This window comes from Deltaproteobacteria bacterium, assembly GCA_028818775.1.
Lineage (GTDB): Bacteria > Desulfobacterota > Binatia > UBA9968 > JAJDTQ01 > JAJDTQ01.
On the sequence record JAPPNE010000002.1, the window covers coordinates 1 to 51,223 of the forward strand.

General features: G+C 65.3%; 53 protein-coding genes and 1 pseudogene. 43 read left to right on the plus strand and 11 right to left on the minus strand.

What is annotated here, in order from left to right; genetic code table 11:
* Nucleotides 1-974: molybdopterin-dependent oxidoreductase (locus OXU42_00025; protein MDE0027778.1), on the plus strand; the 974-nt coding region annotated here is incomplete at its 5' end.
* 46 nt (nucleotides 975-1,020) lie between these two features.
* A complete protein-coding gene (locus OXU42_00030; GenBank protein MDE0027779.1) occupies nucleotides 1,021-1,737 on the plus strand; it encodes an enoyl-CoA hydratase/isomerase family protein in 717 nt (238 codons plus the stop codon).
* Nucleotides 1,738-1,757: 20 nt separating this feature from the next.
* Here OXU42_00030 and OXU42_00035 read toward each other — a convergent pair whose 3' ends face one another.
* Complete coding sequence (locus OXU42_00035) at nucleotides 1,758-1,940, minus strand: hypothetical protein (GenBank protein MDE0027780.1); 183 nt, start codon at nucleotides 1,938-1,940, stop codon at nucleotides 1,758-1,760.
* 311 nt (nucleotides 1,941-2,251) lie between these two features.
* Between OXU42_00035 and kdsB the strand changes: the two genes are divergently transcribed.
* The 18 genes from kdsB (at nucleotide 2,252) to OXU42_00125 (ending at nucleotide 20,519) form a co-directional block, all read left to right on the plus strand.
* A complete protein-coding gene (gene kdsB / locus OXU42_00040; protein ID MDE0027781.1) occupies nucleotides 2,252-3,007 on the plus strand; it encodes a 3-deoxy-manno-octulosonate cytidylyltransferase in 756 nt (251 codons plus the stop codon).
* Between the two features lies 1 nt (nucleotide 3,008).
* Nucleotides 3,009-4,658, plus strand: a complete 1,650-nt coding sequence (locus tag OXU42_00045; protein ID MDE0027782.1) for a CTP synthase — start codon at nucleotides 3,009-3,011, stop codon at nucleotides 4,656-4,658.
* Complete coding sequence (gene kdsA / locus OXU42_00050; protein MDE0027783.1) at nucleotides 4,655-5,491, plus strand: 3-deoxy-8-phosphooctulonate synthase; 837 nt, start codon at nucleotides 4,655-4,657, stop codon at nucleotides 5,489-5,491. The genes OXU42_00045 and kdsA overlap by 4 nt, the downstream gene beginning before the upstream one ends.
* A gap of 1 nt (nucleotide 5,492) precedes the next feature.
* On the plus strand, nucleotides 5,493-6,479 hold the full coding sequence (locus OXU42_00055; GenBank protein MDE0027784.1) for a KpsF/GutQ family sugar-phosphate isomerase: 987 nt from the start codon (nucleotides 5,493-5,495) through the stop codon (nucleotides 6,477-6,479).
* A complete protein-coding gene (locus OXU42_00060; GenBank protein ID MDE0027785.1) occupies nucleotides 6,451-7,023 on the plus strand; it encodes an HAD hydrolase family protein in 573 nt (190 codons plus the stop codon). Before OXU42_00055 ends, OXU42_00060 begins: the two co-directional genes overlap by 29 nt.
* 111 nt (nucleotides 7,024-7,134) lie before the next feature.
* On the plus strand, nucleotides 7,135-7,755 hold the full coding sequence (lptC, locus tag OXU42_00065; protein MDE0027786.1) for an LPS export ABC transporter periplasmic protein LptC: 621 nt from the start codon (nucleotides 7,135-7,137) through the stop codon (nucleotides 7,753-7,755).
* Nucleotides 7,752-8,300 carry a hypothetical protein gene (locus OXU42_00070; GenBank protein ID MDE0027787.1) on the plus strand — a complete coding sequence of 183 codons (549 nt, stop codon included), beginning with the start codon at nucleotides 7,752-7,754 and terminating at the stop codon, nucleotides 8,298-8,300. Before lptC ends, OXU42_00070 begins: the two co-directional genes overlap by 4 nt.
* A gap of 17 nt (nucleotides 8,301-8,317) precedes the next feature.
* Nucleotides 8,318-9,040: an LPS export ABC transporter ATP-binding protein gene (lptB, locus tag OXU42_00075; GenBank protein ID MDE0027788.1), complete on the plus strand. Its 723-nt coding sequence runs from the start codon at nucleotides 8,318-8,320 to the stop codon at nucleotides 9,038-9,040.
* A gap of 32 nt (nucleotides 9,041-9,072) precedes the next feature.
* Nucleotides 9,073-10,518: an RNA polymerase factor sigma-54 gene (rpoN, locus tag OXU42_00080; protein ID MDE0027789.1), complete on the plus strand. Its 1,446-nt coding sequence runs from the start codon at nucleotides 9,073-9,075 to the stop codon at nucleotides 10,516-10,518.
* A gap of 53 nt (nucleotides 10,519-10,571) precedes the next feature.
* A complete protein-coding gene (locus OXU42_00085; protein MDE0027790.1) occupies nucleotides 10,572-11,033 on the plus strand; it encodes a PTS sugar transporter subunit IIA in 462 nt (153 codons plus the stop codon).
* Nucleotides 11,030-11,896 (plus strand): RNase adapter RapZ, encoded by an 867-nt coding sequence (gene rapZ, locus OXU42_00090; GenBank protein ID MDE0027791.1) that lies wholly within the window; start codon nucleotides 11,030-11,032, stop codon nucleotides 11,894-11,896. The genes OXU42_00085 and rapZ overlap by 4 nt, the downstream gene beginning before the upstream one ends.
* Before the next feature lie 3 nt (nucleotides 11,897-11,899).
* Nucleotides 11,900-12,175: an HPr family phosphocarrier protein gene (locus OXU42_00095; protein ID MDE0027792.1), complete on the plus strand. Its 276-nt coding sequence runs from the start codon at nucleotides 11,900-11,902 to the stop codon at nucleotides 12,173-12,175.
* An 88-nt stretch (nucleotides 12,176-12,263) separates the two neighbouring features.
* On the plus strand, nucleotides 12,264-13,439 hold the full coding sequence (gene metK, locus OXU42_00100; GenBank protein ID MDE0027793.1) for a methionine adenosyltransferase: 1,176 nt from the start codon (nucleotides 12,264-12,266) through the stop codon (nucleotides 13,437-13,439).
* Between the two features lie 186 nt (nucleotides 13,440-13,625).
* Entirely contained in the window at nucleotides 13,626-14,885 is a 1,260-nt protein-coding gene (ahcY, locus tag OXU42_00105) for an adenosylhomocysteinase (GenBank protein MDE0027794.1), read from the plus strand.
* Nucleotides 14,886-15,188: 303 nt separating this feature from the next.
* On the plus strand, nucleotides 15,189-15,434 hold the full coding sequence (locus tag OXU42_00110; protein MDE0027795.1) for a plasmid stabilization protein: 246 nt from the start codon (nucleotides 15,189-15,191) through the stop codon (nucleotides 15,432-15,434).
* A 7-nt stretch (nucleotides 15,435-15,441) separates the two neighbouring features.
* Nucleotides 15,442-15,864 carry a type II toxin-antitoxin system VapC family toxin gene (locus OXU42_00115; GenBank protein MDE0027796.1) on the plus strand — a complete coding sequence of 141 codons (423 nt, stop codon included), beginning with the start codon at nucleotides 15,442-15,444 and terminating at the stop codon, nucleotides 15,862-15,864.
* 60 nt (nucleotides 15,865-15,924) lie between these two features.
* Nucleotides 15,925-19,284: an N-6 DNA methylase gene (locus tag OXU42_00120; protein ID MDE0027797.1), complete on the plus strand. Its 3,360-nt coding sequence runs from the start codon at nucleotides 15,925-15,927 to the stop codon at nucleotides 19,282-19,284.
* Nucleotides 19,285-19,325: 41 nt separating this feature from the next.
* On the plus strand, nucleotides 19,326-20,519 hold the full coding sequence (locus tag OXU42_00125; protein ID MDE0027798.1) for a hypothetical protein: 1,194 nt from the start codon (nucleotides 19,326-19,328) through the stop codon (nucleotides 20,517-20,519).
* Nucleotides 20,520-20,561: 42 nt separating this feature from the next.
* Here OXU42_00125 and OXU42_00130 read toward each other — a convergent pair whose 3' ends face one another.
* The gene (locus OXU42_00130; protein MDE0027799.1) at nucleotides 20,562-20,846 is read right to left on the minus strand and encodes a helix-turn-helix domain-containing protein; all 285 of its coding nucleotides are present in this window, start codon (nucleotides 20,844-20,846) and stop codon (nucleotides 20,562-20,564) included.
* A pseudogene (locus tag OXU42_00135) lies at nucleotides 20,843-21,182 on the minus strand (type II toxin-antitoxin system RelE/ParE family toxin). The gene OXU42_00130 and the pseudogene OXU42_00135 overlap by 4 nt, the downstream one beginning before the upstream one ends.
* 191 nt (nucleotides 21,183-21,373) lie before the next feature.
* On the opposite strand from OXU42_00135, the gene OXU42_00140 reads away from it, so the two are divergent.
* Nucleotides 21,374-21,655 (plus strand): toxin, encoded by a 282-nt coding sequence (locus OXU42_00140; protein ID MDE0027800.1) that lies wholly within the window; start codon nucleotides 21,374-21,376, stop codon nucleotides 21,653-21,655.
* Nucleotides 21,652-21,933, plus strand: a complete 282-nt coding sequence (locus OXU42_00145) for a CopG family antitoxin (protein ID MDE0027801.1) — start codon at nucleotides 21,652-21,654, stop codon at nucleotides 21,931-21,933. Before OXU42_00140 ends, OXU42_00145 begins: the two co-directional genes overlap by 4 nt.
* Nucleotides 21,934-21,971: 38 nt before the next feature.
* On the opposite strand, the gene OXU42_00150 is transcribed toward OXU42_00145, so the two are convergent.
* Nucleotides 21,972-22,253, minus strand: coding sequence for a type II toxin-antitoxin system prevent-host-death family antitoxin (locus tag OXU42_00150; protein ID MDE0027802.1), 282 nt, complete (start codon nucleotides 22,251-22,253; stop codon nucleotides 21,972-21,974).
* A gap of 469 nt (nucleotides 22,254-22,722) precedes the next feature.
* Here OXU42_00150 and OXU42_00155 point away from each other — a divergent pair, with 469 nt between their 5' ends.
* Nucleotides 22,723-23,145, plus strand: coding sequence for a type II toxin-antitoxin system VapC family toxin (locus tag OXU42_00155; GenBank protein ID MDE0027803.1), 423 nt, complete (start codon nucleotides 22,723-22,725; stop codon nucleotides 23,143-23,145).
* A 5-nt stretch (nucleotides 23,146-23,150) separates the two neighbouring features.
* Here the strand turns inward: OXU42_00155 and hemW are convergent, their stop codons facing one another.
* From hemW to OXU42_00170, 3 genes are read right to left on the minus strand one after another with little or no spacing between them, the layout of a single operon-like run.
* Nucleotides 23,151-24,422 carry a radical SAM family heme chaperone HemW gene (gene hemW / locus OXU42_00160; protein MDE0027804.1) on the minus strand — a complete coding sequence of 424 codons (1,272 nt, stop codon included), beginning with the start codon at nucleotides 24,420-24,422 and terminating at the stop codon, nucleotides 23,151-23,153.
* An 11-nt stretch (nucleotides 24,423-24,433) separates the two neighbouring features.
* On the minus strand, nucleotides 24,434-25,489 hold the full coding sequence (locus OXU42_00165; GenBank protein ID MDE0027805.1) for a hypothetical protein: 1,056 nt from the start codon (nucleotides 25,487-25,489) through the stop codon (nucleotides 24,434-24,436).
* A gap of 23 nt (nucleotides 25,490-25,512) precedes the next feature.
* Nucleotides 25,513-26,820, minus strand: a complete 1,308-nt coding sequence (locus tag OXU42_00170) for a M48 family metallopeptidase (protein MDE0027806.1) — start codon at nucleotides 26,818-26,820, stop codon at nucleotides 25,513-25,515.
* A gap of 181 nt (nucleotides 26,821-27,001) precedes the next feature.
* Between OXU42_00170 and OXU42_00175 the strand changes: the two genes are divergently transcribed.
* The 5 genes from OXU42_00175 to OXU42_00195 all read left to right on the plus strand — a co-directional run bounded on the left by OXU42_00175 (nucleotide 27,002) and on the right by OXU42_00195 (nucleotide 32,077).
* Complete coding sequence (locus OXU42_00175; GenBank protein ID MDE0027807.1) at nucleotides 27,002-27,862, plus strand: CBS domain-containing protein; 861 nt, start codon at nucleotides 27,002-27,004, stop codon at nucleotides 27,860-27,862.
* A 127-nt stretch (nucleotides 27,863-27,989) separates the two neighbouring features.
* Nucleotides 27,990-29,840, plus strand: a complete 1,851-nt coding sequence (locus OXU42_00180) for a 2-oxoacid:acceptor oxidoreductase subunit alpha (protein ID MDE0027808.1) — start codon at nucleotides 27,990-27,992, stop codon at nucleotides 29,838-29,840.
* A complete protein-coding gene (locus OXU42_00185) occupies nucleotides 29,813-30,835 on the plus strand; it encodes a thiamine pyrophosphate-dependent enzyme (protein ID MDE0027809.1) in 1,023 nt (340 codons plus the stop codon). The genes OXU42_00180 and OXU42_00185 overlap by 28 nt, the downstream gene beginning before the upstream one ends.
* 22 nt (nucleotides 30,836-30,857) lie before the next feature.
* Nucleotides 30,858-31,565, plus strand: coding sequence for a metallophosphoesterase (locus tag OXU42_00190; GenBank protein MDE0027810.1), 708 nt, complete (start codon nucleotides 30,858-30,860; stop codon nucleotides 31,563-31,565).
* 326 nt (nucleotides 31,566-31,891) lie between these two features.
* Nucleotides 31,892-32,077, plus strand: a complete 186-nt coding sequence (locus tag OXU42_00195; GenBank protein MDE0027811.1) for a hypothetical protein — start codon at nucleotides 31,892-31,894, stop codon at nucleotides 32,075-32,077.
* A gap of 37 nt (nucleotides 32,078-32,114) precedes the next feature.
* Here OXU42_00195 and OXU42_00200 read toward each other — a convergent pair whose 3' ends face one another.
* From OXU42_00200 to moaA, 3 genes are all read right to left on the minus strand, one after another.
* Complete coding sequence (locus tag OXU42_00200) at nucleotides 32,115-33,113, minus strand: molybdopterin-binding protein (GenBank protein ID MDE0027812.1); 999 nt, start codon at nucleotides 33,111-33,113, stop codon at nucleotides 32,115-32,117.
* Between the two features lie 80 nt (nucleotides 33,114-33,193).
* Nucleotides 33,194-34,279 carry an ornithine cyclodeaminase family protein gene (locus tag OXU42_00205; protein MDE0027813.1) on the minus strand — a complete coding sequence of 362 codons (1,086 nt, stop codon included), beginning with the start codon at nucleotides 34,277-34,279 and terminating at the stop codon, nucleotides 33,194-33,196.
* Nucleotides 34,280-34,379: 100 nt separating this feature from the next.
* Nucleotides 34,380-35,393 (minus strand): GTP 3',8-cyclase MoaA, encoded by a 1,014-nt coding sequence (moaA, locus tag OXU42_00210; GenBank protein MDE0027814.1) that lies wholly within the window; start codon nucleotides 35,391-35,393, stop codon nucleotides 34,380-34,382.
* Between the two features lie 173 nt (nucleotides 35,394-35,566).
* Here moaA and OXU42_00215 point away from each other — a divergent pair, with 173 nt between their 5' ends.
* From OXU42_00215 to dapB, 14 genes are all read left to right on the plus strand, one after another.
* Entirely contained in the window at nucleotides 35,567-36,286 is a 720-nt protein-coding gene (locus tag OXU42_00215) for an isochorismatase family protein (protein MDE0027815.1), read from the plus strand.
* 39 nt (nucleotides 36,287-36,325) lie between these two features.
* Complete coding sequence (locus OXU42_00220; protein MDE0027816.1) at nucleotides 36,326-37,243, plus strand: tyrosine-type recombinase/integrase; 918 nt, start codon at nucleotides 36,326-36,328, stop codon at nucleotides 37,241-37,243.
* A 200-nt stretch (nucleotides 37,244-37,443) separates the two neighbouring features.
* The gene (gene hslV, locus OXU42_00225; protein MDE0027817.1) at nucleotides 37,444-37,980 is read left to right on the plus strand and encodes an ATP-dependent protease subunit HslV; all 537 of its coding nucleotides are present in this window, start codon (nucleotides 37,444-37,446) and stop codon (nucleotides 37,978-37,980) included.
* A 114-nt stretch (nucleotides 37,981-38,094) separates the two neighbouring features.
* Nucleotides 38,095-39,444 carry an ATP-dependent protease ATPase subunit HslU gene (gene hslU, locus OXU42_00230; protein ID MDE0027818.1) on the plus strand — a complete coding sequence of 450 codons (1,350 nt, stop codon included), beginning with the start codon at nucleotides 38,095-38,097 and terminating at the stop codon, nucleotides 39,442-39,444.
* Nucleotides 39,445-39,576: 132 nt separating this feature from the next.
* A complete protein-coding gene (argB, locus tag OXU42_00235; protein MDE0027819.1) occupies nucleotides 39,577-40,458 on the plus strand; it encodes an acetylglutamate kinase in 882 nt (293 codons plus the stop codon).
* 6 nt (nucleotides 40,459-40,464) lie between these two features.
* A complete protein-coding gene (locus OXU42_00240; protein ID MDE0027820.1) occupies nucleotides 40,465-41,652 on the plus strand; it encodes an acetylornithine transaminase in 1,188 nt (395 codons plus the stop codon).
* Nucleotides 41,652-42,569, plus strand: a complete 918-nt coding sequence (gene argF / locus OXU42_00245; GenBank protein MDE0027821.1) for an ornithine carbamoyltransferase — start codon at nucleotides 41,652-41,654, stop codon at nucleotides 42,567-42,569. The genes OXU42_00240 and argF overlap by 1 nt, the downstream gene beginning before the upstream one ends.
* A 93-nt stretch (nucleotides 42,570-42,662) precedes the next feature.
* Nucleotides 42,663-43,862: an argininosuccinate synthase gene (locus OXU42_00250; GenBank protein MDE0027822.1), complete on the plus strand. Its 1,200-nt coding sequence runs from the start codon at nucleotides 42,663-42,665 to the stop codon at nucleotides 43,860-43,862.
* Nucleotides 43,863-43,881: 19 nt separating this feature from the next.
* A complete protein-coding gene (gene argH / locus OXU42_00255; GenBank protein MDE0027823.1) occupies nucleotides 43,882-45,255 on the plus strand; it encodes an argininosuccinate lyase in 1,374 nt (457 codons plus the stop codon).
* Between the two features lie 41 nt (nucleotides 45,256-45,296).
* Nucleotides 45,297-45,740: a fibronectin type III domain-containing protein gene (locus tag OXU42_00260; GenBank protein MDE0027824.1), complete on the plus strand. Its 444-nt coding sequence runs from the start codon at nucleotides 45,297-45,299 to the stop codon at nucleotides 45,738-45,740.
* Nucleotides 45,725-46,990 (plus strand): diaminopimelate decarboxylase, encoded by a 1,266-nt coding sequence (lysA, locus tag OXU42_00265; GenBank protein MDE0027825.1) that lies wholly within the window; start codon nucleotides 45,725-45,727, stop codon nucleotides 46,988-46,990. The genes OXU42_00260 and lysA overlap by 16 nt, the downstream gene beginning before the upstream one ends.
* A 21-nt stretch (nucleotides 46,991-47,011) precedes the next feature.
* Entirely contained in the window at nucleotides 47,012-47,824 is an 813-nt protein-coding gene (dapF, locus tag OXU42_00270; GenBank protein MDE0027826.1) for a diaminopimelate epimerase, read from the plus strand.
* 42 nt (nucleotides 47,825-47,866) lie between these two features.
* The gene (gene dapA, locus OXU42_00275) at nucleotides 47,867-48,745 is read left to right on the plus strand and encodes a 4-hydroxy-tetrahydrodipicolinate synthase (GenBank protein ID MDE0027827.1); all 879 of its coding nucleotides are present in this window, start codon (nucleotides 47,867-47,869) and stop codon (nucleotides 48,743-48,745) included.
* 58 nt (nucleotides 48,746-48,803) lie between these two features.
* Entirely contained in the window at nucleotides 48,804-49,622 is an 819-nt protein-coding gene (dapB, locus tag OXU42_00280) for a 4-hydroxy-tetrahydrodipicolinate reductase (GenBank protein ID MDE0027828.1), read from the plus strand.
* 6 nt (nucleotides 49,623-49,628) lie between these two features.
* Here dapB and OXU42_00285 read toward each other — a convergent pair whose 3' ends face one another.
* Entirely contained in the window at nucleotides 49,629-50,654 is a 1,026-nt protein-coding gene (locus OXU42_00285) for a hypothetical protein (protein MDE0027829.1), read from the minus strand.
* Between the two features lie 238 nt (nucleotides 50,655-50,892).
* On the opposite strand from OXU42_00285, the gene OXU42_00290 reads away from it, so the two are divergent.
* On the plus strand, nucleotides 50,893-51,165 hold the full coding sequence (locus OXU42_00290; protein MDE0027830.1) for a hypothetical protein: 273 nt from the start codon (nucleotides 50,893-50,895) through the stop codon (nucleotides 51,163-51,165).
* Nucleotides 51,166-51,223 lie beyond the last annotated feature (58 nt).

A 51,223-nucleotide genomic window follows, 5' to 3' on the forward strand; every position in this document is an offset into this window, starting at 1 on the left:
ACGCCGGCTACTACAGCGTGCGCATGCGCATGGACCCCAACGGCAAGGTCTACGTCTTCCCGGGCGGCAGCGACGAGGGGCAGGGCCACGCCACCTCCATCTCCCAGCTCGTGGGCGACGAGCTGCAGGTGTCGTTCGACGACGTCATGGTGGTGGAAGGAGACAGCCTGGCGTGCCCCTACGGCTCCGGCTCGTACTCCAGCCGCTTCTCGGTGGTGGGCACCACCGCCGTGACGCTGGCGGCGCGGGCGTTGCGGGAAAAGATCACCCAGATCGCTTCGGTGATGCTGCGGCACCCGCCCGGCGGGCTGGTGTTCGCCGACGGCCGGGTGTCGGTGGAAGGGCGCCCGGCGGAGGCGGTCTCCCTCTCGGAGATCGCTCGCGTCGCCTACTTCTACCCGTTCCAGTTGCCCGAGGGCATGGACCCCGGGCTCGAGACCCTGTACCACTTCCGCGACCCCAACATCGAGTTCGAGGCGGACGAACGCGGGCGCGTGGCCATGTTCAGCAGCTTCCCCTACGACGCCGAGGCGGCGGTGGTGGAGGTGGAGGCGGACACCGGGCTCTTGAGAATCCTGAAGTTCGTCTCCGTGCACGACTGCGGCAACATGCTGAACCCCCTCATCGTGCGGGGCCAGCATGTGGGCGCCCTGGCCCACGGCTTCGGCGGCGCCCTTTACGAGGAGCTGCCCTACACCGAGGAAGGGCAGCCCATGGCGGCCAGCTTCAAGGACTATTTCCTGCCCACCGCCATGGAGATGCCGGAGATGGTGCTGGAGCACATCGAGACCCCCAACCCGTTCACGCCCGGCGGCTTCAAGGGCGCCGGGGAGACCGGCACCGTGGGTCCGCCGGCGGTGTTGGCCAACGCGGTGGAGGACGCGCTCAAGCCCTTGGGTATCGCCGTCCGCCGGCTGCCGCTCACGCCACAGTACCTGTGGTCGCTCATCCAGGAGGCCAGGGGAGGCCGGTAACCGGACTCCGACCAAGTACCGACATGGCCTGAAAGGGAGACGTCACATGTCCGACAAGGTCCTGCTCGAAAAGACGGGCGACATCGCCGCCCTGACCTTGAACCGCCCGGAGAAGGGGAACGCCGTCGACCTGGAGGTGATGTTGGCGCTGACGGAAAAGCTCGCGGAAGCGGCGGCCGACAAGACGCTCCGTCTCATGGTCATCGAGGGCAGGGGCGACGACTTCTGCTCCGGGCGCGAGCCCGACGTGCCCCGGCCGGAGAACGCCGCGCAGTTTGCGGAAGCCCTCGGCCGGATCGTGCGCGTCAACGAGCTGCTGCAATCCTTCCCGGGAATCAGTTTGGCGGTGGTTCGGGGGAAGGCCTTCGGGTTCGGCTGCGGACTGGCGGTCCAAAGCGACGTGACGCTTGCCGCGGCCGACGCGCGCTTTGCGTTCCCCGAGATCAAGGCGGGTTTCCCGCCCACCATCGTCATGTCCTACCTGAGCCGCTGGATACACCGGAAGAAGGCCCTGGAACTGGTGATGACCGGAGGTGAGCTAAGCGCCGAGGAGGCCGAGCGGCAGGGCTTGGTGAACCGTGTGGTGCCGCCGGATCGGCTGGCGGACGAGAAGGGGCGCTGGATCGAGACTCTTTCGGGCCGGGACCTCGACGGTCTTCAGGCTACCAAGGCGTTTTTCAGGGACACGGCCGAATGGTCCACGGGCGCGGCGGCACAGTACGGCATCACTCGGTTGGCGAACTTCTTTGCGAGCCGGGGATAGGGCTGTTCGTGGCGCGGGGACTAGCGCCTGACTTCGATCTTGCGTCCGAAGCTGACCTCGCCCTTGTCGATCCTGAGGGAGAAACCGCAGTCCGGGTTGGTGCACACCCAGGCCTTGAACATGACCGATGCGCCATCCTGACCGTAGTCCGATAGCGGGATCAAAATGCCATTGTCGCATTTCTGACACTTCGGCAGTTCCATCTCCACTCCTCCTTTGCGGCGAAGCCAACTCGCCATAAAACCGTCCTTGCCTGCCCTGTTCGCTACGACTCGGCAAGTTAACAGATACCTCGGACCATATAGAAGTTTCGCCTCGAAATCAACTTTTCAGGGAAGCCGAGGCGTACCCATTCCGGTCTATGGAGGTCCTGCGCGCGAGTACGCGCGAGGGTGTGAATCACCCCTCACTATTTGACAGCTTCGCCTGGCCGGGGATAGTATGGAAAAGTGCCTCTGGCGGGTGCCGCCACCCTTTCGAAGAGGCATCCTCTCGCTTACATGACATTGCATTCATGTCCGTTGTGGCCATCATACCGGCGCGTTACGGGTCCACGCGGTTTCCGGGGAAGCCGCTCGCCAGGATCGGCACGAAGCCGATGATTCAGCACGTCTACGAGAGCACCGCGGCGGCGGAAGTTGTCCGGCGCACGCTCGTGGCCACCGACGACGCGAGGATTCTGGACGCGGTCAGGGGTTTCAACGGGGAGGCCGTGATGACCTCCGGGGAGCACGTGAGCGGAACGGACCGCTTGGCCGAGGTGGCCGCCGGCCTCGAGGCGGAGTGGATCGTCAATGTCCAGGGCGATCTCCCGTTCGTTCAGTCCGAGACCATCCGCGCGAGCGTGGACTGTCTGCGGCGGGACCCGGCGGTCCCCATGGCCACGGCGTGTACCTCGATCACCTCGGAGAACGAGTTTCTCGACCGGAACGTGGTCAAGGTGGTGACCGACCGGCAGGGCTTCGCCTGTTATTTCTCGCGCGCGCCCATCCCCTTCCACCGGGAGCCGCCGGCCGGGCCCGCTGGCTGGGGGCGCCGGCACCTGGGAATCTACGTGTACCGGCGGGACTTCCTCCTGCGCTTCGCCGCCATGCCGGCCGCGGAACCGGAGCTCATCGAGGGCCTGGAGCAGTTGCGCGCCCTGTATCACGGTTTCCGTATTCGGGTCGTGGACGTGGCGGAACCCGGCGTGGAGGTAAACACTCCGGACGACCTGGAACGGGCCGAGGCCTATTGGACAAGCGTGCACACGGGGAGATGCCATGGCTAACTTGCCACAGAAGTTCATCTTCGTGACCGGCGGGGTGATGTCGTCGCTGGGCAAGGGGCTGGCCGCGGCTTCCATCGGCGCGCTGCTGGAAAGCCGCGGTCTCAAGGTGACGCTTCTGAAGATGGATCCGTACATCAACGTCGATCCGGGGACCATGAGCCCGTACCAGCACGGCGAGGTGTTCGTGACCGACGACGGCGCCGAGACGGACCTCGACCTGGGACACTACGAGCGCTACGTCTCGTCGACCACCGGGCGGGCCAACAACTTCACCACCGGCCAGGTCTACGACACCGTCATCAGCAAGGAGCGGCGCGGAGATTACCTCGGCGGCACGGTCCAGGTGATTCCCCACATCACCGACGAGATCAAGCGGCGCATCGAGGCCGCGGCCGAGAACTACGACATCGCCATCTGCGAGGTGGGCGGCACCGTGGGCGACATCGAGGGGCTGCCGTTCCTGGAGGCCATCCGCCAGTTCGGCCGCGACCGCGGGCGGCAGAACGTCATCTACGTCCATCTCACCTACGTCCCGTACATCGCCGCCGGCGGCGAGCTCAAGACCAAGCCCACGCAGCACAGCGTGAAGGAGCTTACCGGGCTGGGCATCCAGCCGGATTTCCTCTTGTGCCGCACGGACCGTCTCCTGAGCCGCCCTCTCAAGGCGAAGATCGCCAGCTTCTGCAATGTCGACGAGAACTCGGTGATCACGGCCAAGGACGTGGAATGGATCTACGAGGTGCCGTTGGTGCTGCACCAGGAGGGTCTCGACGACCGCATCGTGGAGCGGCTGCAGATGTGGACCGGCACGCCCAACCTGCGCAAGTGGCAGAACACGGTGCACATCCTCAAGAACTCCAGGGAAACGGTGCGCATCGCCGTGGTGGGCAAGTACATGCAGCTCAAGGAGTCGTACAAGAGCCTGATGGAGGCCCTGGTGCACGGCGGCATCGCCAACGGGGTGCACGTCGAGCTGGAGTGCATCGAGGCGGAGAAGATGGAGAAGCGCGACGTCCACAAGTTCCTGGACGGCGTCAACGGCGTCCTGATCCCGGGCGGGTTCGGCGACCGCGGCACCGAGGGCAAGGTGCGCGCCGTGCGCTACGCGCGCGAGAACAAGGTCCCGTTCTTCGGCATCTGCCTGGGGATGCAGATCGCCGTGGCCGAGTTCGCGCGCAACGTCTGCTCCCTCAAGGGCGCCAACTCGGTGGAGATGGACCCCAAGACGAAACACCCGGTGATCCACCTGATGGACGAGCAGAAAGAGGTGGACCGGATGGGCGGCACCATGCGCCTCGGGGCGTACCCGTGCGTGCTCGCCTCCGATTCCCTCTCGGCCAGGATGTACCGGAAGAAGAAGATCTCCGAGCGCCACCGGCACCGCTACGAGTTCAACAACCGGTACCGTGAGACGATGACGGAGCAAGGGTTGCGCATCAGCGGCCTGTCGCCCGACGGCAATCTCGTGGAGGTGGTGGAACTGGCGGACCACCCCTGGTTCGTCGGCTGCCAGTTCCACCCGGAGTTCAAGTCCCGCCCGACCGAGTGCCACCCGCTGTTCAAGGGCTTCATTCGCGCCGCCGTGCAGCATCGCGGTTCGGTGAAGGAAGTCCCGCGCATGCGCATCGTCGCGGACGCCGCGAGGTCATGAGCACCAGCGAGGTCCATATCGGCGCCATCCGCGTCGGCGGCGGCCAACCGCTCACGCTGATCGCGGGTTCGTGCGTCATCGAGAACCGGGACTCGGCGTTGCGGCACGCCGCGTTCCTGAGCGACCTCACCCGGCGGCTCGACATCCCGTTCGTCTACAAGTCGTCCTACGACAAGGCCAACCGCACGTCGCTGGAGTCGTTTCGCGGTCCGGGCCTCGACGAGGGCCTGCGCATCCTGCAGGACGTGCGCCGCGAGATCGGCGTCCCCGTGCTCACCGACGTGCACGAGCCCGACCAGATCGGCCCGGTGTGCGAGGTGGTGGACATCGTTCAGATTCCCGCGTTCCTGTGCCGGCAGACGGACTTCGTCGTCGGGGTGGCGCGCGCCGCCAAGGTCGTGAACGTGAAGAAGGGGCAGTTCCTGGCGCCCTGGGACATCCGCAACGTGGTGGCCAAGATCGTCGCCGCAGGCAACACCAACGTGCTGCTGACCGAACGCGGCGTGTCGTTCGGCTACAACAACCTGGTGTCGGACATGCGCTCGCTGGTGATCATGCGGGAGTCGGGTTTCCCGGTGGTGTTCGACGCCACCCACAGCCTGCAGCTTCCGGGCGGCCTGGGCGAGGCCTCGGGCGGCGACCGGCAGTTCATCGCGCCGCTGGCGCGGGCGGGCGCGGCCGTGGGCGTGGACGCGCTCTTCATGGAGGTCCACGAGGATCCGGATCGGGCCCTGAGCGACGGTCCCACGTCCTTTCCCTTGGCCGGCCTCGATGAATTGCTGCGTGCGGTGAAGGACATCGACGGCCGGGTCAAGGCGCCGGGGAGCGGGTGACATGGGCAGGTCGGGAGACGTCATCCGCAAGGCCCGCGAGGTGCTGGACATCGAGATCGGCGGCATCGCGGCGGCCCGGGACCGGGTCGGCGAGGCGTTCCCGCGGGCGGTGGACCTCCTGCACGGCTGCGCCGGCAAGGTCATCGTCACCGGCGTGGGCAAGTCGGGGCTCGTCTGCCACAAGATCGCGGCCACGCTGGCGAGCACCGGAACGCCGGCGTTCTTCCTGCACGCGGCGGAGGCGAGCCACGGCGACCTGGGCATGATCATGCGCGACGACGTCGTGCTGGCCGTGTCCAACAGCGGCGAGTCCGAGGAGGTCCTGCGGATGCTGCCGCTGATCAAGCGCTGGGGTCTCAAGCTCGTCGCCATGACCGGCAACGCGCAATCGAGCCTGGCCCGTTCGGCGGACGTGGTGCTGGACGTCGGAGTCCCCGAGGAGGCCTGTCCTTTGGGACTCTCGCCCACCGCCAGCACCACCGCGGCTCTGGCCATGGGCGACGCCCTCGCCGTGGTGCTGCTGGAGCGCCGGGAGTTCAAGGAGGAGGACTTCCTGCTGCGGCATCCGGGCGGCGCCCTGGGCCGCCGTCTGCTGCTGCGCACGCGCGACCTCATGCACTCGGGCGACGACATTCCCCTGGTGTTCGAGGACACGCCGCTCAGGGACATCCTCCTGGAGATCACCTCCAAGCGGCTCGGCGTGACCGGCGTGTTGAACCGGGAGCAGGCACTCGTGGGGGTCATCACCGACGGCGACCTGCGCCGCTGCCTTGCCCGGAGCGACGGCACGGGCAACATGCTGGAACGACGGGCATCGGAGATCATGACCCGGACCCCCAAGACCATCGCCGCCGACGCGCTCGCCGCCGAAGCCGTGGCCCTGATGGAAAGGTTCTCCATCACCTCACTGTTCATCACGGCCGGGGAGTCGGCTAAGCCCCAGGGGATCCTCCACCTCCATGACCTCCTCAAGGCCGGCCTCGTCTGACGCTCCGCTGCCGCCCGGGGTCGACGCACTGCGCGCCAAGGTCCGGGACGTCAAGCTGCTGTTGCTCGACGTCGACGGCGTGCTGACCGACGGCGGCATCGTCATCGACGAACGGGGCGAGGAGGTCACCCGCTTCGATGTCCAGGACGGCCACGGCATCAAGCTGCTCCAGGACGCCGGTATCCGCGTCGGGCTGCTTACCGGGCGCGCCTCGCGCGCCGTGGCGGTGCGTGCCCAGCGTCTGTCCATCGGCCTCGTCTACCAGAACGTCTCCGACAAGCTGCTCGGCTATGAGGAGGTCAAGGCGGAGACCGGCCTCGCCGACGGCGAGATCGCCTATGTCGGCGACGACATGCAGGACTTGCCCGTGCTGCGCAGGGTGGCCTTTGCGGTGGCGGTGAAGGACGCCTGGGAAGGCTTGAAGGCGCACGCCGACTACGTCACGGTCCGGCCGGGCGGCCACGGCGCGGTGCGCGAGGTGGCGGAGCTGCTGCTGCGCCTCACCGGAAGGTGGGACGCGCTGTTGAAGCAGTACGACCGCTGAACGCGTCGCGCGCGGAGTTCTTGAAGCAATATTCATGCCCGCGGCTTTACACGCGCGGGGCGAGTTGATATCCCGAAACTGATGTCCTGTCTCGTCCCCGGAAGGTGATGCATGCGGTCCAAACGGTTGTGGCTGTTGCTGGTTGCGGCCGCCGGGGTGATCTTTGTCGGCGTCGAGGTGGCTCGGCACCTGCGGGAACAGGCGCTTCGCGACCCTCGGGCGCTATTGCAGATCACGCCCGGGGTGGCCTTGCAGGTCAAGAACTTTCGCCGCAGCCGGATCGAGGACGGGCGCAAGGCTTGGGAGGTGAAAGGGGTCGAGGCGACCTATTTCAAGTCCGAAGAGAGGGCCTTGGTAAGGAGGCCGGCGTTGGTCTTCTACCGGGAGGATGGCCGGATTCTTGAGGCCACCGGCAGGGAAGGGAACATTTTCCTGCCCGACGGACAGTTGCAAAGGGCGGAACTGGACGGCGCGGTGGACATCACCTACCAGGGTGTGCGATTCCACACCGATAAGCTGATCTATTTTCATGCCGAGAACCGCGTGGTTTGTCCGGGCAGGGTGGCGGCCACCGTGGACGGCGTCGATTTCGAGGGCGAGAACATGACCTACTCGCTTGCGGACGAGACCATCGAGCTTCGCAGGGCCGTACGAACCTCCATCCATCCGGGGCGCCTGGACCACGCCGACCTGGTCCAAAGGCTGGCTCGGGGAAAGGGCGCGGGCCGATGAGACAACCAAGGACAAGCGACGGATTTCGCTGGACGCTGGCTCTGGCGGTCGTGCTGTTCCTGCATGCCGCGGGTCCCGTGGCGAGAGCCTCCGAGGATCCGGCCCGTGGCCGCGGAGCGGTTGCCGCCGGTCTGTTCGCCGACAAGGATACGCCTGTCGAGATCACCGCCGACCGCATGGAGTTCCAGCGCAAGCGGAGCACCATCGTTTACAAGGGGAACGTCCAGGTCGTGCGGGACGGCGTCAAGATCGCAAGCGACGTCCTGATGGCGCGCTATGACGCCAAGGGCGGCGTGTTGACCAGCGTGGTGGCGGAGGGGAAGGTGAGGGTGAGCCACGGAGGACGCGTCATGACCGGCGACAAGGCCGTGTTCGACGGCGCGGACGAGACCATCACCGTGTCCGGCAACACGGTCGTGCGCGACGGCAACAGCAGCATCTCGGGCAGCCGCATCACGATCTACGTCAACGAGGACCGCAGCGTTGTGGAGAACAGCGAGGGACGGGTGAAGGCGGTGATCTTTCCGGGACAGTTGAATCAGTGAACTGAGCGGCGCGGGCGATGAGCGTTCTCAACGCGGACGGGATCGTAAAGGCGTATCGAGGACGCCGGGTGGTGGACCAGGTCACTCTCCAGGTCAACAGCGGCGAAGTGGTGGGCCTTCTCGGGCCCAACGGAGCGGGCAAGACCACCCTGTTCCACATCCTGATCGGCCTGGTCCGGGCCGACGGCGGCAAGGTCAGCCTGGACGGGACCGATCTGACCGCCGCCCCCATCCACCGGCGCGCGCGGGCCGGTCTCAGCTATCTGCCCCAGGAGTCCTCCGTGTTCCGCGGCCTCACGGTCAAGCAGAACCTCTTGGCCATACTCGAGACCTTGAAACTCGGCAGGGACGAGGAAGAGGAGCGGAGCCGGCGTCTGCTCCACACCTTCGGCCTTGTCCACCTGGCGGATCAGAAGGCCTACACTCTTTCCGGCGGCGAGCGGCGGCGCGTGGAGATCGCCCGGGCGCTGATCCTGTCGCCGTTCTTCGTGCTGCTGGACGAGCCCTTCACCGGGGTCGATCCCATCGCCCTGGCCGACATCAAGTCCGTCATCCAGCGGCTGTCCGACGCCGGCATCGGCATCCTGATCACGGATCACAACGTCCGGGAAGCCCTCGAGATCTGCACCCGCGCCTACATCCTGAATCAGGGCGTGCTGCTCGCGGAAGGGACCCCCGCCGACATCGCCGCCAGTGAACGGGCGCGCGAGGTCTATCTTGGAGAAGGGTTCAGGCTCTAGGGCCCCGGCCCTTTGTTTGACGGAACGTCCGGATGGCACTCGAAATCAAGCTCTCCCAGAAGATGATGCCGCAACTGGTGATGACGCCCCAGTTGCAGCAGGCCATCAAGCTTCTCCAGCTTTCCCAACTCGACCTCCAGCAGCGCATCTCCCAGGAGCTGCAGGAGAATCCGGCCCTGGAGGAAGCACGCGACGACGACGATGCCGCCCCGGACCGCGTGCGTGAACCCGAGGCGACGCAGGAGACGCTGGTCACCGACCGCATCGCGGATTGGCAGGACTATCTCGACAACCACTCCAACTCGCGCCACGACATGGTCGCGCCGGAGGTCGTGCGCCAGGAAGAGGATTTCCCGTCGCTGGAGGACACCATTACGCGCCGGGAGACCCTCCACGAACACCTGCTGTGGCAGCTCCGCATGGCCGGGCTCGACCCGGCGGGCGAGAGCATCGGCCTGTGCATCATCGGCAACCTGGACGAACGGGGATACCTTGAGACATCGCTGGAAGAAGTCGGCGAGTTGGCCCGGGCGACGCTGGATGAGGTGGAGGACGTCCTGGCGCGGATCCAGCTCTTCGATCCGGTCGGCATCGCCGCCCGGGATTTGCGCGAGTGCCTGCTGGTGCAGCTCCACAGCGCGGGGTTGGGGGAAAGCGTGGCGGCGCGCGTGGTGGCGGCCCATCTTCGCGAGCTGGAGCGCAAGCAGTACGAACGGATCGCGGCGGCTCTGGACGTCGGCGTCGCGGACATCATCGAGGCGGCCCATCTCATTGCCTGTCTGGAACCGAAGCCGGCGCGGGACTATGATGACGGCGAGGTCCGCACGATCATTCCGGACGTGGTGGTGCAGAAGGTCGCGGGGGAGTACGTCATCTTCCTCAATGACGACGGAGTGCCGCCGTTGAGAATCAGCCCGCTGGTGCGGCGACTGGCCGGGGCTTCGAGCGAAGAGGCGCGCGAGGCCAAGGAATACCTGGACGGCAAGATCCGTGCCGCCACCTGGTTGATCAAGAGCATCCAATGGCGCCAGCAGACCCTGTACCGGGTCAGCGAGAGCATCTTCAACTTCCAGCGCGAGTTCCTCGATCATGGCGTGGACCGGCTGAAGCCCCTGGTGCTGCGCGAGGTCGCGGCACAGATCGGCATGCATCCGTCCACGGTCAGCCGCGCCACTTCCAACAAGTATGTCCACACGCCGCAGGGCGTATTCGAGTTGAAATACTTCTTTCAGAGCGGCATACCGCGTAACGACAGCTCGTTGGTGGTGTCGGCGGAGTCGGTCCGGGAGCGGATCCGGGTGCTGGTGGAGTCGGAGGACCCGGGCAAGCCGCTGAGCGACCAGGAAATCGCCGTCACGCTGCGGGGACTGGGAATCGACATCGCGCGCCGGACGGTCGCCAAGTATCGCGAGCAGTTGGGCATCCTGCCGTCGTCGCGGCGGCGGGACCCGTATGGGCAACGAGTCGAGCCCGCCTGACGCGGCGGTTCGAAGGGAGTCCTGATCTCGGCACGAGGGACAAGGGGGTCGGCTTGCGAATCACGGACGTTCTGGATCCTGAAGCGGTCATTCCGAGTCTCGAGGCGCGCGACAAGTACGCCGTCCTCGAGGAGATCGTGACCCGCGTGTCGAGCCACTACGGATTCGAGGACTCGCAACGGTTGCTCGACGTGGTGCGCGCCCGCGAGCGGATCTGCAGCACCGCCATCGGCGAGGGCGTGGCCATCCCCCACGGCAAGCTGCCGGGGCTGAAGCGGGTGTTCATCGCCTTTGCCCGCAGCCGCGAAGGGGTCGATTTCGACGCCCAGGACGGCACTCGCACGCACCTGTTTTTTCTCCTGGTGGCGCCCGAGGAGTCCACCTCCGAGCACCTGAGCGCGTTGGCGCGGGTGTCCCGGCTGGTCAAGGACGCCTCGCTGCGCGAGCACCTCATGCGCGTGCAGACTCCCGAAGAGGTGGTGCGGCTCATCGAGGAGAAGGAACGGAACCTCTGACCAGCCCGCTTGACATCGTGGTCGTCACCGGCCTTTCGGGGTCGGGGAAAAGCGTCGCCATGCGCGCGCTGGAGGACAACGGCTTCTTCTGCGTCGACAACCTGCCGGTCCTGCTCATTCCCAGATTCATCGAGCTTTGCCAGGGCTACCGCGAAGGCATCGAGCGGGCCGCCTTCGGCATCGACCTCCGCGGCGGACAGTTCATCGAGGGCTGGCAGGAGGTGCTGGACGAAACCCGCAGGGCCGGTCACCGGGTGGAGGTCCTCTTCCTGGACGCCAGCGACGAGCTGCTGCTGCGCCGCTTCAACGAGACGCGCCGCCCCCATCCGCTCCAGGCGGGCGGGTCGGTGCAGGACGGCATCGCGCGGGAGCGCGCGGCCCTGACGGGCATGCGCGACCTGGCCCACCGGGTCATCGACACCACGCATCTCAACGTCCACGATCTCAAGAAGGTCATCGAGGACTCGTGTATCCAGGCTCTGGGACGCCGGCGCATGTCCGTCTTCCTGATGTCCTTCGGCTACAAGTACGGCATCCCGGCCGAGGCGGACCTGGTCATCGACGTGCGTTTTCTTCCCAACCCGTTTTTTGTTAATGGGTTGGGGACTCGCAGCGGTTTGGCGCCGGAAGTACGGGATTTCGTTCTCAGCCGGCCGGAGACGCACGCTTTCGTCGAGCGCATGAGCGCGCTGCTCGATTTCACGCTGCCCAGCTATGAGCGCGAGGGCAAGAGCAACCTGACCGTGGCCTTCGGCTGCACCGGCGGGAAACACCGGTCGGTGGTGCTCGCCGCCGAGTTCGCGCGGCGCCTGGATGGGGGCCCATGGCGCATTCAGTTGCGGCACCGGGACGTTGACAGATGACCCATGCACCGCGTTAGGAAGAAGCTTGAGATCAAGAACCGCCTCGGTATGCACGCGCGCGCCTCGGCGCTGTTCGTGCAGACCGTCAATCAGTTCTCCTCGGAGGTCAAGATCTCCAAGGACGACAACGTCGTCAATGGACGAAGCATCATGGGCGTCCTGACCCTGGGAGCGGCCAAGGGCAGCAAGATCCGGGTCGAAACCCGCGGTGAGGACGCTCACGAGGCCATGCTCGCCATCGAGCAGCTCGTGGAGGACAAGTTTCGCGAGAGTGACTGACGTGGCCCGGTTGCAAGACCGTCCGCAACCGGGTTTTCCCGCGGAACTGGAACAGGACGTAACGGAAAGGGTCGAACAGGCAGTATCCATGACGAACAAGGACTTTGTCTTTACCTCGGAATCGGTGTCGGAGGGCCATCCCGACAAGATGTGCGACCAGGTCTCGGACGCGGTGCTCGACGCCCATCTGGCGCAGGACCCGAACAGCCGTGTGGCGTGCGAGACACTGGTCAAGAACGATTTGATCGTCATCGCCGGCGAGATCACCAGCAAGGGAAAGGTGGACTACGAGAGCCTGGCGCGCCGCGTCGCCCTCGACATCGGCTACGATGATCCCGCCAAGGGGTTCGACGGCAACACGTGCGAGGTGCTGGTGCGGCTGGTGAGCCAGTCTCCCAACATCTCTCAGGGAGTTACCGAAGGCGAGGGTCTTTTTAAGGAGCAGGGCGCCGGCGACCAGGGCATGATGTTCGGCTACGCGTGCGACGAGACCGAGGAGTTGATGCCGCTGCCGATCCAGCTCGCCCATGAGCTCGTCGGCTATCTGGCCAAGATACGGAAGTCCGGCGAGGCGCCGTTCCTGCGCCCGGACTCCAAGTCCCAGGTGAGCGTCGAGTACCGCGACGGCCGCCCCCATCGCGTCACCAACGTGGTGGTGTCCACCCAGCACACCCCCGAGGTGCCTCACGACAAGCTCCGCGAGACCATCATCGACAGCGTGATCCGCGCGGTGGTCCCGTCCCAATACCTCGACAACGACACGGAGTTTCTCGTCAACCCCACCGGCAGCTTCGAGATCGGCGGCCCCCAGGCCGACGCGGGCCTGACCGGCCGCAAGATCATCGTGGACACCTACGGCGGCATGGGCCGGCACGGCGGCGGCGCCTTCTCGGGCAAGGACCCCTCCAAGGTGGACCGCAGCGCGGCGTACGTGGCCCGCTACGTGGCCAAGAACGTCGTCGCGGCCAAGCTGGCACGCCGCTGCGAGATCCAGCTTGCCTACGTCATCGGGGTAGCCGAGCCCGTGTCCATCGCCATCGACACCTTTGGCACGGGCGTGGTCTCGGACGCCGAGATCGTCAAGCTCGTGCGCGAGAACTTCGAGCTCACCCCCAAGGGCATCATCGACGCCCTGAGCCTGCGCGCGCCCATCTACCAGAAGTCGGCGGCCTACGGCCACTTCGGCCGCAAGCCGGAAGACGGCTTCTTCACCTGGGAGCAGACCGATCGGGCAACACGCCTGAGCGGCGCGGTCAAGGGCTAGTGGCCCGTCTCATAGGCGGGACTTCCGAAACTACGCGGAAACATCTTGTCGTCGCCGGCGAGCGACGACCCGGAGGGGCGACAGTCGGTCGTCTCTCCGTGGCCGAAACCACGCACGCCTCGGGGGCGCGTTTCAGAATCCGCCCCCGAGTGTTCATGCGTGCCCACGGAGACCAACATGGCTAAAGTGAAATGCGACATCGCGGACCCGAGTCTGGCCGCGGACGGATGGAAACGAGTCCTTTGGGCCGATCAGGAAATGCCAGTGCTCCGGGACGTGCGCGCGCGCTTCGAAAAGGAGAAGCCGCTGAAGGGCCTGCGCTTCTCCGCCTGCCTGCACGTCACCGCGGAAACCGCCAACCTCGTTCGGACGCTCAAGGCGGGCGGCGCCGACGTCGTCCTGTGCGCGTCGAATCCCCTGTCTACACAGGATGACGTGGCCGCCGCCCTGGTGAAGCACGAGAACCTGTCCGTGTACTCCATCCGCGGCGAGGACCACGACACCTACTACCGGCATCTCAGGGCCGCGCTCGACCACCGCCCGGTCATCACCATGGACGACGGCGCCGACCTCGTGTCCATGCTGCACCAGGAGTACGACCACCTCGTGCCCGACATGCTGGCGTCCATGGAGGAAACCACCACCGGAGTCATCCGGTTGCGCGCGCTGGAGGCCGACGGGGCGCTCAAGATTCCCATCATCGCGGTCAACGACGCCGCCACCAAGCACCTCTTCGACAACCGCTACGGCACCGGCCAGTCCACCATCGACGGCATCATCCGCGCCACCGACGTTCTGCTCGCCGGCAAGCGCGTGGTGGTGGCAGGCTACGGCTGGTGCGGCCGCGGCGTGGCGTCGCGCGCACGCGGCATGGGCGCCAAGGTCATCGTCACCGAGGTGGACCCCGTGCGCGCCCTCGAAGCCTCCATGGACGGCTTCGACGTCATGCCCATGAAGAACGCCGCCAAGGTCGGCGATCTCTTCATCACCCTCACCGGAGACATGCACGTCATCCGCCAGGAGCACCTGCGCTCCATGAGGGACGGCGCCATCATCTGCAACTCCGGCCACTTCGACATCGAGATCGACATCAAGACCCTCGACTCAATGGCCGAGAAGTGCCAAAAGAACGTGCGCAACCACGTCGACTGCTACACGCTCCCCGGCGGCAAGCGCCTCTTCCTCCTCGGCGAAGGCCGCCTCGTCAACCTCGCCGCCGCCGAAGGCCATCCCGCCTCCGTCATGGACATGAGCTTCGCCACCCAGGCCCTCGCCTCCGAATGGGCCGTCCAGCAGCGCGGCACCCTGTCCCCACAAGTCTACGACGTCCCCCAGTCCCTCGAGGAATGGGTCGCCAGCATCAAGCTCGGCACCATGGGCATCCAGATCGACAAGCTCACCCGCGAGCAGAAGATCTACCTGTCGTCGTGGGAGATGGGGACGTAACAGTCGCGGTTGAGGTTTCGGTCCGAGAGAGACAGACGCCCCAGTAACCGTCATCCCCGCGAAAGCGGCCGGACCCCCCGAAACGTCATTCCCGCAAAACAGGCTGTGTCAAAACCCCATCTTAGAGAGGCACCAACCCCCTGAAACGTCATTCCCGCGAAAGCGGGAATCCAGGGGTGGTGGTGGGGCAACGTGTTCAATCCGCTCCACATCATCTGACTTCTTGCGTCGTTTCGTGCCGGCTCCCGCTTGATTGCAACGCAATCGCGCGATAGCCTGAGTCGTCACGAAAGAGGTGTGACGATGGCAAGCATCACGATTCGCAAACTCGACGACGACGTGAAGACCCGCCTTCGCATGCGGGCGGCCGGGCATGGGCGATCAATGGAGGAAGAAGCCCGCCTGATCCTGGCCGAGGCGGTCAAGAAAAAAACGGTGCCGCCCAAAGGCTTGGGGACATTGATTCACGAACTGTTCAAGCCTTACGGTGGCGTTGAGTTGGAACTGCCGCCGCGCGAGCCGGCACGTGAGCCGCCTCGGTTCGACTGAGGCGGCAATGGTGGTCCTTGACACCAACGTCGTGTCCGAGTTGATGCGTGACCACCCGAATCGGGAAGTCATCGTCTGGTTGGACGAACTGCCGACTCGGGAGCTGTATGTGACCGCGGTGACGGAAGCGGAGATCCTCACCGGGATTGCCTTCCTGCCTCGAGGTAAACGCCGCAGAGGCCTCGCCGACGCTGCTACACGCCTGTTCACGGATTTGTTCGCCAACAGGGTGCTCCCGTTCGACAGCGAGGCTGCGCGTGCCTACGCAACCATCATGGCCGCCCGCCGGAGCGCCGGGCGTCCGGCCCCGCAGGCCGATTGTCAGATCGCCGCCATCGCCCGTTCGCGCGGCATGAGCGTGGCAACGCGCAATGTTCGAGACTTCGAGGGCACGGGAATCGAGGTGATTGACCCGTGGCGGCGCTCATGACGAGGCGGGTGGTGTCACCCCCCAGGCTATCGATGACATCTCAGAGGCGAGTCAATCGCGATGGCAGAAACCAACCAGAAAACGACGACAGCGGTCGAAGGTTACTTCGCGGACCTGCGAAGGGTGCGGGCGTCCGGCGGTGCGACCGGGGAGCGGTCGGCGTACGGGCCAGTTGCCAACCTGCTCAACGCGGTAGGTAACGCGCTCAAGCCCAAGGTGTTCTGCGTAGGTGAGTTGGCCGATCAGGGCGCCGGCCATCCAGACTTCGGCCTGTTTACGGCGAAGCAGGTGCAGAAGGGCAGACCCCGTGAGGGCCAGACCCCCGAGCGTGGGGTTGTGGAGGTCAAGCCTTCAGACGAAGACATGGACGCGCCTACTGTGCGCGACCAAGTCTCACGCTATTGGGGACGTTACCGGCTGGTCCTGGTGACCAACCTCCGGGAGTTTTCCTTGGTCGGCCCGGACTCGAGCGGGGGAGAGGCAACCCTGGAAACGTTTCGCTTGGCTGACAGCGACGACGAATTTGCGCGCAGGCTTGAGTCGCCTCGCAACTTCGCCCGCGAGATCGGAGCTGGTCTTGGCGAATATCTCGCCCGCGCACTGTCGCACCGGGCCGCGCTCGCCGAGCCCAAGGACTTGGCATGGTTGCTCGCCTCCTACGCCCGCGACGGTCTTGCCCGGGTCGAGGCCGCGGGTGACGCCCCGTCCCTCAAGGCGGTCAGGTCGGCATTGGAAGAGGCGCTTGGCGTCCGTTTCGAGGGGGACAAGGGCGACCGTTTCTTCCGGTCCACCCTCGTGCAGACCCTGTTCTACGGCGTCTTCTCCGCCTGGGTGCTGTGCGCCCGGCAGGTGCCGGCACCGACGGACAGGTTCGATTGGCGCACGGCGGTGTGGCACCTGCGTGCCCCGGTGCTGCGGGCGCTGTTCCAGCAGCTTTCAGACCCCGGCCGCCTGCAGCCGCTCGGTCTCGTCGAAGTACTGGACTGGACCGCGGCCGCGCTGGACCGCGTGGACCGGTCTGCCTTCTTCGCCCGTTTCAGCGAAGGCGAGGCCGTCCCCTATTTCTACGAGCCGTTCCTGGAAGCCTTCGATCCCGAACTGCGCAAGCAACTGGGTGTCTGGTACACGCCAAAGGAAGTCGTTCGCTACATGGTCGCCCGCGTGGACAAGGCATTGAAGGATGACTTGGGCATTCCCGAAGGCTTGGCGGCGGAGAACGTCTATGTCCTGGACCCTTGTTGCGGCACAGGTGCCTATCTGGCCGAAGTGCTGCGCCGGATCGCCGTCAATCTCGAAGGCCAAGGGCTGGGTGCGCTCATCGGCGCACGGGTGAAGAAGGCGGCCACCGAGCGCGTGTTCGGATTCGAGATCATGCCCGCTCCGTTCGTTGTTGCACACCTGCAAGTCGGTCTGACCATGCAGGACCTCGATGCCCCGCTCGCCGACGACGAAACGGAACGCGCCGGTGTGTTCCTGACCAACGCCTTGACAGGTTGGGAGCCACGCACAACCAAGCCGTTGCCCTTTCCCGAATTGGAGGAAGAACGCGACCGCGCGGAGCGGGTGAAGCGGGATACTCCCATACTCGTAATCCTCGGCAACCCGCCCTACAACGGTTATGCTGGCATGGCGGTGGACGAGGAACGGGAGCTTTCGAAAGCCTATCGGACGACCAAACGGGTGCGCCGCCCACAAGGGCAGGGTCTGAACGATCCCTATGTCCGTTTCTTCCGCATGGCCGAACGGCGCATCGCGGAGAAGACGGGCCAGGGCGTAGTCTGCTTCATCTCTAACTATTCATGGCTCGACGGCCTGTCCTTTACGGGGATGCGGGAGCGTTACCTTGAGGCGTTCGACGCGATCCGTATTGATTGCCTGAATGGTGACAAATACAAGACGGGCAAGGTTGCGCCGGACGGCTCGCCCGACCCTAGCATCTTCTCGACACAGAGCGATCCGGTGGGAATTCAGATCGGAACAGCTATCGCGACGCTAGTGCGCTCAGCGGAACACAAGCCCACCGGAGAGATCGGATTCCGGCATCTGTGGGGGCAAGTGAAGCCCGCCGGATTGACCGCGACGGCCGAGGATGAGCCGGACACGCTCTATGCAGGGATCGAGCCTGTGTTGCCGCTCGGTCTTCCTTTCTCACAAACACCGGTGAACGCGGACTGGTTCGGCTGGCCGGCGCTACCGGATCTGTTCCCCAAGTCATACCCCGGCATCCAAACCAAGCGCGATTCTTTCCTAGTGGACGTTGACCTCGATCGGCTCAAAGACCGCCTCACGGTTTACTTCGATCCTGAAGTGAGCCACGATGAAATGGCACGGCGCTTTCCAGTAGCGATGAAGAGTTCTTCTGGATTCGTGATTCGTGATGCCCGCTCGGTGCGCACCGCCCTACTTGCACGAGGCGGACCATCCGATACCGGCTTTATTCGCCATACCTATCGGCCCTTCGACGATCGATGGCTATATTGGGACGAAGGTCGTGGTTTATTGGCTCGTCCATCCCCCGAGTACCTCCCGCACGTATTCTCGGGGAACCTGTGGCTTTCGGCCGCACAGCATGTTCGGCGGGCTGCGGAGGAGCCACAAACGTGTCTCCTCACGAAATCAGGGTCGTTACACCTGATTGAACGAAGCGGAAGCCTGTTTCCTGCTTGGCTTCGAGACGACAGTATAGGCGACGGTGGCAACAATGCGCGCCATGCCAATCTCTCGGCGACCGCGAATCGCTACCTTGAACGCTTAGGCTCCGGTGTGGAAGAACTCTTCTATCATGTCCTCGCTACCCTTCATGATCCTACCTACCGCGAAGCTAACGCGGGAGCGTTGGGTATAGGATGGCCGCGTATCCCGCTTCCGGGTTGGCCGACAGGCGCCGTCGAAGGCACGACCGAGGCGTTTGCTAGATCGGTGGCTCGAGGACGCGAACTTGCGGCGCTGTTTGATCCTGACGAATCTGTTCCCGGCGTCACACAAGGGCCCTTAAGCCCGGAGATTGCCATGATCGCGGTGCCTGCTACAGTAGGTGGACGCAATATGGTCGGCAACGATTTCGCCGTCACCGTTGGCTGGGGACGGTATGGTCAGAGCAACGCGGTGATGCCCGGGCAAGGGCGCGCAGTCGAACGCCCCTTCACTGTGGATGAACGTGCGACCATGAGCGACGCTTTAGTTGGCCTTTGCGAAACCACTTTCGATGTCTATCTCAACGACACGGCCTTCTGGCGCAATGTTCCGTCCGCTCTCTGGAACTACAAGCTCGGCGGCTACCAGGTGCTCAAGAAGTGGCTCTCGTACCGCGAACGCTCCGTCCTCGGTCGTCCGCTGCGCCCGGAGGAAGTTCGCCACTTTACGGATACCGCGCGACGTATTCTTGCGATACTCAAAGTGGCAGGTGGAGAAGTGATTTAAGAACGGTCACGGCGAACCACCGTTGACTCAAGTCAGAGGCCATGCTCGTTCGATATCTTGTGGAGCTTAGGGATCCGATCATACTGGAAGATCATTGGCCCCTTCCCGTCATGGGCGGTGATCTGCGCGTGGTATCGAAGGGCGGCAAGGTAGTCGCTATCGAAATCGCTTTCTCGGGTCAACCGGTGCATCTGGCACCAACGGCAGAGCCGCGCGAGGAAGGGGAAGTCAAACTCGTGATTTCGGGTCGTGACACGCTCCTGCCGTTCGTCAAAATGCAATTGGAAGAGGCCTTCTCCTATATTCAGTGTTATTTCGATGTAGAGATCCTCATTGACGAGATAGAAGCCAGATATGTCGGCGAGACAGAAGAAGAGGAGGCACAGATCAAGATCAAGAGCTTCAAATCCCGTAGAGAGAAAAACTCATGGATGATGCCCTATGATGTCGTCGCCCGGGCGTTGTTGGCGGGAGAAACGGGAAAGGCGCCTAGGCTAGAGGCGAACTTTTTGCGAATGGCGCGAACCGAGATGTTACGGGAGAGGTATATTGACGCGTTTCGATATGCTTTCTTGTTGATCGAGTCGGTTTATGGGGAAGGCAAGTTCAGAGCGGCTCAAGTGAAGGATGTTTTGAAAGCGAACGCCGAATTTGTTTCGATCGTTACAAGCACTCTCAAGAACCTCGTGCCACGAAGAAGCCTTCAGGCAGGTGACACCGATGTACTGCTATCCACGTCCCCAACAGCAGAGGCGGTAATCGATCACATGGTGGACAAACGCGGCTTCTATTTCCACAGCAACATTAAGCGTAAGGATGTGTGGAGGCCTCACGAACAGGAAATGGCAGAAACGCTCTGCTCATTATCATATGGTGTCGCTATGTTGATTGCTCAGTCGGCAGCGATGCCGATGTTTGACGACACTCTTTCCAAGCGTTATGTGGACAACGCGAGACGCGTAGGAGCCATTATGTCGATGAACGTCAATTGTCGTTTTCATGAGCCTACCGAGACCTTCGATAGGGAGGCGAATGTAGCCATCAATATTCCGGGAACCAAGGTCACGCCCAAGATGGCCGTGAAGGTGGCGAGGGAATTTCTGGATCGATTTGCAGATATTGCTCCCTGTGCGGACTTGAAGTCAGCAAGATGTACGGTAGCCAAGACAGGGCAGAAGGTGTTTGACATAGATCTCCACGTCGAAAGTGAAACATACGCCGGCGAAAGTCGATAGACTTGATGTGTCCTCTTCAGTTTCTTTGAGGCGGTAGTACGGCTATTGTAGTATGCTTAACGCGCGTTTAACGGCCTCCGGTTCTCTCTCAATCACGCGCAAGAGGTTAGCCGCGGGGCCGCTGACCCGGCGGGTTCCGTGCTCCCACTTCCGGTAACCGGAAAGGCTCATGCCCATCAGGGGTGCCATCTGGGCCTGGGTTAGCTTCACCCGCCTGCGGATCTCACGAGGAGCCACCGGAGCGTGGACGACGCCGGGGCCGTGGCCCTTCGCGTGGGCAAGAGCTTCGTTGAGGGCCCGGATCAGATCATCGCCGAACGTGGTCATGTCGTCTCCTTGCCGGTTGCTTTGAGTGCGGCCGCGAGGGCTGACACTCTGCGCATTTCTTCCGACGTCAGATCGGTCTTGGCAGCCTTTGAGTACGCGAGCAGCAAATAGATGGGCATCGTTTCGTTGAGATAGTAGTAGACCACCCGCGTACCGCCTCGCTTGCCTTGACCCGATGTTGCGAAGCGCAGTTTTTCCGGACCCCGCCCGTGCCGGGGATGACGTCTCCGGCAAGTGGATTCTCCGCGAGGAAGTTGATCAGACCGCGGGTCTCGTCCTCGGTGAAGAGGTTGGCAGCCTGTCGCGTGAATGTCGGGTTTCGGCTACTGTCTGCATTGTATGCCCCAATGGGGTAGTTTTCAAGCTCTACTGACCTTCTGATGTTGCTTATCGGCCGGTGCAGCCGTTTACATAGGCCGAACGAAGAGCTCATTGGCGAGTAGTAGTCCCCGTTGCGCAAACCGCAGATGTCAGGCTCATCTGTCATCGGAAAAGTCTGTGCGTTGACAAAAGGCACACATCATGCGATGGTTTCACACGTGCATGAATTTGACTGGGATGACGAGAAGAATGAGCTTCTTGAGAAGATGCGGGGCGTATGTTTCGAGGATGTCGTCTTCCACATCAGCAATGGCGACGTGCTGGACATCATCAGACATCCCAATGCGTCCCGGTGTCCGAATCAGAGCATCATCGTTCTGAACATGGAAGGGTACGTGTATCTGGTCCCGTACTCGGAGCAGGAAGGAACACGGTTCCTCAAGACCATCATCCCGAGCAGAAAAGCCACCAAGGAGTACCTGAAATGAGCAGCCCCCTCAAGCTGGACGCCGAAGAAGTGAAGATCCTCCAGGACTTCGAGCGCGGGGAACTCGAAAGCATCAACGACTTCAAGGAAGCGAAGCGAGCACTTGAGGAAGCGGCACACGGCTTCCTTCAGAAGGACAGAAGAATCAACATTCGGATCTCATCACGCGATCTGGAGGCCCTGCAGAAAAGAGCCAGCAAGGAAGGAATGCCCTACCAAACCCTCATTTCAAGCACACTCCACAAATTCGTGACGGGCAAGCTCAAGAGCGTAGGGTAACACTCCCCAATAGACTGCATGGCCGTCGAGGAGCAACCTCACGAAGTGCCAGGGCCTCCACGCCAGATTCCCAGAGCGTCGCTGTGCTCACCAGCGTCAATAGCTGCCTGTTCGGCGTCCTCGCCGTCAAACAGATCATCCGGAAGGCGGATATGCCGAAGAGGCGCGGCTTCCCGTCGGCCGGAAGTGGCGGGGGGCAGTATCCGGGCCTGAGGTTCGCGGCCCTTGGTGATGACGATTTCTTCGCCGGCCTTGGCGCGCCGCAACAACTCGGAAAGACGGGCGCGTGCCTCGGTGATCGTATAAATGGTGGATGACATTTGTCGACTCCAGCACCGTCGATGGCCAGCACCTCCGCGAGGGCCATGCTTAGTGCATGTTGAAATCTACCACCGGGATGCCCATTTGCAAGCACAAACGAGCGGGCTGGCTGGGTTGGTCCTTCAGGCTCATTTGTCATTGGAAGCCTCAGGGACTTGCATAGTCTTATGAAAACGACTATTTTGGTCTTATGACAACGGTTTCCATTTCCGAGTTGAAGGCAAATCTCTCGCGTTACGTTCGCGAGGTTCGCCGTGGCGGTGAGGTCCAGGTCCTGGACCGCGGTACGCCGGTCGCGAGGCTCGTTCCGCCGGTGGCAGAGGATCGCCAGGGAGTTCGAGAACGGCTGACCGCGCAAGGAATCCTGAAGCCGGGAACAGGCAACGCAAAGGCCGTCCTTGACGGGCCTCCCATGGTGCTGCCGACAAGTCTATCGGATGCGTTGGCCGAGGACCGGAACGATCGGCTTTGAGGTACTGGGACGCATCGGCGCTCGTCCCCTTGGTGATTGCCGAACCCGCGAGTGACCGGGCGCGGGAGTGGTTGGCTGAAGACCGGCACATCATTACTTGGGTATGGACCCGCACCGAGATCGTAAGCGCGGTCGAACGACGGTCGAGGGAAGGGTCGCTGTCGCGCATGCAACGCAGGGAAGTGCTTGGACGATTCGACGCTTTGGCCGGCGATTGGGACGAGGTGACGGACATCCTTGCGGTACGGTCCCGGGCGAACGCATTGCTGGCGCGCCATCCGTTGCGTGCCGCAGATGCGGGTCAGCTTGGCGCGGCGCTATTGGTGGGGGAACAATTGGCGGAGCCGCTGACGTTTGTCTGCCTGGACCAGAGACTCTCATCTGCGGCGGAGTTGGAGGGGTTCCGCGTCCTTCCGTAGCTCCCTCACACCAGCCGAACGAACAACTCGTTGGCCAGCAGCAGCCCTCGCGGCGCAAACCGCAGACGCCAGCCGTCCTCGACCAGCAGTCCCTCCGAGAGCCAGCCCGCGATATCTGGGAAGGCGTCCTCGGGTTTCGTTCCGAACCGCCGGCAAAACCCGTGGACCGAAACCCCTCCGATCATCCGAAGTCCGGTGAACAGGTGCTCCGCCATGGCTTGGCGCAACTCCTGCCGCTCGCACTCGGTCACCGCGTGGCCGGCCTCGCTCGCAAGCCGCATGTAGCCTGTCGGCAAGCGCTCGTTCTGCCAGCGTTCCCCCAACGGGTCTTCCGGGGGGCGGTGGTAGCTGTGGGCGCCGGCGCCGATGCCGAGGTAGTCGCCACCCCGCCAGTAGTTGACGTTGTGGCGCGACTCCAGGCCGGGGCGGGCGTAGTTGGAGATCTCGTATCGCTCTAGCCCGGCCTGCTCCAACGTGCGCTGGATGCGCTCGGCCATCGCGATCTCCACTTCCTCGTCCAGGGGCCGCAACAGGCCCTGGCGGTAGCGGGCGTGGAAGGGCGTGCCTTCCTCGATGGTGAGGTTGTAGGCGGACAGGTGCGGGGGCTCGTATGCCAGCGCCGCTGAGAGGTCCCGGCTTACGCCGTCGACGGTCTGGTCCGGGATGCCGTAGATCAGGTCGAGGCTGAAGTTGTCGAAGCCGGCCTCGCGGATGCCGCTCAGGGCGCGGCGCGTCTCGTCGGCGCTGTGGACGCGCCCCAGGAACCGCAGCAACTCGGGATCGAAGCTCTGGGCTCCGATGCTGATGCGGTTGACGCCGTTGGTGCGATAGTCGCGGAAGCGGCCGGCATCGACCACGCCGGGGTTGGCTTCGAGTGTGATCTCCGTACGTTCGTCGAAACCGAACAGCTTCGCGGCTTCGTCGAGGATCGTGCCGATGCTGCGCCCATGGAAGGTGGAGGGGGTGCCGCCGCCGAAGAAAACCGTCTTCACCGGCCGGCCGGTCCATGCCTCCGACTCTGAGTAGTGGTGCAGCTCCCGCAGCAGTGCCCGCGTGTACTCTTCCTCCGGTATCCGCGTTGCGACGTGGGAGTTGAAGTCGCAGTAGGGGCACTTGCTGACGCAGTAGGGGATATGGACGTAGAGCGAGAACGGCTCCGGGTTGCGGCCGTCCGACGTTGAGCGGAGTCGGGTCGCACCGCGCTTCGCCGGCCCGTCACGCGTCGCACCATGTTTCGTCGAACCGCCCTGCGTCAATCCGTGCCCCCGCTCGGTCAATCCGCACTCCGTCAGGGTTTGATATCCTGCAAAAACCAGTCGGTTGAAATCTCCTTCCCCAACCCCATCTTCTCGGCGGCCTTCAGGATGCAGTGGCCCATGGCGGCGAACTGGATGCCGATGCCGATGTTGTTGAGGAAGAAGGTGATCTGGTCCGGGCTGGTGCGGCCGGCGGCGCGTCCGGCGAGGAAGTCCGAGATCTCGGGGTAGACGCTCCAGTCCCGCGGCTGCTCCTGGCGGATGCCCGGCAGGTGGTCGACGCCCGGGGGCAGGTGGTGCCGGATGCCGCCCATTTGCGTGTGGATGCCGGTGATGTCCGCCTTGTCGAACACGGTGTCGTCGTGCTCGAACTCGCGGATGGCGTTGTAGTGCACGCCGGGCTCCAGCATGTCGCCGGTGATGATGGCGGACGAGGTGCTGGTGGCGGTGCAGATGATGTCGCAGCCGGCGATGGCCGACGCGACGCTGCCCGTGGGCTCCACCTCGACGCCGTCGGCGCTCATCTGCTCCGCGAAGGCCTGCCGGTGCTCGGGCCGGGGGCTGTACACCTTGACCGTCTTGATGGGCAGCACGTGGGTCAGCAGGCGGAAATGGGCGCGCGCCTGGCCGCCGGTGCCGATGAGCCCCAGCCGGGCGGCGTCCGGCCGGCACAGCGCTTGGGCGCCCAGGGCGCTGGTGATGGCCACCCGGGTCTGCTGGATGACCCCGTCCGGCATGATGCCCATGAGCTCGCCGTTCTCCAGGCTGTACAACTGCACCAGTCCCAGGAACAGCCCCCTGCCGGCCAGCGGCAGCTTCTCGAGCCGCACCGAGCCGTTGTAGGTTTCCTCGCGCACCACGTCCGAGGTCACCCGCAGTGCCAGGGTGCCGAAGCGCTCCACCGCCCCCTCCACGGACTTGAAGCTGTAGGAGGCCTCGCCCATGGCGTGGTGCGTGTAGATGTGGGTGGTGGGGCGGTTCACCGACCGCCCTTCGGGCAGGTCCCGGTAGGCGGTGGCCAGGGCGTCCAGGCATTCGTCGAGGTCGATGGCCTGCCGTACGTCGTCGTTGTCCAGGATGCGTGTCATGGGGTTCCTTCCGTCAGTAGGCGTCAAATGCCGGCGCCGGCTCCGGACGCCGCTGCCACGTTCTCGCCCGCCGCCACGGCCCGGATGGCCTCGACCCGCTCGGCCGTGGCCGGGTGCGAGTCGTGGTAGGCGGAGTACCACGGATGGGGCGTCGGATTGCTCAGGTTGTTGACGGTCAAGGCCAGCAGGGCCTCCTCCAGGGGCTTGCCGTCGTCCAGCAGCCGCACCGCGAAACCGTCGGCCTCGTACTCGTGCCGCCGCGAAATACGGTTCATAAACGGCGCCAGCCAGAATGTAAACGGCCCGGAGATCAACGAGAAGATAACCAGCGCCGTATGGTGGGCGGGCTCGGCCAGCCCGAAGGTGCGGAACAGCGGCGCGTAGTCCAGGAGCAGGCTGAGCACCCACAGGCCCGCGAGCGTGAAGACGGCGCTCAGGCCGAGGCCCTTGAGCACGTGCCGCATCTTGTAGTGTCCCATCTCGTGCGCCAGCACGGAGAGGAGCTGCCGGCGGTCCAGTTGCTCCAGCAGGGTGTCGAACAGGACGATGCGCTTGGCCTTCCCCAGGCCGGTGAAGTAGGCGTTGGAATGGCCCGACCGCCTGGAGCCGTCCATGGTGTAGATGCCGCTGGTCCGCAGCCCCACCCGGTGCGCCAGCTCCGCGACGGCGTCCCGCAGCGAGTCGTCGGCCACCGGCGAGAACCGGTTGAACAGCGGCGCGATCAGGGTGGGGTAGATGACCAGCATCAGGCCCTGGAACGCGAACACGAAGCCGAAGACGTACAGCCACCACCAGGCGCCGGTGGCCTTCATGAGCCACAACACGCCGTAGAGGAAGGGCGCCCCGAGCACCACGGCCAGCAATATCCCCTTGATCCGGTCCATGACGAAGGTGCGTGCGTCGGTCTTGTTGAAGCCGAAGCGCTCCTCGAGCACGAAGGTGGAGTAGATTCTCAGCGGCAGGGACAGGACGGCGAAGACCGCGCCGACGGCGAGGCAGAACAGGACGCCGCCGGCCTCCGGCACGGGCAGGAACGCTCCCGCGCGGCGGGCGAGCCCGTCCGCCCACGGCAGTACACCACCGAACAGCACCAGCAGCGTCAGCCCGGTCCCGTAGACCCCCGACCAGCGCGCGAAACGCCCTCGGGCCAGCGCATAACGTACCGATTTCTCGTGGATTTCGGGGCCGATGCTGGCGGCGAAGAGATCCGGCAGCCGGCCCTCCCGCCACTGCCGCTCCAAGTGCCTCATGTTGGCTTCGTTGAGCAGGGATTCGACGACGAGCTCCGTGGCCAGGAAGCCCAGGAACAGGCAGGCGATGACCGTTTCCATGAGAAATTGCGTAAGACCGGAGGCTGTGATTATCTTAGTGTAGGATTCGTGTCCGGTCCGGTCAATTGATGGCGGATTCGATGGCTGATCCGCACGCGCCGTTCGACCGAAAGGGACACGAATTCGATCTTTCGCCGAGGCGGCTCGTGGTTGGCGTTGCCCGGCGAGGTGGAGGTTTCCCATGCTGACCAACAAGGTAAGCGAGATCATGACGACCGCGGTGATCACCGCGGCGCCGTCGAGCACCATCCGGGAGGTGACCCGGCTCATGGTGGATCGCCGGGTGGGCCGGGTGGTCATCACCGAGAACGACGCCCCGGCCGGGATCTTCACCGAGACGGACGTCCTCAGGCGGGTGATGAACCGCATCCTCGACGTGCAGAAGACGCCCATTCGCCGGGTCATGACCACCCCGGTCCAAGGAGTTCCCGAGGGCACCTCCATCGTCGAGGTGCTGGGGCGGATGTACCAGGGGCGCTACCGCCATCTGCTGGTTTACGGCGACGACCGGCGCATGGTCGGTCTGGTCTCCATGCGGCGCGTGCTGAACCTGGTGGTGGAGCTGGGTGCGAACCTGCGCGACACGCGTACGGTGGGAGAGGTCGTCTCCGGCGCGGTCCCCACCGTCGACGGCTCCATGCCGGTCACCGAGGTCATCGACAAGATGGTGCGGGAGCAGACGAGTTGCGTCATGGTCACCGCCGGCGGCAAGACCGCGGGCATCTTTACCGAGCGGGACGTGTTGACGCGCATCGCCCTGGAAGACCGGGATATGGGTCAGGTGCCGGTGTCCGAGGTCATGACCGCCGAACCCCTGGTCGCCGGCGGATCGACTCCGGTCCAGGAGGTGCTGGCAACCATGCGCGACAACGGCTTTCGTCACATGCCCGTGGCCGGCGACGGCGACGATCTGGCGGGCATCGTCTCCGTGGCGGACGTGCTTCAGTACGCCAAGGCGCTCGACATCGACGACGCGGTGCGCAAGGCCTGGAAGGAAATCGAGGATTTCTGGGAGTCGGAGGAGAACTATACGCCGGGATAGAACGCGGCGGGAACCGGTCCCAATCATGCGGAAGCCACTGTAAATTGGGTAAGTCCTTGTTTCGGCTACGTTCGGTTGTTAGAATAACCAGCCATTCACGATTCGCCCCACAACACTGGAGAACAACATGCCCGTTGTCAACGATCTCAGCATTAGCGTCGCTACTGCCAACGGTTCGGGAAGCGCCTCTTCCAACAACATCCTGTTCAAGTCCATCTTCAAGATGGGCATACCGTGCTCCTCCAAGAACATGTTTCCGTCCAACATCCAGGGCCTGCCCACCTGGTACCAGATCCGCGCCAACGGCGATGGGTACCTGGGGCGCAAGGACGTCATCGACGTCATGGTGATGTTCAACGACGACACCGCGGACAAGGACATCTACCGGGTACGCGACGGCGGCCTGATCATCTACGACGACAGCAAGCCGCTGGCCGACAACCTGAAGCGCGACGGCGTCCAGTACCTCGGCGTTCCGGCCAACGCTCTCGTTCAGAAACACGTGGAAGCAGGCCCGTTGCGCGCCAAGCAGCGCAACATGCTGTACGTCGGCGCCCTGGCCTATCTCTTCGGCATCGACATGGAGACCATCCGCGAGGTGCTGAGCGACACCTTCGGCAACAAGCCCGCGGTCATCGAGTCCAACCTCCTCTGTATCCAGCTCGGCTACGACCACATGCGCGACAACAACCTGAGCCAGTCCATCGCCATGCTGGAGACGATCCCGGGCGGGAACGAGGGCAAGATCGTCACCGAGGGCAACACGGCGTGTGCGCTGGGCGCCATCTACGGCGGAGTCACGTTCTGCGCCTGGTATCCCATCACCCCGTCGAGCTCCCTTGCCGAGGCGCTGGAGCGCTACCTGCCGCGGCTGCGCAAGGACAAGGACGGCAAGCACACCTACGCCGTGATCCAGGCCGAGGACGAGATCGCCGCCACCAACATGGTCGCCGGCGCCGGCTGGATGGGGGCGCGCGCCATGACCTCCACCTCGGGGCCGGGCGTGTCGCTCATGAACGAGACCCTTGGCCTGCAGTACTTCGCGGAGATCCCCGGCGTCTACTTCATCATCCAGCGGGGCGGCCCCTCCACCGGCCTCCCGACGCGCACCCAGCAGGCCGACATCCAGTTGATGCACGTGGCCTCCCACGGCGACACGCGCCACATCATCCTGATCCCGCACGACATGAAGTCCTCCTTCGACCTGGCGCGCAGGAGCTTCGACGTGGCCGAACGCTTCCAGACCCCCGTGTTCGTCATGATGGACCTGGACTTGGGCATGAACCTCTGGGGGTCGGATCCGCTGGAGCTGGTGCAGGAGCCCTTCGACCGCGGCAAGGTCCTCAGCCACGAGGACCTCGACCAGCAGGGGAGCTTTGCGCGCTACCTGGACCTGGACGGCGACGGCATCCCGCAGCGGACGATCCCGGGCAACCGCCATCCGCTGGCTTCGTACTTCGCGCGCGGCTCGGGCCACGACTCCCAGGCGCGCTACTCCGAGGACGAGAGGGACTACAAGGAGACGCTCGACCGGCTGCGGAAGAAGTACGAGACGGCGCGCGCCTACGTGCCCAAGCCGTTGGTCGAGTACGACGCGGGCAACAACACCGGCGTGATCTGTTTCGGGTCGAGCTACGAGGCCGTGCGCGAGGCGCGCGACCGCCTGAAGGCCTCCGGCGTGAACACCAACCACCTGCTGCTGCGGGCGCTGCCCCTGAGTGAGGAGGTGCGGGAGTTCATGGCCAACCACGAGGTCATCTACCTCATGGAGCAGAACCGCGACGGTCAGATGGCCGCCATCTTCAGAGAGGAATATCCGGAGTTCGCCACCCGGATCGTCAGCATTCTCATTTACGACGGGCTCCCCGCCACCGCCGGCGAGATCGTGCGGCAGGTCGAGCAGCACCGTGAAGCAGCCACCAACGGCATCGAAACGAAGGTAGACGAGTCATGGCAAAAGCAAATCGCGTCGATCTGACCGAAAGGGATTACAAGGGGGCGGAATCCACCATGTGCCGCGGCTGCGGCCATGACGCCATTTCCGCGTCCATCATGCGCGCGTTCTTCGCCAGCAGCGTGGACCCGCGCAACGTCATCAAGATGAGCGGCATCGGCTGCTCGTCCAAGACGCCGAACTATTTCATGAACCAGGCGTTCGGCATCAACGCCGTGCATGGCCGCATGGCCTCGGTGGCCACCGGCGCCAACGTCGGCAACCACGGCATGATCCCGCTGGGCATTTCCGGTGACGGCGACACCTCGGCCATCGGGCTCGGCAACTTCTGCCACATGATGCGCCGTAACGTGAACATCACCTACGTCATCGAGAACAACGGCGTTTACGGGCTCACCAAGGGCCAGTTCTCCGCCACCGCGGACGAGGGCACGGTGATGAAGGGCGGCAAGATCAACGACATGCCCGCCATCGACCTGTGCGAGCTGGCCATCACCCTGGGCGCCACCTACGTCGGCCGGAGCTTTTCCGGCGACCGCAAGCAGCTCGCGCCGCTGATCCAGGGCGCGGTGGCCCACAAGGGGACCGCCATCCTGGACGTGCTGAGCCCCTGCGTGACTTTCAACGACCATTCCGGCTCCACCAAGAGCCTCAAGTACATCCGCGAGCACCTGGACCCGCTCCACGACATCGACTTCATCCCGCCCTACGAGAACATCGAGGTGGACTACGAGGAAGGGACCGACCAGGAAGTCACCATGCACGACGGCTCGCGCATCACGCTGCACAAGCTCGGCCGCAACTACGACCCCACCAACCGGATGCAGGCCGTGAACGCGCTGCACGCCGCGGTCGCCGAGCACAAGTTCCTCACCGGGCTCATCTACCTGAACGAGGAGCGCGCGGAGTTCGTCGACGACCTCAACCTGTGCGACACGCCGCTGGCCTACCTCACCCAGGAACAGGTGCAGCCGCCGCCGAGCCGGCTCGACGAGATCAACGCGGAACTGAGGAAATAGGACGACACGGGCACCGAGACTCATGCCTGCCCGTGAAGTCCTGATCGTCCACACCTCGGACCTGCATCTGGGGGCCGACAGCATCCTGACCGACGGCGCCTCGGCCAACGTGCCGGTGCTGCGACAGGTCCTGTCCACCGCCAGGACCCACCAGGCCGACCTCGTCATCCTGGCGGGCGATACCTTCGATCATAATCGCCAGAAGGCCCCGGTCATCGAGGAGGTGGCAGAGGTCATGGCCGAATACGGCCTGCCCATCGTCATCCTCCCCGGCAACCACGACCCCCTGACCCCGGATTCGGTCTACCGCAGGGCCGAGTTCAACCACCACGGCAACGTGCACGTGCTCGGCCTCACCGCGGAACGGAGCGACTTCCCTGACCTTGACCTCGAGGTGTGGGGCAGGCCCCATGTGGACTATCTCGACATGATGCCGCTGCCCGAGCCGCCGGAGCGCCGCAGCCGCTGGCAGTTGGCCGTGGCCCACGGCCACTACGTGGAGGACAAGCCCGACTCGGACATCCTCCTGGGCTCCTGGCTGATCCGCCAGGAAAACCTCACCACCAGCGGCGCCGACTACATCGCCCTCGGCCACTGGAACCGCGCCGTCGCCGTCGGCGACCAGCAGATCCCCGCCTACTACTCCGGCTCCCCCACCTACGCCGGCACCGTCAACGCCATCCGCCTCCAAAGCGACGGCCGGGTGGTGGTGACGCAGATACCGGTGTGAGGCCTCGATGCGACGGGCGGCCGTTGAACGAGAACGCACGCTGCACGTGGCGTGCCCACAATCGGCTCTTGCACGCCGGTGCCGATACCGGATGCGTCTGTGACAAACAGCCGGGCAGATTCCGTAAAGGCCAGAAGGTCGCCGGGTGCGGCAAGTCTCGTTGCTGGCTCTGCAAGAGTGACAAACTCGCCAAGCGGCCCCGGATGCGAGACTACCGGCAAGCGATCTGGTACAAGGAGTGAATCGAGTCGGCTATTTGTAGCACCCTAGTGGTTCCGCCACTCCCTAGAACTCAAGGATTCAAGACGCTGTCGGGGGAGAGACGCATGACTGCAGCGAAACAGAAAATGAAGGACGTCATTGAGGCTCAGCCGAAGGATGCGACGTACGAGGAGATTCTGCGGGAGCTTGCGTTTGAGCGCATGGTGGAGCGTGGTCTCGCGGATTCTCGTGAAGCCCATGTGATATCAAACGAAGAAATGGAACACCGTATCCGCTCATGGCAGAAATAAGGGTGGACGGCCGTCTCTTCGCAGAACGGTTCTAGCTTCAGTGGTGGTGGTGCCCGTGCTTCTTCTGCAGCCCGCCGTGCCCCATGCGCAGGATGTCTTCGCGTGTCACGCGATTGCCGGCGAGGAGCTTCGGCAGCATGAAGTCGAAGGCCGTGACCGGGTCGTGGAGGACGCAGCCGGACAGGCCGAGGACCGGGATGTCTCCGAGGTAGCTCATCAGGAACATGGAGCCCGGCAGCACGGGGAAGCCGTGTGAGATGACGTCGGCCCCGCTCCGGCGAATGCCCTCGGGGGTGAGGTCGTCGGGGTCAACGGACATGCCGCCGCTCACCAGGATCACCTCGGCGCCCTGGGCGGCGAAGTCCTTGATGTGGACGGCGATAACGTCGGGGTCGTCCGGGGCCAGGGTGGCAGGCTCCAGGGTCGAGCCCATGCCTTCCACCTTCTGCCGCACCGCCGGCTCGAAGCCGTCCTTGATACGGCCGGTGAAGACCTCGCTGCCGGTCACCAGCAGGTAGACCTTCTTCGCGGGCATGGTCGCGACCGAGACTACGGACCGGTCCCGGCACAGGGCCTCGGCCCGCGCCACCAAGTCTTCCTTCACCAGGATCGGGATGGTGCGGGTGCCGCCCACCACGGTCCCTTCCCTGACGAACTCGCCCGAGGGGAGGGTGGCCAGGATGAGGTCCCCCAGCTCGTTGAAACGGAACAGCAGCTCTTCGTCCACCTCCAGCATCCCGTCGTGCGCCGCCACCAGGTTCACCCGGCCCTCGCTCGGGTCGGTCAGGGTGAGGCCGTCACCGGCTGCGGCTTGCGCCAGGCGTTTGGCGGCGTCCTCCTCGTGCAGTTCATCCGGCGCCAAATCCATGATGTAGATGTGCGCCTTGCCCACGTCCAGCAACCGCGGCACGTCCTCCTCGGCGATGAGGTGTCCCCGCCTGAACCGCGGACCCTTGTGCCCGCCCGGAATGATCTCGGTGATGTCGTGGGCCAACCTCAGGCCCACCGCCTCTTCAACTGGAATAACCTTGAGCATTCGTCGTCTCTCCTTGGAACTGCCAACCCGACTAACGTCATTCCCGCTTTTGCGGGAATGACGGATCGGGGATGCGCTGCCTAGTCCCGAATATCCTGGGTGAACCACTCCCTGGGTATTTCCCGGCCGGCGCCCAGCTCCCGCGCCTTCCGCACTACGTAGCCGGCCACGGAGGCGAACTGGAGGCCTTGGGTGCCGTCGTTCAGGAAGAACGTCACGTCCGAGTCCTTGGCGCGGCCCTGCACCGTGCCGCCCATGAGGTCCGTCAGCAGCGGGTGCTTGCCCGAGAACAGGTCCACGCCGGGGTTCACGATGCGCGTGGTTTCGTCGTCGGTGCCGGCCACGTAGGAGGCGTATCCGGCGATGCGTTGCATGCCTTCGTCGAGGGTGTGGATGGTGCCGCGGCCGAGCTTCACGGTCACGTCGCAGCGGTCGAGGATGCCGGGGTCCCACTCGTTGCTGCGGACGCAGGTGACGAAGGCGCCGTCCTCCACCCAGCCGGGGTTCTCCACCACCACCCGCACCGAGTCGGTGCAGGTGGCCACCATGTCCGAGCCCCGCACCACCTCCTCCACGTTGTCCCGCGCGGTCACGGGCACGCCCAGCATCTCGCTCATCCTCGTCGCGTAAGCCTCGCGGTTGGCCGGGGTCGGGCTGTAGACCTTGACCTCGGTGAGATTCCGCACTTCGGCGAACGCGCGCAGGTAGGTCTCCGCCATGCCGCCGGAACCGAGCATCCCCACCACCGAGGCGTCCTCCCGCGCCAAGTACCGCGCCGCCAGGCCCGCGCAGGCGCCCACGCGCATGTGCTGGATGATGCCGTCGTTGATGATGGCCAAGGGCTCGGCGTTGCGCGCGGAGAAGACCATCACCAGGCCGCAGTAGGTGCCGGGCTCCATGCAGTACTTTTCCACCGTGCGGCCTTCCGGCCACTCCAGCATGTCCGACTTCATGCGGATGGCAAACACACCGAAGGAGCGCGAGGCCCCTTCCATGGTGCCCCAACGGTACATGCGCTCCGGATCTTCCTGCGGCACGTAAAGGTCGATGCGCGGCCGGTACACGGCGCGCTGCGCCAGCAGGTCGCGGTAGCCGGTCTCCAGGGCGTCGATGCAGCCCTTCATGTCGAGGATTTCCTCTACGGTCTCGTTGTTGATGAGCAGCATGGCGGTGTCCTCGTGAGGGGCCTGTATGTAGGACGGGTCGAGCGGCCTTGAACCGGCACGCCGGCCGAACGGGAAGCACGCCGCCGCGAAACGGCGGGCGTCAGCCTCCCAGCGTAATCATCTCGATCTTGTCGTGTTGTTCCGGATCGTAGCCGTCGGGCGACTGGATGGCGTGGAGACGGTCGGCCGAGAAGCGGTCCGTGCGGCCGGCCCACACGGCCGCCATCCAATCACGGATATCGTCATCGCCGGCGTCGCTCCGAAGCCGCGCCTTGAGGTCGTGCCCGGTTCGGGAAAAGAGGCAGGTCACCAGCCGGCCGTCCGCGGTCAGGCGTCCGCGGCTGCAGGTGCCGCAGAACGGCTCGGTCACGGACGCGACGATGCCCACCGTGCCCTTGCCGTCGCGGAAGGCATAGTCCACCGCGGGCGCGTTGCCTTCGCCCCGGCCGATGGGCTCCAGCGGGTAGCGCGCGCCGATGCGTTCGAGGATCTCGGCCTTCGGCACCGTCCGTTCCAGCCGCCAGGCGTTGGCCGTGCCCACGTCCATGTACTCGATGAAGCGTATGACGAAGCCGTGCTCCCGCCCGAACTCCACCAGCGGGAGGATGTCCTCCTCGTTGACGCCGCGCTCGATGACCGCGTTGATCTTGATGGGTGCGAGCCCGGCTTCCCGGGCCGCGAACAGCCCCTTCAGGACGTCGTCGAGATCGCCCCGCTTGGTGACGCGCCGGAACCGTTCCGGGTCGAGGCTGTCGATGCTCACGTTGATGCGCCGCAGCCCGGCGGCCCGCAACGCCCCGGCCATGCCGCTCAGGCGCGAGCCGTTGGTGGTAAGCGCGATGTCCTCGATGCCCTCGATGCCCGAGAGTTGCCGCACCAGATCCGGCAGGTCGCGCCGCAGCAGCGGCTCCCCCCCGGTCAAGCGGATCTTCCGCACCCCGAGGGGCACTGCCAGCCGCACCGTCCGGCAGATCTCCTCGTAGGTGAGGATCTCCCGCTTGTGGATCCAGTCGTAGTGGTCGAACGGCATGCAGTAGGTGCAACGAAAGTTGCACCGGTCCGTCACCGAGATCCGCAAGTCCCGCAAGGGACGATGAAGCTGGTCCTGCAACACGACGAGTTAATATGGAACCGGGAACTTGCCAAGTCAAGGTAACGAACCCCTTGCGCCGGACTGCCTGCCGCTTGACGGAACCCCATGCACAGGGAATAATCCGGTTGGATCACTGGAGAGCGATTGAAGCGCTGAACGGCTGTTTGCCATTTCACAAGGAAGAGGAGTCATCTATGGCCAATACATGGGACGATATTCTGACCGACCGTGACAAGGAAGTGTTCGCGCTGTCGGGCTACGGCGCCAAGGCCGGGTTCGGGTCGAGGCCGGCGGTGCTGGTGATCGACGTGAACTACAACTTCGTCGGCGACCGGCGGGAGCCCATCCAGGAGTCGGTCAAGCGCTTCCGCAACAGTTGCGGCGAGGAAGGCTGGGTCGGCGTGGACCACATCGTGACCCTGCTGGAGGAAGCCAGGAAGAAGCACCTGCCGATCTTCTTCACCACCGGCCACGGCGAGGAGGACTCCGTCGCCTTCGGCCGCTGGCACGGCAAGAACTCGCGCGGCACCGAGGACTTCGACGATCTGGCCAAGAAAGGCAACGAGATCGTCAAGGAGATCGCGCCCGAGAAGGGCGAGGTGGTGGTGCGCAAGCAGAAGCCCAGCGCCTTCTTCGGCACCCCGCTCATGAGCATGCTGAACGAGGTGCACGCGGACACCGTGCTGGTGACCGGGACCACCACCAGCGGCTGCGTCCGGGCGTCGGTGATCGATGCGTTTTCGTACAACTACAACGTCGCGGTGGTGGAGGAATGCACCTTCGACCGCGGCCAGTCGTCGCACAAGGTCAACCTCTTCGACATGCACATGAAGTACGCCGACGTCGTGTCGCTGGAGGAGACGCTCGACTACGTCCGGGGCCTGCCGGACAACCTGTACGCTCCCGCGCTCTAGCGGCTCAGGGGCGCTTTGCGCAGGCGAGGCGTTCCAGTCATGAGCGAGATCGCACGGCACATCGAAGGGTTCGGCGACTACCTGCGCGACCAGGCGCGCTTCTCTCCGCACTCGGTCAAGGGCTACCTGACCGACGTGGAGGGTTTCCGCCGGTACCTGGAAGAGAACGGCCTGGACACCGGGGGTGATGGCGACGCCGCCCTGCGCTCGGTGAACACCCGCTGGATCCGGGGTTACCTCAAGACCCTCCACGACACCCGCAAGAAGAGCACCATCGGTCGCAAGCTCGCGGCCCTGAAGGGGTTTTTCCGCTATCTCCTGCGCGAGGGCGTCATCGACCGGGACCCGCTGGTGGGGTTCTCCAACCCCAAGCAGGAGGCGCCGCTGGTGACGTTTCTGTCCGTGGACGAGGCGTTCCGGGTGTTGGGCTGCCTGCCCGACGAGGGCATCCTCCCGGCCCGCGACCGCGCCATCATGGAGGTGCTGTACTCTTCCGGCGTTCGGGTGAGTGAGTTGGTGGGGCTCGACTGGCGCGACGTGGACTTCTCCCTGGGCGTGCTCAAGGTGTTCGGCAAGGGGTCCAAGGAGCGCATCGTGCCGGTGGGGGAGGTGGCGCTGAAGGCCCTCCGCGATTACGCGGCCCATCAGCGGGAGCGCTGGGAACGCACCGCGCGCGGGGAAGAGCCGGTCTTCCTCAACAATCTCGGCAGCCGCATCACCACCCGCAGCGTCGCGCGCATCGTCGACAAGTACCTGCGGCTCGCCGGCATTCCCGTGCGCATGGGCCCCCACGGCTTGCGCCACACCTTCGCCACGCACCTCCTGAACGCCGGCGCCGACCTGCGTTCGATCCAGGAACTGCTGGGCCACGCAAGCCTCTCCACCACCCAGCGCTACACCCACGTCAACCTCGACCAGCTCACCGCCGTCTACGACCGCGCCCATCCGCGGGCGTGAACGGCGGCGGCTCGTCCTGGGACGCCGGCGGCCGCGCTTCTGCACTGTTTTCCGGCGGTTCCGGGTACAAGGGCCTGCGAAGTTGGCCGATTCGTGTTAGACTATCCAGTTCAGCGCGTGCTGCGGTGCCCGCGCCGGCAGACAGGGTCACGGAACCTCGCGAAAGTCCCATCGGCAACTCCATTCGCGATAGTCTCCCATTGACGATGTTTCACGGAACCACCATTCTCGCCGTGCGTCACGGCGGCAAGATCGTAGTCGCGGGCGACGGACAGGTGAGCCTCGGCGGCACGGCCGTGAAGCACACCGCGCGCAAGGTTCGGAAGCTCTACGGCGACCGGGTCATCGCCGGGTTCGCGGGCGCCACCGCGGACGCGTTTACCCTGTTCGAGAAGTTCGAGGGAAAGCTCGAGCAGCACGGCGGGGTGTTCAAGCGCGCGGCGGTGGAGCTGGCCAAGGAGTGGCGCACGGACCGGATGCTGCGGCGGTTGGAAGCGCTGATGATCGTGGCCGATGTCGAGGCGTCGCTGTTGGTGTCGGGCAACGGCGACGTGGTGGAACCGGATGACGGCGTCGTCGCGGTCGGGTCCGGGGGGAATTACGCGCTGGCGGCGGCGCGTGCCCTGGTCCAGCACAGCTCGCTCGATGCCCGCGCCATCGCCGAGGAGGCCATGAAGGTGGCGGCGACGATCTGTGTCTATACCAACGGCAATCTGACCATCGAGGAACTGCCCTGACCCGCGCCGTCCGGCGCCGCCGGCACGGACGGCCCTCCCAGCACGGATCCCATGAAAGACGAAAGTCGACAGTTGAGTGTGCGCGTGTCCGACGGGCAGGCGCTGACGCCGGTCATGACGCCCCGCGAGATCGTTTCGGAGCTGGACCGCTATATCGTCGGGCAGCGTGACGCCAAGCGCGCCGTGGCTGTGGCCGTGCGCAACCGCTGGCGGCGGCAACTGGTGCCGGCCGAACTGCGCGACGAGATCGCCCCCAAGAACATCATCATGATTGGCCCCACGGGGGTGGGCAAGACCGAGATCTCCCGCAGGCTCGCCAGGCTGGCGCAGGCGCCGTTCATCAAGGTGGAGGCGTCGAAGTTCACCGAGGTGGGTTACGTCGGCCGGGACGTGGAGTCCATCATCCGGGATCTCATGGACCTGTCCGTGAAGATGGTCCGGGAAGAGGAGCAGGAGAAGGTCCAGGTCAAGGCCCGGGACCTGGCGGAAGAGCGGGTCCTGGACCTGCTGCTGCCGGAGCCGCAGGCGCCGGACAACGGGGGCGGCGGCGACAGCGGGGGGGAAAGCCAGGTGGAGCGGCCTTCGCCCGCCACCCGCGAGAAGCTGCGGCGGATGCTCCGGGCCGGGAAGCTCGACGACCGCTCCGTCGACATCGAGCTGACCCAGAGCATGACGCCGATGATCGAGGTGCTGACGCCGCAGGGCATGGAGGAGATGGAGTCCAACATCAAGGAGATGTTTTCCAACCTCCTTCCCAAGCAGACCAAGCGCAAGACCGTGAAGATCCCCGAGGCCGTCAAGCTCCTCACCCAGGAGGAAGCGGCACGGCTCGTGGACATGGAGACCGTGGTGGGCGAGGCCACCCGCCGGGTGGAGCAGTCGGGCATCGTGTTCATCGACGAGATCGACAAGATCGCCGGCCGCGAAACCGTGCACGGCCCCGACGTGTCCCGGGAAGGGGTCCAGCGCGACCTCCTGCCCATCGTGGAGGGCTCGACGGTGAGCTCGAAGTACGGGCTGGTGCGCACCGACCACATCCTGTTCATCGCGTCGGGCGCGTTCCACAACTCCAAGCCGTCGGACCTGATCCCGGAGTTCCAGGGGCGGTTTCCGATCCGCGTGGAGCTGAGCTCTCTCGACAAGAACGACTTCGTGCGCATCCTGACCGAGCCCAAGAACGCGCTCATCCGGCAGTACGTGGCGCTCCTGGAGACGGAGAAGATCCACCTGCGCTTCGAGGACGACGCCATCGAGGAGATCGCCCGCATCAGCGCCGAAGCCAACGAAAAGATGGAGAACATCGGCGCGCGCCGGCTGCACACCATCCTGGAGAAGCTGCTGGACGAGATCTCGTTTACGGCGCCGGAGATGCCGGGCCGTGAAGTGCGTATCGACGCGGCCTACGTCAACGAGCGCCTGGACGCCATTCTGAAGGACCAGGACCTGTCGCGGTACATCCTGTAGGGAACTTGATTGGCGTCCTTCGACTTCGCTCCGCTGACGCTCCGCTACGCTCAGGGCGAACGGTTTCTCCCTTCCGTTCGTCCTGAGCGTAGCGAAGCGAAGTCGAAGGGCGCTGTGCCGGAGTAGCGGAACGTGGAAGATTTCATCGGCAAGGCGGAAGTGCTGCTGGAAGCGCTCCCCTTCATCAAGCGTTTCTACGGCAAGACGTTCGTGGTCAAGTACGGCGGCGCGGCCATGGTCGACGAGGCGCTCAAGCAGAGCTTCGCCCAGGACATCGTGCTGCTCAAGTACGTGGGCATCAACGTCGTGGTGGTGCACGGCGGCGGCCCCCAGATCAACGAGACCTTGGGAAAGATGGGCATCGAGAGCCGCTACGTGCGCGGCATGCGCGTCACCGACTCGGAAACCATCGACATCATCGAGATGGTGCTGGTGGGCAAGGTCAACAAGGAGATCGTCGCGCTCGTCAACCAGCACGGCGGCGCCGCCGTGGGCCTCAGCGGCAAGGACGGCCAGCTCATCCTGGCGCGCAAGATGAACGTCACCGTGCCGGGCGACGGCGAGAGCACGGAGATCATCGACATCGGCATGGTGGGAGAGATCGTGCGGGTGGACCCCACGGTGATCCGCTCCCTGGACGGCAACCGCTTCATCCCGGTGATCGCGCCGGTGGGCGTGGGTGAGACGGGGGAGACCTACAACATCAACGCCGACCTGGTGGCCGGGCGCGTGGCCGCGGCCCTCGGGGCGGAGAAGCTGATCCTCCTGACGGACGTCGAGGGCGTGCGCGACCGCGAGGGAGGCCTGATCAGCACCCTCACCATCGCCGAGTCCACGGACCTCATCCGCAAGGACGTGATCTCGTCCGGCATGATCCCCAAGGTCGAGTGCTGCGTGGACGCTCTCAACGGCGGCGTGGTCAAGACCCACATCATCGACGGCCGGGACCGCCACGCGGTGCTGCTGGAGATCTTCACCGAGCAGGGTGTCGGCACCGAGGTGATCAGGGATTGAAACAAGATGTCGAACCTTGAAGTACAACAGTTGACCGAAGCGCACGTGATGAACACCTACGCGCGCTTCCCCATCGCGCTGGTGCGGGGCGAGGGCGTGCGGGTGTGGGACGCGGACGGCAACGCGTACCTGGACTTCGTCGCCGGCATCGCCGTGAACAGCCTGGGACACTGCCATCACGCGGTGGCCAAGGCCGTGTCGGAGCAGGTGCGCAGCCTGATCCACGTCTCGAACCTCTACCACATCGAGCCCCAGGCGCGCCTGGCCAAGGCGCTGTGCGAGCACTCCTTCGCCGACCGCGTGTTCTTCTGCAACAGCGGCGCCGAGGCCAACGAGGCCGCCATCAAGCTGGCGCGGCGCTACGGTTCGGAGCAGGCCGGAGGCAGAAGCGAGGTCATCACCGCCCTCAACTCCTTCCACGGGCGTACCCTCGCCACCCTGACCGCCACCGGCCAGGAGAAGATCCGGCTCGGCTACGATCCGCTGCCGTCGGGTTTCCGCTACGTGCCGTTCAACGACCTGGACGCCGCGGAAGACGCGGTGGACGAGCGCACCGCGGCCATCCTGGTGGAGCCCATCCAGGGCGAGGGCGGGGTGGTGGTGCCGGACGAGTCCTACATTCGCGGGCTGCGGCAGCTCTGCGACGACAAGGGACTGCTGCTGATCTTCGACGAGGTCCAGGTGGGCATGGGGCGCACCGGCCGGCTCTTCGGCTACGAGCACTTCGGCGTCGAGCCCGACGTCATGACCCTGGCCAAGGCCCTGGGCGGCGGCCTTCCCCTGGGCGCCATGCTGGCGCGCGAAGAGGTTGCCAAGAGCTTCCCGCCCGGGTCCCACGCCTCCACCTTCGGCGGCAACCCGGTGGTGTGCTCCGCCGGGCTGGCGGTGATGAAGACCATCCTGGAAGAAGGGCTGGTGGAGCACTGCGCGGCCATGGGCGACCTGTTGCGCAAGGGACTGGAGGGGCTCGCGCAACGCTTCGGCTTCATCCGCGAGGTACGCGGCAAGGGGTTGCTGCTGGGCATGGAGATGGACCGCGAGTGCGGACCCATGGTCCAGGAATGCATGAAGAACGGTCTCCTGGTGGTGCTGGCAGGCGCCAACGTCCTGCGCATGGTGCCGCCGCTGACCGTGGCGGAGGCGGACGTCGAGGAGGCGCTGGCCATCCTGGAGCGGGTGCTGGAGCGGGTGTAGTGAAGCGCGACGTACGGACATTGCGGGACCTCACGGCGGCGGACATGGACCACGTCCTCTCCCTCGCCGCCACCCTCAAGCAGGAACGCAGGGAAGGGCGGTCGCGGCCGCTTCTGGCGGGGAAGAAGCTCGCCCTCTTGTTCCAGAAGCCCAGCCTGCGAACCCGCGCCACCTTCGACCTCGGCATGACCGAGCTGGGCGGCAGCACGCTCTTCCTGGGTCCCGACGAAGTGCAGCTCGGCACCCGGGAAACGCCGGCCGACTGCGTGCGGGTGCTGGACCGGCTGGTGGACATCATCGCGGCGCGGACGTTCGCGCAGGAAATCGTGGAGGAACTGGCCGGCCACGGCTCCGTGCCGGTGATCAACGCGCTTTCCGACATGTACCACCCGTGTCAGGTGCTGGCGGACCTGCTGACCCTGAAGGAAAGCAAGGGCAGTATCGAGGGCCGTCACGTGGTGTTCGTGGGCGACGGCAACAACGTGGTGCATTCCTGGCTCCTGGCGGCGGAGAAGCTGCCGTTCCGCTTCACCCTGGCGTGCCCCGAGGGGTTCGAGCCCGACCGGGAGATCCTGGATTCGGCGGTGGCCGCGGGAGCGGAGGTCGCCGTCACCCATGATCCGGCCGCGGCCGTGAACGGCGCCGACGCCATCTACACCGACGTGTGGGCGAGCATGGGGCAGGAGGCGGAGGCGGGCGACCGGCAACGGGCCTTTGCCGCCTTCCAGGTGAACGGAGAGTTGGTGGCCCGCGCCAGTAACGACGTAGTCGTGATGCACTGCCTGCCGGCCCACCGCGGCCAGGAGATCACCAACGAGATCATGGAGGGGCCGCACTCCGTGGTCTTCGACCAGGCGGAGAACCGCCTCCACGCGCAGAAGGCGCTGATGGTCTGGTGCCTCGCGGAGGGAGTGTAGGAGCTTGCCCTCCCGAAACGTCATTCCCGCGAAAGCTTGCCCTCGACCCCGATCGGGGGCGGGAATCCAGGGGCGGGGAGAACGGGGAGATTCATGAAACCGAAAAAGGTCGTGCTTGCCTACTCGGGCGGTCTCGATACGTCCGTGTGCCTGCGCTGGGTGAAGGAGACCTACGACTGCGAGGTCATCGCCTACTGCGCCGACGTGGGCCAGGAAGAGGATCTGGAAGAGGTGCGGCGCAAGGCGCTGGCCACCGGTGCCAGCGATGTCGTGGTGGACGACCTGCGCGAGGCGTTCGTGCGCGACTACGTGTTCCCCATGCTGCGCGGCAACGCGGTGTACGAGGGCGCCTACCTGCTGGGCACCTCCATCGCCCGGCCGCTGATCGCCAAGCGCCAGCTCGAGGTGGCGCTGGACGCCAACGCCGAAGCCGTGTCCCACGGCGCCACCGGCAAGGGCAACGACCAGGTGCGCTTCGAGTTGACCTACTACGCCCTCAAGCCCGACATCCAGGTCATCGCGCCGTGGCGGGAGTGGGACTTGAACTCGCGCACCGCGCTCATCGACTACGCCCGGCGCTACGACATCCCGGTGCCCGTGACCAAGGACAAGCCCTACAGCATGGACCGGAACCTGTTCCACATCAGCTACGAGGGCGGCGTGCTGGAGGACCCGTGGCAGGAGCCTCCGGCGGACATGTTCATGTGGACCGCGTCCCCCGAGGCCGCGCCGGACGAACCCCGGACCATCGAGCTGGAGTTCGCCTCCGGCGACCCCGTGGCGCTGGACGGGAAACGCCTGGAGCCGGCGGAGATGCTGGTGGCTCTCAACGGCCTGGGCGCGCGTTACGGCATCGGCCGGGTGGACATGGTGGAGAACCGCTACGCCGGCATGAAGTCCCGGGGCATCTACGAAACCCCAGGCGGCACCATCCTGCACGCCGCGCGCCGGGCGGTGGAGCACCTAACGCTGGACCGCGAGGTCATGCAGCTCCGGGATTCGCTGATCCCGCGCTATGCCCAGATGATCTACAACGGCTACTGGTTCGCGCCCGAGCGCCGGATCCTGCAGCAGACCCTGGACGCGACCCAGGAACGGGTGACCGGCACGGTGCGGCTGAAGCTCTACAAGGGCTCGGTATCGGTGGCCGGCAGGCGCTCGCCGGTGTCGCTGTACGATCCCGTCACCGCCACCTTCGAGAAGGACGAGAGCTACAACCAGGCGGATGCCGACGGGTTCATCAAGCTGAACGCGCTGCGGCTCAAGATGGCCGGGCGGGTGGCGGGCGCCTGACGGAGGTCGCGGGCGCATCATGGCCAGGAAGAAACAGCTATGGGGCGGCCGGTTCGCCGGCTCCACCGCGGATTCCGTGGTGGCCTTCACCGCCTCCGTGCACGTGGACCGGCGCCTCTACCGGCACGACATCGCCGGCAGCATCGCCCATGCCCGCATGCTCGGGAAGCAGCGCATCATCCCCGCCGCGGACGCGCGCAAGATCGTCGCCGGACTGCGGGCGGTCCAAAAGGAGATCGAGAGCGGCGAGTTCCCTTTCAGCGTCGCCGACGAAGACATCCACATGAACGTCGAGCGGCGGCTGACCGAGATGATCGGCGACGTCGGCGAGAAGCTGCACACCGCCCGGAGCCGCAACGACCAGGTGAGCCTGGACATGCGGCTCTACCTGCGGGAGGCCCTCGACGGCATCCTGGGGGACCTGGAGGCCTTGCAGAAGGCGCTGGCGGGGGCGGCGCGACGGAACGAAGGCGTGCTGATGCCCGGCTACACCCACCTCCAGCGGGCCCAGCCCGTGCTCTTCGCGCACCATCTGCTGGCGTACGTGGAGATGTTCGAGCGCGACAAGAGCCGTTACCGCCACTGCCGGGAGCAGACCGACGTCATGCCCCTGGGCTCCGGCGCGCTGGCGGGCACCACCTTCCCCATCGACCGGGCCTACGTGGCCAAGCTCCTGGGCTTCCCGCGCGTGACCCAGAACAGCATCGACGCCGTGAGCGACCGGGACTTCGTGCTGGAGTTCCTGTCGGCGTCCGCCATCCTGTTCGTGCACCTGAGCCGCATGGCCGACGAGCTGATCCTGTGGTCCAGCGAGGAGTTCGGCTTCATCGAGCTGCCGGACGCCTACTGCACGGGCAGCTCCATGATGCCGCAGAAGAAGAACCCCGACGTGGCCGAGCTGATCCGCGGCAAGACCGGGCGGGTGTACGGCCACCTGAACGCGCTCCTGGCCATCATGAAGGGGTTGCCGCTGGCCTACAACCGCGACCTCCAGGAAGACAAGGAGCCCCTGTTCGACACCGCCGACACGGTCGCGGCATGTCTGGCCATGGCCCGGGAGCTGTTCAACGGCCTCAAGGTCCGCGGCGAGCGCATGGCCGCGGCCGCGGAGCAGGGTTTCATGAACGCCACCGACCTGGCGGACTACCTCGTGGGCCGGGGTCTCAGCTTCCGCGTAGCCCACGACGTGGTCGGCCGGGTGGTGCGCCATTGCATCGACCAGGGATGCAAGCTGGATGACCTGCCGTTGGAGGAACTCCAGGGCTACTGTCCGGACATCGGCCCCGACGTCTACAAGGTCCTGACGCTCCGCGCCGGCGTCGAGCGCCGGCGGGCCCCCGGCGGCACCGCGCCGGTCAACGTGCGCCGCCAACTGAAGAAGCTGGGGGTCTGATGGCAGCCGTTTCATTCCCGCGAATCCAGGGGTGGCGGGGTGTGGCCGCCGCCCTTGCGTGCCTGCTCCTCCTGCTGGTCGTGGCCGCCGGCTGCGGTCACAAGGGTCCGCCGCGGGCGGCGGACCTCGTGGAGCCGGTGGCCATCAGCGACCTGACCCTCGTGCTCGGCGACCGCAGCGTGCGCCTGGGCTGGTCGCACCCGCGGACCGCTCGGGACGGCCGGCCGCTCACGGACCTCGCCGGGTTCGTGGTGTACCGCAAGAGCACGCCGGCGGATTGCCCGGACTGCAACGCCGCCTACGGCGAGCGGGCCATGGTCAGCGTGGAGGACGAAGGGCGTTTCTTCAAGCAGTCCGAATACAAGTTCACGGACACGGAGCTTCAAACCGGCCGGGTGTACCGGTATCGGGTCCGCGTCCTGTTGTCGGACGGCTCCCTTAGCAGGCCGTCCAACGAGGTCAGCATCGAATGGCAACGGCAGTAGAACGTTTCACGCACAGGAACGACGAGATGTATTGCGAGGATGTCCCGGTCCGGGACGTCGTGGAAGCGGTGGGGACGCCGGTGTACCTCTACAGTTTGGCGCATTTGCGTGACGCCTTCCGCACCCTCGACCAGGCTTTCGCCGGGACCCGGCACCTGGTGTGCTTCTCGGTCAAGGCTAACTCCAACCTCGCGGTGCTGCGCGCCTTCGTCAACGAGGGCTCGGGGTTCGACATCGTGTCCGGCGGCGAACTCTACCGGGTGCTCAAGGCCGGCGCCGACCCGCGCAAGGTGGTGTTCTCCGGCGTGGGCAAGACCCGCGAAGAGATGGAGTACGCGCTGCGCTCCAGCATCCTGATGTTCAACGTCGAGTCGGAGCAGGAGCTGGAGGCGCTGAACGAGGTGGCCGGGAGCATCGGCGTGGTGGCGCCGGTGAGCTTCCGCATCAACCCCGACGTGGACCCGCAGACCCATCCCTACATCTCCACCGGCATGAAGAAGAGCAAGTTCGGCATCGCCATCGACCCCGCGGCCGAGGCCTACCGCCGCGCCATCGCCCTGCCCAACCTCGAGGTGGTGGGGGTGGACTGCCACATCGGCTCGCAGCTCACCTCGACGTCGCCCTTCGCGGACGCCGCCGAGCGCGTGCGCGCCTTCATCGAGGTGCTCCAGGGGGAAGGGGCGGACCTCCGCTACGTGGACCTGGGCGGCGGGCTCGGCATCCGTTACGACGACGAGGAGCCGCCCGACCCCGCTGACTACGCCAAGGCGCTCATGGAGGGGGTGCGCGGCCTGGACGTGACCTTGGTGCTGGAGCCGGGCCGGTCCATGGTGGGCAACGCCGGAATCCTGTTGACCCGGGTACTCTACCTCAAGCGCACCGAGGCCAAGAACTTCGTGGTGGTGGACGGCGCCATGAACGACTTGGTCCGCCCCTCGCTCTACGGCGCGTTCCAGGGCCTGCGCCCGGTGGACAGGCGCGAGGCCGAGCCCATGACCGCGGACGTGGTGGGCCCCATCTGCGAGAGCGGCGACTTCCTCGCCCAGGACCGCGATATCCAGCCGCCCGAACCGGGCGATCTCATGGCCGTGATGAGCGCCGGCGCCTACGGTTTCACCATGGCATCCAACTACAACACCCGGCCCAGGGCGGCGGAGGTGCTGGTGGACGGCAAGGAGTTCGCCGTGGTCCGGGAGCGCGAAACCCTGGAGGGCCTGGTGGCGGGAGAGAAGATACCGGCGATGCTGTAGGGCGGAGGAGCCATGACCGAGATCACGTTCACCAAGATGCACGGCTGCGGCAACGACTTCGTGGTGCTGGACTGCATGGAGCGGCCGCCCGCGGACCTGGCGGAGATCGCGAAGAACCTGTGCCATCGCCGCTTCGGCGTGGGCGCGGACCAGTTGCTTACCATCCGGCCGTCGGACTCGGCGGACTTCCGCATGGAGATATACAACGCCGACGGCGGCGAGGTGGAGATGTGCGGCAACGGCATCCGCTGCTTCGCCAAGTACGTCTACGAGCACGGTCTGACCGGGAAGCGGGAAATCGAGGTGGACACCCTCGCGGGCATCATCCGCCCGCGCCTCAAGGGCGACCGCGTCGAGGTGGACATGGGCCGCCCCGTCCTCGAAGGGCGGGACATTCCCGTGGATGCCGGCGGCCGCATCGTCAACCGGCCGCTGAGGGTGGACGGGAATGAGCACACGGTCACCTGCGTGTCCATGGGCAACCCCCACTGCGTGCTCTACGTCGACGACGTGGAGCCGCTGGACCTGCCCCGCCTGGGCCCCCTCTTCGAGCACCACACCTTCTTCCCCAACCGCGTGAACACCGAGTTCGTCCAGGTGCTGTCACCCGACGAGGTGCGCATGCGCGTGTGGGAGCGCGGCGCCGGCGAGACCTGGGCCTGCGGCACCGGCGCCAGCGCGGTGGGGGTGGCCGGCGTCTTGACCGGCAGGACCGGGAAGAGGATAACGGTTCACCTGATCGGCGGCGACCTGGAAATCCATTGGGCCGACGATGACCGGGTCTACATGACCGGTCCCGCGCAGGAGGTCTTTCAAGGGAGCATCCGCGTGTGACCGTGCGCCGGGCGTTGAGAAATGCGAAAGAGGGACAACCACATGTTTGCAGGATCAATGACCGCCATGGTGACGCCGTTCAAGGACGGCGTCGTCGACTATGCCTCCTTGGAGGCGTTGGTGGAGTTCCAGATCGAGCAGGGCACCCACGCGCTGGTGCCGTGCGGCTCCACCGGGGAGTCGGCCACCCTGGACCACGACGAGCACCACGCGGTCATCGACGCCGTTGTCCGCGCGGCGCGGCAGCGGGTCCCGGTCATCGCCGGCACCGGCTCCAACTCCACCCGCGAGGCCATGGAACTCACCCGGGCGGCGGAGAAGTCAGGCGCCGACGGCGCGCTGCTGATCTCGCCTTACTACAACAAGCCCACGCAGGAAGGGATCTACCACCACTACCGCGCCGTGGCCGAGCACGTGGGCATCCCTCTCATCGTCTACAACATCCCCGGCCGCACGGCTTCCAAGATGGAGCCCGAGACCTTGGCGCGGCTGGCCGAGATCGGCAACGTCGTGGGCGTGAAGGAGGCCACCGGCTCGGTGGACCAGGCCATCGACGTCATCCGGTTGTGCGGCGACTCCCTGGCGGTCTATTCCGGCGAGGACTCGCTCGTCTACTCGCTCATGACCTTGGGCGGCAAGGGCGTCATCACCACCACCGGAAACGTCGCCCCCCGGGCCATGGCCGACCTTACCGAAGCCTGCCTGCGGGAGGACTGGGCCACCGGCCGCCGGATCCAGTTCGAGTTGATGCCCCTGATCCGCTGCCTCTTCAGCGAGACCAATCCCATCCCGGTCAAAGCCGGGTTGGCCGCCATGGGCAAGTGCGGACCGGAGATCCGTCTGCCGCTGACGCCGATGACCGAGCCGAACCTCAAGCGGCTGAAGGGCGCCATGGCCGGCTACGGGCTGATTCAGCCATGACGTGGCTGTCGCGCGCGGACCGGGCGCGGTCGGGTCGCCACTTTGTTCCGGTAACGCCATGAAGAATTCCCTGGGCCTTATCGTTTGCGGTGTGGGCGGGCGGATGGGCGGCACCATCGTACGCCTGATTCAGGACACCCCGGGCGTCGTCCTGGCCGGAGCCACCGACCGGGCCGGCAGCGCGCGGCTCGGTCAGGACGGGGGGGACGTCGCCGGCGCCGGGCAACTGGGCGTGGCAGTCAGCGACCGCGTTGACGCGCCCGCCAGCGAAGGTCGGGTCATCGTAGACTTCACGACACCTGAAGCCTCCGTGGCCCACATGAAGGCGGCAGCCAAGACCGGCATTCCCATCGTCATCGGCACAACCGGGTTCGAGGCACGGCAACTCCGCCAAATCCGCACCCTGGCAGCCAAGACCCCCACCGTCCTGGCCCCCAACATGAGCCTCGGGGTGAACCTCCTGCTGGGCTTGGTGGGCCAGGTGGCCCGCAGCCTGGGCGACGCCTACGACGTGGAGATCGTGGAAGCGCACCACCGGTTCAAGAAGGACGCCCCGAGCGGCACCGCGTTCGCCCTGGCCCGGTCAGCGGCCGAGGCCCTGGGGCGCAAGCTGGAACGGGTAGGGGTGCCGGGCCGTAGCGGGGCGTCCGAGCGCAAGACGACCGATATCGGTCTCCTCTCCGTCCGCGCCGGAGACATCGCCGGCGAGCACACGGTGCTGTTCGGCGGCATCGGAGAGCGCATCGAACTGGTCCACCGCGCCCACAGCCGGGAAGCCTTCGCCCGCGGCGCCATCCGGGCGGCGCAGTGGTTGGCGGACAGGCAGGCGGGCCTTTACAGCATGCAGGACGTGCTCGGGCTCGCGGAGTCCCGGTAGCCCTTTTCAGTCCGCCGTGGCCGCGTTGCCGTTGTCGGGCGTGAGCGTCGCGGGCGTAAGCGCATCGAAGATGCCCGTAAAGCGTCCGACCGAACCGTCGTCTTCGGCGAACAGAACATCGGTCGAGCCGACCACGCGACGGGGGTGGCCGTCGACATCCGGCACGTTCGAGAATTGACCGCGCCACGTCCCGGCGGAGCGCGTGATGGTACGCACGGGGTGGATGACGGTGACCGCGGTATCCTCGAAAGCGCCGGTTGCGTCGAAGGCCGCGGCAAAGTGCAGGTCGTAGTCGGCCGGCGACGCGGCGGGATCGGGAGTCCGCCAGGTCACGATCGGATAGAGGTGGCGCCCGGGGTCGATCTCGATGGGCTCGAGACACCCGAGGCAACCGGTTAGGCGGCTCTGGTCGAAGTCGGCGGTCAACGACATGCTTCCCACGAATTCAGTGTATTCGGAGGTATCTGCCAACTCGCCCCAGGCACGGCCGTACTCGTACGTGTACACGCCGCCGGCGCCACCGACGTAGGTGGCCGTGCCGGTCACCGGGAGGTCGGGCGGTGTAGCCGGATCGAGTTCCGGGCCATCGATAAAGACCCCGCGTGTGGCCTCTTCGAAATCTCGAATGGGTGCGCCGGGTGGATAGACGAGCCACCATCCGGCCGCGAGATAGTCGGCGGGGTCGGCGTCATTCCACGAGACGACGGTGTAGAGCACGATCCTGTGGTCATGGTGGTTTTCCGAGAGAATCGATTCGCGGCTGGAATGGTTGGGTTGCAAGGGCCGGGGGAGGTAAAGTCCCCACGAACCGTCCCGGTGCCGCTGGGTGTCGAGCGTGCGGGTACGGCCGTCGTGGAAGCGCACGTCGACACTGAGGACGTTGTCGACGAAGGTTGTCCGTGTGCGAAACGGTTGGGTTTCAGGCGTGAGCGTCGGGATTGGAATCGGGGGCGGGGGCGGATCGGGCTTCCCCCCGACCGAACAGCCCGCCGTCAGCGAAAGAACGAGGACCCATAGTGCCGCGCGTCTCATGCCGGTACTTATAGGGGGCGTCCTGGCACACGTCAAACGGCAAGCGGTGGACGGACCGGTGCACGGCTGCGAAATGCTCTTGAATTCGTGCACGCGCGGTTTTCAGGCCATCAGGTTGACATCCGGAATCCCATATATTAATCAGTTTTCCTATTCTCAAGTGGCTTCAGAAACTCCAAAATCCGACTCTGAGTCGACGGAAGCGGAAGTCGAACGGCTTGCGGAGCGCATTGGCCGGTTGATTCGTTCCGTGGAGCCGGAGAAGCGGGAGGATCTGAAGGAACTCGCCTTTTCGCTGGTGCGTGAGGAGTTGATCCGGGGCGAGGAACCACGGCAGGAAGCGGGCGGGACCACCCCGGCGCCGTTGAATCCCTTGGGCGCCGGCGTGCTGTTTTTCGTGTTGGGCGCGGGCCTTTCCTTCGTGTTCGGTCCGGTGGGCTTGGCGTTGATGGCCGGCGGCCTGTTCTTCATGGTCTGGGGGGCCGCCATAAGCTGGTTCAAGAAGAAGTAGGGGCGCGATGGCTACGAGCGAGAAACGGAAAATCGAGCGGGGCATCTGGAGCCGCCGG

What these genes read in the sequence shown, in the direction of transcription:
- OXU42_00030 (MDE0027779.1), top strand. Translation starts at nt 1,021, where the DNA reads ATGTCCGACAAGGTCCTGCTCGAAAAGACGGGCGACATCGCCGCCCTG.
- OXU42_00035 (MDE0027780.1), bottom strand. Translation starts at nt 1,940, where the DNA reads ATGGAACTGCCGAAGTGTCAGAAATGCGACAATGGCATTTTGATCCCG.
- kdsB (MDE0027781.1), top strand. Translation starts at nt 2,252, where the DNA reads ATGTCCGTTGTGGCCATCATACCGGCGCGTTACGGGTCCACGCGGTTT.
- kdsA (MDE0027783.1), top strand. Translation starts at nt 4,655, where the DNA reads ATGAGCACCAGCGAGGTCCATATCGGCGCCATCCGCGTCGGCGGCGGC.
- OXU42_00055 (MDE0027784.1), top strand. Translation starts at nt 5,493, where the DNA reads ATGGGCAGGTCGGGAGACGTCATCCGCAAGGCCCGCGAGGTGCTGGAC.
- OXU42_00060 (MDE0027785.1), top strand. Translation starts at nt 6,451, where the DNA reads ATGACCTCCTCAAGGCCGGCCTCGTCTGACGCTCCGCTGCCGCCCGGG.
- lptC (MDE0027786.1), top strand. Translation starts at nt 7,135, where the DNA reads ATGCGGTCCAAACGGTTGTGGCTGTTGCTGGTTGCGGCCGCCGGGGTG.
- OXU42_00070 (MDE0027787.1), top strand. Translation starts at nt 7,752, where the DNA reads ATGAGACAACCAAGGACAAGCGACGGATTTCGCTGGACGCTGGCTCTG.
- lptB (MDE0027788.1), top strand. Translation starts at nt 8,318, where the DNA reads ATGAGCGTTCTCAACGCGGACGGGATCGTAAAGGCGTATCGAGGACGC.
- rpoN (MDE0027789.1), top strand. Translation starts at nt 9,073, where the DNA reads ATGGCACTCGAAATCAAGCTCTCCCAGAAGATGATGCCGCAACTGGTG.
- OXU42_00095 (MDE0027792.1), top strand. Translation starts at nt 11,900, where the DNA reads ATGCACCGCGTTAGGAAGAAGCTTGAGATCAAGAACCGCCTCGGTATG.
- metK (MDE0027793.1), top strand. Translation starts at nt 12,264, where the DNA reads ATGACGAACAAGGACTTTGTCTTTACCTCGGAATCGGTGTCGGAGGGC.
- OXU42_00110 (MDE0027795.1), top strand. Translation starts at nt 15,189, where the DNA reads ATGGCAAGCATCACGATTCGCAAACTCGACGACGACGTGAAGACCCGC.
- OXU42_00115 (MDE0027796.1), top strand. Translation starts at nt 15,442, where the DNA reads ATGGTGGTCCTTGACACCAACGTCGTGTCCGAGTTGATGCGTGACCAC.
- OXU42_00120 (MDE0027797.1), top strand. Translation starts at nt 15,925, where the DNA reads ATGGCAGAAACCAACCAGAAAACGACGACAGCGGTCGAAGGTTACTTC.
- OXU42_00125 (MDE0027798.1), top strand. Translation starts at nt 19,326, where the DNA reads ATGCTCGTTCGATATCTTGTGGAGCTTAGGGATCCGATCATACTGGAA.
- OXU42_00130 (MDE0027799.1), bottom strand. Translation starts at nt 20,846, where the DNA reads ATGACCACGTTCGGCGATGATCTGATCCGGGCCCTCAACGAAGCTCTT.
- OXU42_00140 (MDE0027800.1), top strand. Translation starts at nt 21,374, where the DNA reads ATGGTTTCACACGTGCATGAATTTGACTGGGATGACGAGAAGAATGAG.
- OXU42_00145 (MDE0027801.1), top strand. Translation starts at nt 21,652, where the DNA reads ATGAGCAGCCCCCTCAAGCTGGACGCCGAAGAAGTGAAGATCCTCCAG.
- OXU42_00150 (MDE0027802.1), bottom strand. Translation starts at nt 22,253, where the DNA reads ATGTCATCCACCATTTATACGATCACCGAGGCACGCGCCCGTCTTTCC.
- OXU42_00165 (MDE0027805.1), bottom strand. Translation starts at nt 25,489, where the DNA reads ATGACACGCATCCTGGACAACGACGACGTACGGCAGGCCATCGACCTC.
- OXU42_00170 (MDE0027806.1), bottom strand. Translation starts at nt 26,820, where the DNA reads ATGGAAACGGTCATCGCCTGCCTGTTCCTGGGCTTCCTGGCCACGGAG.
- OXU42_00175 (MDE0027807.1), top strand. Translation starts at nt 27,002, where the DNA reads ATGCTGACCAACAAGGTAAGCGAGATCATGACGACCGCGGTGATCACC.
- OXU42_00180 (MDE0027808.1), top strand. Translation starts at nt 27,990, where the DNA reads ATGCCCGTTGTCAACGATCTCAGCATTAGCGTCGCTACTGCCAACGGT.
- OXU42_00185 (MDE0027809.1), top strand. Translation starts at nt 29,813, where the DNA reads ATGGCAAAAGCAAATCGCGTCGATCTGACCGAAAGGGATTACAAGGGG.
- OXU42_00190 (MDE0027810.1), top strand. Translation starts at nt 30,858, where the DNA reads ATGCCTGCCCGTGAAGTCCTGATCGTCCACACCTCGGACCTGCATCTG.
- OXU42_00195 (MDE0027811.1), top strand. Translation starts at nt 31,892, where the DNA reads ATGACTGCAGCGAAACAGAAAATGAAGGACGTCATTGAGGCTCAGCCG.
- OXU42_00200 (MDE0027812.1), bottom strand. Translation starts at nt 33,113, where the DNA reads ATGCTCAAGGTTATTCCAGTTGAAGAGGCGGTGGGCCTGAGGTTGGCC.
- OXU42_00205 (MDE0027813.1), bottom strand. Translation starts at nt 34,279, where the DNA reads ATGCTGCTCATCAACAACGAGACCGTAGAGGAAATCCTCGACATGAAG.
- OXU42_00215 (MDE0027815.1), top strand. Translation starts at nt 35,567, where the DNA reads ATGGCCAATACATGGGACGATATTCTGACCGACCGTGACAAGGAAGTG.
- OXU42_00220 (MDE0027816.1), top strand. Translation starts at nt 36,326, where the DNA reads ATGAGCGAGATCGCACGGCACATCGAAGGGTTCGGCGACTACCTGCGC.
- hslU (MDE0027818.1), top strand. Translation starts at nt 38,095, where the DNA reads ATGACGCCCCGCGAGATCGTTTCGGAGCTGGACCGCTATATCGTCGGG.
- OXU42_00240 (MDE0027820.1), top strand. Translation starts at nt 40,465, where the DNA reads ATGTCGAACCTTGAAGTACAACAGTTGACCGAAGCGCACGTGATGAAC.
- OXU42_00250 (MDE0027822.1), top strand. Translation starts at nt 42,663, where the DNA reads ATGAAACCGAAAAAGGTCGTGCTTGCCTACTCGGGCGGTCTCGATACG.
- argH (MDE0027823.1), top strand. Translation starts at nt 43,882, where the DNA reads ATGGCCAGGAAGAAACAGCTATGGGGCGGCCGGTTCGCCGGCTCCACC.
- lysA (MDE0027825.1), top strand. Translation starts at nt 45,725, where the DNA reads ATGGCAACGGCAGTAGAACGTTTCACGCACAGGAACGACGAGATGTAT.
- dapA (MDE0027827.1), top strand. Translation starts at nt 47,867, where the DNA reads ATGTTTGCAGGATCAATGACCGCCATGGTGACGCCGTTCAAGGACGGC.
- dapB (MDE0027828.1), top strand. Translation starts at nt 48,804, where the DNA reads ATGAAGAATTCCCTGGGCCTTATCGTTTGCGGTGTGGGCGGGCGGATG.
- OXU42_00285 (MDE0027829.1), bottom strand. Translation starts at nt 50,654, where the DNA reads ATGAGACGCGCGGCACTATGGGTCCTCGTTCTTTCGCTGACGGCGGGC.